Below are 52,746 nucleotides of genomic sequence, written 5' to 3'. Positions count from 1 at the left end.
CCCCCGAGCGCGACCAAGGGAATCCCCGTTCCTTCAGGGCGGGGACGAAGTCAACGGTTGGCCTCCTCTCCCCGGCAGGAGTGCCCGGTGAGCCGCCCGGGTAACCCGTTCCCCGCACGGACTTCGGCCCCGCCCGGTACCGGGCGGGGCCGAAGTCCGTGCCTGCGGATCCTGATTCGTTGTGCGTCAGCTCGAGCAGGCTGCGCCGTTGAGGGTAATGTTGCTCAGCGGCGACAGGGTGCTACCGGAGTAGGTCCCCTGGAAGCCGATGCTGACGGTGGCACCGGAGGCCAGCGAGCCGTTCCAGGCAGCGTTGCGGACCGTGATCTGGCTGCCAGACTGGGACCAGTCGCCGTTCCAGCCGTTGCTCAGACTGACGTTGGACCCAGCGGTGAAGGCGAGGGTCCAACTGCTGACCGAACCGCCGGTGTTGGTGATCCGGATCTCCCGGGTGAAGCCGCCGGGCCACTGGTTCGTGGTGTAGCTGACGCTGCAGGCGCCGGTCGGCGGGTTCGTGGTGGGCGGGGGCGCGGTGGTCGGCGGTGCCGTGGTCGGAGGTGCGCTGGTGGGCGGGGGCGCGGTGGTCGGCGGCGGCGCGGTGGTCGGGCCGGCCGCCAGCGCGAGCTCGTACGCCCGTTGCGGCACGAACTGGCCCGCGTTGGCGATGCAGCCGTCCGCCTCCCCCGGCAGCTTCACCCAGAGGTAGGCGTCGATCTTGCTGTCCCCAGTGTTGGTGGTGCTCGCGGTGCCGATCGCCCGGCCCTCCGGGTCACACCATTCGGAGCCCAACGGGCCGTTGCCGTTGCGGCTGGTGTCGATCACCGCGGTGAGGTGGTTGGCGCCGGTGGCGTTGATGACCGCCTTGACGTAGTTGACCGCTTCACTGGTGCTGCGGTAGTTGGATACGTTGCTGGAGATGCCGTCCGCGCTGTTCGCCACGTCGGCACCGACCAGCATGCCCGCCATCGTCGACGGGGCGTGCCAGGCCGAGTGCCCGGCGTCGAAGTAGACCTTGGCCTGGGAGGAGCCCGCTTTGAGCGCCTTGCCAGCGTAGGCCATCGAGGCGCGTACCTCGGCCTGCTCCGACTGGCTCATGCAGGTCCCCATCAGGGCGAGCACGTCGGGCTCCAACACGATGTACGCGGGCCGGTTACCGAGCCCGGCCGCGACCTGGTCGACCCACTGCCGGTAGGCGCTGTGGTTGGGCGCGCCACCGCTGCTGTGGTTGCTGCAGTCGCGGTTGGGAATGTTGTAGACGACCATGATCGGGATCTTGCCGGCCGCCGCGGCGGCACCGACGAAGGCGCTGACCTGGTTGCGGACCTCGTTGGGGTTGTACTGGGTGAACCAGCGGCCCTGCGGCACCGAGGCGATCCGGTCGCGGATGACGTTCGCCCGGTAGTCACCGGGGTTCGCCGCCACCCAGCGGGCGGCCGAGGTGTCCGGGTCGACGTAGAAGGCTGATTCGGCCGCCTCGGCGGCCGTGGGCTGCAGCAGCCCGACACCGACCGCAGTGGCCACCGTGAACGCCATGACGGCGGCGGTGCCTGCGGTGAGCGCAGATCTTCTGCGCATGCGTGCTCCCTCCGGGTAGGGACGATATATTGAGAGCGTTCAGTGGAAGCGCTCCCAAGAATATCGACCACCGTACGGGGATGTTGCTGATATGTGAAGAGCCTGCGACGCCAATCGTTCCAAAGGTGACATAAAGTGGGATATCTGACCCGGTGGTGGCCCGGGTCAGCCCAGCGGCGAGCGGAACTCCGGACGCAACGCGATGATCCCGAACGCTGCACCGAACGGGTCGGTCAACTGGGCGTAGGCGCCCGGGCCGGCCTGGTACGGACCAAAGGAGACCGTCCCGCCGAGTGCCTGACAGCGCTGCACCGCGGCCTCGCAGTCGTCGACCTCGAAGGTCGTCCGCCAGTGCGCTGGGACCTGCGGCGGGTACATCTCGCCCATCTCGATCAGCCCGGCCACCTCGCTGGTCTCCCGCAACCACTCCTGATACTCGGACCCTTCGCTGTAGATGCTGGGTCGCGTGGTCCACCCGAACACCGAGCCGTAAAAGGACACGGCGCCGGCCACGTCCCGGGTGGCGAGTTCGTTCCAGCAGGTAGCGCCGGGCTCACCGATCATCTGTGCGCCGGGGAAGGCGCCCCGCTGCCAGAGCCCGAACACGGCGCCCTGCGGATCGGCGATCAGGGCGCAGTGGCCCCGTTCGGCGACCTGGGCGGGTGGCGAGAGTGCCGATCCGGCGGCCCGGTGCACACTCTCGACCGTCGCGGCCAGGTTGTCCGAAGCGAGGTAGGTCAGCCAGGCCGCGGGCTGGCCTGCGGCGAGGGCGGGGGCGAGCCCGGCGACGGCCATGTCTCGCAGGTGGAACTCGGCGCCGGTGCTGTTCGGCAGGTCGACCGGCTTCCAACCGAACAGTTCGTGGTAGAAGTCGCTCGAACCTGCGGTGTCGCTGGTGCGTAGTTCGGACCAGCAGGGGGTTCCCGTGGCGTAGCCTCTGATTCGCACCGCTTTGTACCTCTTCGCGTCGTTTATCCTATTGGCGTAGGCAGTTACCGTACGCCACGGGGACGCCCGCCGCGACTCGGCCGAATGGCCCAATTGAGATCACTATGGGTAAACGTCGGGGCTACGAGTTGATCGGCAACATGATCTCGAACCACACGGTCGAACCGCGTACTGAGGGGTCGGTGCCCCAGGTATGACTCAACTGCTCGATCAGACCCAGACCCCGGCCACGGCTACTCAACGTGTCGACATGTGCCCGACTGACCGTGCCTCGGGTGCCACTGTCAGCTACCGAGACGAGCAGTCGTTCCTGACTGAGATCGATCTCCACCCGCGCCTCGGTGCCGGCATGCAGCAGGGCGTTCGTGGTCAGCTCGCTGGCACAGAGCACCGCCGGACCGATCACCGATTCCGGAACCTGCCACCCGGCCAGCTGGTCGGCCAACCAGTGCCGCACCCGGCTCGGTGCGATCGGCTCGGCAGGAACCAGCAACCCCGCCGACCGGCTCGGCGCGGCCGCGTGCTCCACCGCGAGCACCGCCACGTCGTCGTCAGTGGTGCCCGGCACCGCCGCACTGGCCACCGCGCAGAGGTTGCGTGGATCGCTGGTGCTGGTCTCGGCGACGGCTGCGGCCAGAGCGGAAATCCCGATGCCGAGATCCTGACCGCGTCGTTCCACCACGCCGTCGCTGAACATCAGCAGCGTGTCGCCGGGGCGCAGCTCGACCCGGGTCGGCCGCCGCCGCCCGGCCAGACCAAGCGGCGGCCCGGGCGGCACCGGGACGAACTCGGCGTTCGCCGTGGTCGACGACCAGCGTCGGATCAGCGGAGCGGGATGACCAGCGCTGGCCACCGTCAACCCGCCGGTCGCCGGATCCAGCACCCCGTACAGCACGGTCACGAACAGCTCCTCGTTCCGGCTCTCCGCGCCCAGGCTGTGCACCAGCCGGTCCAGCCCGTTCAGCACCGCCGTCGGCTCCGGTTCGGCCAGCGCGAGCCCGCGCAGCGCGGCCCGGACCTGGCCCATCAGCGCCGCTGCCCGCACATCGTGCCCGACGACATCGCCGAGCACCACGGCCAGCCCACCATCGGGCAGCCGGAACGCGTCGTAGAAGTCCCCGCCGGCCGAATTGCCGTCCACCCCCGGGTCGTAGCGTGCGGCCAACCGCAGCAGCGGCAGATCCGGCAGTTGCTCCGGCAGCATGCTGCGCTGCAGCAGTTGAGCCGTACCATGCTGGGTCTCGAACCGCCGGGCCCGTTCGGCCGCCTGAGTGACCAGTTCGGCGACCGCCGAAAGCAGCGCCCGTTCGGCCGGCGCCCACGAATGTGGCTCGCGGTACCCGAAGGTGATCCCACCGCGGAGCGATCCGGCCCGCAGCGGCAGGGCGGCGAGCGCCGTCACCAGCTCGTCGTGCCGGTCCGTGGCGTACCGGGCGAGCGGCCGGCCCTCCCCGGCGAACCGGGGGACACCGGTGCCGGCGACGGTGGCCAACGGGGTGGGAGCGTCCCGGGGGATCCGGCGCCACACCGGCGGCAGTCGCTCGTCGGCTTCGTCGAGCAGTTCACCGCGGACCCGGCGGACCACCCGCCATCCGCCGCCGTCGTCGATGCCGAGCGCCACCTGGTCGACGTCGAGCGAGGCCAGTCCGTACCGCAGCGCGACCCGGGCGACGTCGTCGAGGGTGAGCGTGCCGGCCAACGCCGAGGTCAGCTCGCTGAGGCTCTGCAGCCGGTGGGTGATGGTGCCGGTCTCGGTCGCGACCGAGAGCATTCCGACGATCCGCCCGTCGCTGTCCCGCACCGCGGAGTAGCCACGGGTAAAGGCCGTGCCGCCGAACGGGCCTGACTCGCCGGTGCCGAACGGCGCCACGGCCTCCGACTCGAGAAACGGCTCGCCGGTGCGGTAGACCCGTTCGACCACGTCGCCGACGCCCGGCCGGTGCCACGCGTCGGCGAACACCGCAGCCGCAGGCTGGGCGAACGCCTCAGGGTGCTTGGCGCCGAGCAGCTCCGCGTAGGCGTCGTTGTAGATCATCAGAAAGTTGTCGCTGTAGACCAGGGCCATCGGCACCGGTGAAGCGAGCACCAGCTCGACCGCTGCCCGTACCGCCGGATCCCAACCACTCAGCGGACCGAGCGGCGTGCCCGCCCAGTCGTGCCGGTCGACGAGCCCGGCCGGTACGACGCTGTCCGAGGTGGCGCCGGCCGGTACGGCGCTGTCCGGGTTGGTGCCGGCCGGGGTGGCTGACCGCGCAGTCGGCACCCCCGACGGGGTGTCCCGGGTCTGCCCGGCGGTGCCTGCCATGGGTGGCAGCCTATCCGGGGGCTGCCGTCGGCGGGTGGCGTGGACCGGCGCTAGGTGGGTATGCGGGCCGGCGGTAGGCGATGCAGCGCGTCCGTACGACAACGAGGCGACGCATCGGTAGATGAGCCGGAAAGGGGGGACCGGATGTCCTCGACGTACGCGTCGGCGCAGGTCGACATCGGCAACGCGCTGACTGACATGTGGCGGTCCGTGATACTTTTTGTGCCCCGGGCTATCGCGTTCATCGCGATTCTGGTGGTCGGATGGTTGATCGCACGGGCAGTGTTGAAGGGCGTCGACAAGGCGCTCGAACGGGTCGGGTTCGACCGGGCGGTGGAGCGCGGCGGCATCGGCAAGGCCTTGGAACGGACCCGGTACGACGCCAGCGACATCCTGGCCCGGTTGGCGTACTACGCGGTGCTGCTGTTCACCCTGCAGTTCGCGTTCGGAGTCTGGGGACCGAATCCGATCAGCGACCTGATCAGCGCGGTCGTGGCGTGGCTGCCGCGGGCGTTCGTCGCCATCGTCATCGTGGTCGTCGCCGCTGCGATCGCAACCGCGGTACGTGACCTGGTGTCGGGTGCGCTCGGTGGGCTCTCCTACGGCCGCCTGCTGGCCACCGCCGCGTCGGTGTTCATCGTCGCGCTCGGCGTCATCGCCGCGCTGAACCAGGTCGGCATCGCCACCACGGTCACCACCCCGGTGCTGATCGCGGTGCTTGCCACCATCGCTGGCGTGCTGATCGTCGGGGTCGGCGGTGGCCTGGTCCGACCCATGCAGCAACGGTGGGAGGGCTGGCTCACCCGGATGGCGGAGGAATCGCAGGCGGTGCGGGACAGTGCCAAGGCGTACCAGGCCGGCCGGGACGACGCCGGTGACCGGATGAACGAACCGACGCAGGTGATCCCGCAGACCCAGCAGGCGCCGGCGATGTCCGGTGGTCGTGAGGCAGCCAGCGGCCGGGGCACGGCCGGGCCGGGCGCCAACCGGCCGGGGGCATGACCGGACCGGGCGGGACTTCCCGCGGCTGATCCGTCCGGGCGGGTCGAGGAAGCCGCCAGTACAGGGCCGGGGTCAGCGCGGGGCCGCGCCGCTGATCCCGGCCAGCTGGCAGACGGCGACCAGCCGCAACGTCACCCAGTCGGCCGTCACCCAGTCGGCCGTCACCCACTGGGCGGTCGGCCCGACTACCGGGGGGCGCCAGCCGGCCTCGGTGGCCGCGTCGCGTACCCCGTCGGCGTACCGGGCCAATGTCACCGGGCTGAGTGGACGTAGATCCGCGAAAAGCCGGTCCCGGACCGCAGCGGCGTGCTGATCCAGCTCGGCCAGCAGGCCGGGCAGGACTGCGGCGGCGGCCAGGCCGGCCGCACCGAGCGAGGCGTGCAGATCGGCCAACGAGGTCTGCGCCGCCCTTCGGGCGGCCGGGGCGGCCAGCAGGCCGTGCGGGGCAGCGGGAAACGGACTCATGAACTGTGCCCGCCCGGCTACTCGACGCGTCGGTTGTCGGCCGGGGCCGGGCGGTGGCGGGACGCGTCGTCGGCGATGATCACCGTGGCGACCATCAGCGCCACGCAGACGCTGAACAACCAGGAGCCGTCCGGCAGCAGGTAGGCGGAGACCGGCGCCTGGATCGCGGTCAGCAGGAAGCCGAGCCAGGCCCAGCGTCGCTGGCTCGGAGTGAGGAATCCGGGGGCGGTGGGGCGCATCCGAAAAGTCTCGCTCGGATGATCCCCACCGCCGTCAGCCGATCGGCCGGGGATGGCTGACCGATGCGTCAGCGACCGGACTGGCGACCGACTGGCGAGATCAGTGCGGGCCGGTCCGGCCGGTGGTCGAGGGCCGGTACGGCCGCTCAGGGTCGGTCATCGCCGGTCCGCCGGGGCGGCCGCCGGTACGGTCGACCGCCTCTGCGCCGTGGCCGAACTCCTCCTCGGCCGCGGCGTCGTTGCCGGTCATGTCGTCGACCTCACCGTCGCCCGCTGGTGCGGCGACGGCCCGTTCCAGCTCGTGGACCGGCAGCCGGTCCTCGTCGCGCCAAACGTCGTCCTCGGAATCAGTCATGCCGGTCGGGTTACCCGGCCGGGCTGCCGACAAACGCGGCTGGGGCGGGCGGGCCGGTTTCGGCCCGCCCGCCCCAGCCGTCAGACCCACCGACCGGCCGGCTCGGGAGGATTCACCGTCGGCCGGTGGGCGCTGTTCTAGGTCGGGTAGTCGGTCGAACTGTCACGGCTGCGGTCGAGGAACCTCGCCACGCCAGGCGCCGGTCTCCACGCCGTGCCGGCTTTCAATGAAATCCTTGAAGCGCTTCATGTCGCCCTTCACTCGGCGGTCAACGATGCCAAGCTTGTCGCCGGCCTGCTCCGCGATCCCCTCCGGGTCGAACTCCATCTGTGCGGTGACCCGGGTGTGGCTGTCGTCCAGTCGGTGGAACGTGATCACACCGGCCTGTTTCACCCCACCGGTCGCGGTCCAGGCAACCCGCTCGTCGGGAATCTGCTCGGTGATCTTCGCGTCGAACTCACGCGACACCCCGGCAATTTCGGTCGTCCAGCGCGTCAAGGTCTCCGACACCTGGGTCACCTCGGAGACGCCCTCCATGAACTGGGGGAACTCCTCGAACTGCGTCCACTGGTTGTACGCGGCGCGTACCGGCACCGCGACGTCAACGTACTCGGTCACTGCTCCCATGTGAGTCCCTCCTCTACTTCCGCCGGGCCGCAGGCGGCGCGGTCACCAGCGGGTCGTCTCGTTGGCATGGCCCAGCTCGGCCCACACCTCGGACACCGTCTGGAACGTGCGACCCGGCGGCAACTGATCGATCTCGTCGAGTACGTCGTCGGGTGCCTCGTTCTCCAGCGCGCTGTCGCGCAGCATGCTGCGGTCCCCGGGCAGCGCCGAGAGGTTGATGTAGCGGCCTAATCTGCTCCGCTGCTCGACCTCCTCGCTGGTCATGCCCTGCGGCGTGCCGGAGCGGTTGTCGCCGGCCGGAACCGCAGCCGGCTCCGGCTGGTCCTCGCCCGGGGGCTCCGCCTCGTGCCACTCCTCGGCCCGGCCTCCGGTGGTGCCCTGCGTGGTCCCACGGGTGTCGTGGGCCATGCTGTCGTCCACCCGAGGACTGTGCTTACTGTTGCCGCGTTCCATAGCTGTTCGACTACCCGTGACCGGCGTGGCTAAACCGGCGTCCGTGGCGGCAGCACCGGGTCGGCCGGCTCCGACTCACCGGCCTGGGCAGCCCGGCCACGCTGCACCGCCGCGTTGATCTCGACGCCCAGCATCACCGCCAGGTTGGTCAGGTAGAGCCAGACCAGGAACGCGATCACCGCGCCGAGGCTGCCATAGGTCACGTCGTATGAACCGAAGTACGCGACGTAGGTGCCGAACCCGGCCGAGGCCACCGCCGCCAGCAGCAGGGTCACCGCGCCGCCGACGGCCAGCCAGCGGAGCTTCGGCTGGCGGACGTTAGGAGCGAACCAGTACAGAAGGGACAAGAGTGTCGTGACGATGGTGATCAGCACCGGCCATTTGAGCAGGCTCCAGGCGGTACGCGGGGCTTGGCCAAGGCCGAGGCGGTCACCGAGCGCGTCGGTGACCGGGCCGCTGACAATCAGCATCACGGCGACCAGCGCGAGCAGCACCAGTCCGGCGGCGGTCAGCCCGAGCTGCTGCGGCTGCAACCGGTAGAAGGGGCGACCTTCGGCCACCCCGTAGATGGCGTTGGCAGCTCGGGTGAACGCCCGTACGTAGCCCGAGGCCGACCACAGCGCGGCCACCAGACCGAAGCTGAGCAGCACACCGGCGGAACTGCGCTGGTCGACCACCCCGTCGATGATGTCGACGAAACCCTCGTCGCCCACCACCGCCCCGGCCCCGAGCTCCTCGGCCAGGCCGACCACGGTGTCCACCGTGCGTTCACCGTCGGAGACCAGACCGACCAGCGCGACGACCACGATCAACGAGGGGAACAACGCGAGAACTCCGTAGTAGGTCAACGCGGCGGCCCAGTCCACGCAGTTGTCCCGGGCGAACCGGCGTCCACTGCCGACCAGCGCGGCGCGCCACGTCGTCAACCGGAGATCACGCAACCGCGTCGGCCGTACCGGACCGCTCACCAGCGGCCGTCCAGTCCACTCGGAGCCTGCAGATGCAGCACCTTGACGACGGTCATCTCGTCGAGCAGTTCCGGTCCGAATCCGAGGCCCTCCCCGCTGCTGCGGCGGGGGTGCGCGGCACCGCCCGGTGCTCCGCCGAACACGGAGTTGATCTTCACGGTGCCCACCGGCAGCGCACGCCAGGCCCGCTGCGCGTGGCCCATGGAACGGGTCAGCACAGTCGCCGACAGACCGTACGGCGAAGCCGCCGCCCGGGACAGCGCCTCGTCGAACGACCCCACCGTCATCACCGGGGCGACCGGGCCGAACGTCTCCTGCCGCATCACCGCCATGTCGTCGGTGCACCCGGTCAGCACCGTCGGCGGGTAGAAGGCACCGGGCCCGTCCGGGATCCGGCCGCCGCACCGCACCGTCGCCCCGGCCGCCAGCGCCGCCGAGACCTGGGCGTGCACCCGGTCGCGGTGTCGGCGGTCCACCAACGGACCCAGCTCGGTGTACGGATCACGGGCCGGCCCCAATCGCATCCCCGAGCAGTGTCCGGTGAGCGCTTCGACGAACGGCTCCGCCACCGTGCTGTGGACATAGACTCGCTCCACGCTGACACACACCTGACCCGAGTTGGCCAACGCGCCGGACGCCGCCTGTTGCGCGGCCCACCGCGGATCGACGCCCTCATCGACGATCAGCGCGTCGCTGCCGCCGTTCTCCCGTAGCACCTTGGCCCCGGTGCGGGCGCACGCCTCGGCGATCGCCCGGCCGGCCTCAGAGGACCCGACGTGGGCGACCAGGTCCAACCCGTCGGAGGCGGCGATCCGGGCGCCGATGCTGCCGTCGCCGGTCAGCAGGGCGAAGACCCCGTCGGGAACCTCATCGGCGACCATCCGGGCGAGCAGCGCGCCGGTCGCCGGGCAGCGTTCACTCGGCTTGTGCACCACCGTGTTGCCGGTGACCAGCGCCGCGCCGAGCAGCCCGCAAGCCACCGCCACCGGGTCGTTCCACGGTGTCAGCACCGCCACCACCCCACGCGGCACGTACGCCATCAGATCCAGGGCGGCCGGGTCGCCGGCCAACGCCCGACCCCGGTGCACCGGACCCAGTTCGGCGTACTGCCGCAGGGTCGCCACGCCGGCGGCGATCCCGGCTCGTGCCCCGGCCAACGGCTTGCCCATCTCCGCGCTCTGCGCCTCGGCCACCTGGTCGGTGGCACTGGCCAGAGCGTCCGCGATTCGCCGCAGCGCGGCGGCCCGTTCCGTCGCCGGTGTCGCAGCCCACCCCGGTGCCGCCTCCCGGGCCGACTTCACCGCCGTGCCGATGTTCGCCTCGGTGGCGACCGGACTGCGGCTGACCGGGGTGCCCTCGGACGGGTCCTCGACAACGATCTCGGCACCGTCGCCGAACCGCCCCCACACGCCCTCGATGAACTGCTCCACGTCGTACATCCGGCAGTCGTTCCCGAAGGCCGCGTCGGTAAACGTTTGGCCGCGCCCGGCCGGGGTAGTCGCGCGGAGATGGCAGACACGGATGTGGAGACGGCAGACGCGGTCGTTATCGGTGCCGGACACAACGGCCTGGTCGCCGCCAACCTGCTCGCCGACGCCGGTTGGGACGTGCTGGTGCTGGAGGCGACCGGGGCGCCGGGCGGCGCGGTCAGCTCCGCCGAGGTGACCGCCCCCGGCTACCTCAGCGACCTGTACAGCTCGTTCTATCCGCTCGGGTTCGCTTCGCCGGTGCTGCGGGAGCTGCGGCTGGCCGAGTTCGGGCTGCGCTGGCGGCACGCCCCGGACGTCTTCGCTCACCTGCTGCCGGACGACCGGGCTGCGGTGGTCAACCTGGACCCCCGGCGGACCGCCGAGTCGCTGGAGGCATTCGCCGACGGCGACGGCGAACGCTGGCTGTCGGCGTACGCCGAGTGGCGGGCCGTGTCGGCACCGTTGATCGACGCGCTGTTCACCCCGTTTCCGCCGGTGCGGGCCGGCGTCGAGCTGCTGCGCCGGCTCCGGAGCGCCGGATCGCTGCGGCTGGCCCGGCGCCTGTTACTGCCGGTCCGCCAGCTCGGCCGGGAGACCTTCGCCGGTGCCGGCGGTCCGGCGCTGCTCGCCGGTTGCGCGCTGCACACCGATCTGGCCCCCGACGATGTCGCGTCCGGCGTGTACGGCTGGCTGCTGACCATGCTCGGTCAGGAGATCGGCTGGCCGGTGCCGGCGGGCGGCGCGCAACGGATTACCGACGCGCTGGTCGGCCGGTTGCGTTCCCGGGGCGGGCGGTTGGTCACCGGCGCCGCCGCCGGCCGGGTGCTGATCGCCCGCAGCCGGGCGGTCGGCGTGCGTACCGTCGACGGCCGGCTGTGGCAGGCCCGGCGGGCGGTGCTCGCCGACGTTCCCGCTCCGGCGCTGCTGCTCGACCTGGTCGGCGACCAGTGGCTGCCCACCAGGATGGTTGACGACCTGCGCCGGTTCCGGTGGGATGGCTCGACGGTGAAGGTCGACTGGGCGCTCGCCGGCCCGATGCCGTGGCGCAACCCGGCGGTCGCCGGGGCCGGCACCGTGCACCTCGGGGCCGACTTGGACGGCCTGACCCGGTACGCCGCCGCGCTGGCCTGCGACGAAATGCCCCGCGACCCGTTCCTGCTGCTTGGTCAGCTCACCACCGCCGACCCGCAGCGGTCACCGGCGGGCACCGAGTCGCTGTGGGCGTACACGCACCTGCCGCACCGCACCACGTGGCACGCCGAGGAAATTCTCGAACACGTCGCGCGGATGGAGGCGGTGCTGCACCGGCAGGCACCGGGGTTCGGTGCCCTGGTCCGGGCCCGTCACGTTGCCGGTCCGGTGGACCTGCAGGAGCAGAACCCGAGTCTGGTCGGGGGAGCGGTCGGGGGCGGCACCTCGGCGGCGTACCAGCAACTGTTCTTCCGGCCGGTGCCCGGCCTGGGCCGCGCGGACACCCCGGTCGACCGGCTCTTTCTCGCCTCGGCGTCGGCGCACCCCGGCGGCGGGGTGCACGGCGCGCCCGGGTCGAACGCCGCGCGGGCCGCGCTGGCCCGCGACCGCGCGGTGACCGGGCGGATGTACGGGGCTGTGGTGTCGGCGGCGCAGCGCGCGGTCTACCGCTGAGCCGGTGGCCGAATCGAGTGGCCGACCGGTCAGTCGATGACCATCCGGGCGCGGATGGCGGATGCCGTGCAGTTGCAGCCGGTTGCAAGGTGACCGCACCGAGCTGGGTTCTTATCAACCGCCACCTCCTGGTTGGGCGCGACGGGCGCCGCCGCCCCATGATCGTCGTCTGCGATCGATGAAGGCGGGCTGTGTCCCCCTTGTGTGCCACGCCGCCGGTTCGACGGCGGCGACCGGCGGCCCAACGGGCGGCGGTGGTGTCAGACAGTCACGCCGCCCGCCCGACCGGTCGACGGACCGCTGCCCGCAGCCGGGCCGGCCCGTTGCCGACCATCGCCCGAGCGGTGCCGAGCACGGCGGCCAGGACCGCGGCGGTGGCGGTCTGCTTGTGCGTCACGGCCCACAGTGCCAGCGACCGCCGACGTGCCTGGTCGTCGAAGGCGCCGTGCGCGCCATGATCGACCTCGGCATCGGCCGGGGCGTCCACGTTGTCCCGCCAGCGGGCCCGGTCGATGACCTCGTCGGTCTGTTGGGAGTCGAAGCCGACCTGCCGGATCGCAAGTAGCCGGTCGAGCAGCCCGGGGGCGATGACGTCGGCGAGCCGAGCCCGTAGGGTGGGGCCACCGACGTTGACCTCCCGCTTGCCGTTGTCGGCGGCCCAGCAGATCGCCGCCGCGGCCACCTCAGGTTGGAAGATCGGCGGTACCGGTTGCGGGTGTCGGGGCAGGTGGGTGCGCACCCAGGAGAACTGCGGCGTGTTCACCGCCGGCAGCTGAACCATCGACAGCTTGATCTCGGGGCTGGCCTGGAGCAACTCGGCCCGTAGCGAGTCGTTGAATCCCTGGATGGCGTGCTTGCTGGCGCAGTACGCCGACTGCAGCGGGATGCCTCGGTACGCCAGCGCCGACCCGACCTGCACGATCGTGCCGATTCCGGCCGGGCGCATCTGCCGCAGCGCAGCCAGCGTGCCGTGCACCGTGCCGAGGTAGTTGACCTCGGTGACCCGTCGGAACTCGTCGGCGCTGATCTCCCAGGTCGGGGCGAAGACCGACACCATCGCGTTGTTGATCCACACGTCCAGGCCGCCGTTGCGTCGGTGCAGGTCGTCGGCGGCCTCGTCGACCGCTGCGGCGTCGGCGACGTCCACCTGGTACGTGGCCACCGCCTCGGCGCCCAGCTCACGGCACTGTGCGGCGGCTGCGGCCAGGCCGGCCGCTCCTCGGGCGAGCAACCCGAGCCGGGCGCCGCGGCGCGCGTACCGCTGGGCGGTGGCGCGTCCGATGCCGGCGCTCGCGCCAGTGATCATCACGGTCTGACTCATCCCGTTCACCTCCCTGCGGGTGCCGTCCGGCACCCGTCCACTGACCTGCCCAGGCAGGGCCTGCCCTGACCGGGCACTGTTGCCGTGGACCCGTCCGTCGGGCCCAGGCTGTGGCGTGCCGGCGTCACCCGACGGTCTGCCGGGTGGCGATGTCGGACAGCCGGCGCAGCGTCTCCCGGTTGCGGTGGTGCAGGACCAGATCGTCGAGCTTCGTACGGATCCAACGCAGCGGCCCTCCGGTGAACGACTCGGCGATGGTGACCCGGGTGCCGTTGCCCGGGGTCGGTGCGAGCCGGAACACGATCGTCGCCTCGCCGAGCGGCCACAGCCCGGCCCGTAACGTCAGTTCGTCACCCGGCTGGCAGGAGATCACCGTGGAGGTGTCGGACAACGACAGCGGCCAGGGACCGGCCGTGTGGTGCAGCCGGGCCCCGGACTGCGGCCAGTGCTCGTCGACGTCGCGGATGTGCACGGTGCCGACCACCCAGTCGCTGTACGACCAGCCGTTCGCCAGCACGGCGAACACCTGGTCCGGCGGGGCGGGGATCACCCGCTGCACGACAGCCACGATCAGCCGGGTACCCCGCGGGCGGCACGCTAACCCGGCCACCGGCGAAATGGTGCGGACCGGACGAACGCCGTGGTTGGTTTACTCGCCCCGCACCCGGGAAACGGAGCCAGGTGCGAAGCGAACTGATCAGTCGGGGCTGCGGGCTGTTCGACGCGGTGCTCTTCGACCGTGACGGGACGCTCGTGCACGACGTGCCGTACAACGGCGACCCGGACCTGGTCCGCCCGGTACGCGGTGCCCGCGCCGCGCTTGACCGGCTCCGCGCCGCCGGTCTGCGGCTCGGTGTCGTCACCAACCAGTCCGGCCTGGCCCGCGGCCACTTCACCGCGCACGACATGCGTCGGGTGCACGACCGGATCGAGGAACTCCTCGGCCCGTTCGACACCTGGCAGATCTGCCCGCACGATGACGGCGACGGCTGCCGGTGCCGCAAACCGGCACCGGGCATGGTCCTGGCCGCCGCCCGGGAACTGGGCACCACCGCCGGGCGGTGCGCCGTGGTCGGCGACATCGGCCGGGACATCGTCGCCGCCGGCGCCGCCGGCGCGACCGGAATTCTGGTACCCACCGCGACGACCCGACCGCAGGAGACGGCCGCCGCTCCCGCCGTCGCTGGTGACCTGGCCGGCGCCGCCGATCTCATCCTGCGTCGGCACCGGGCGACCGCCCCCGGCGGACCCGGCCCGCGCGGCGGCCGGGTCCTGGTCGTGCGCTCCGACTCGGTCGGCGACGTACTGGTCACCGGGCCGGCGATCCGCGCCGTGGCGGCCGGGGCAGACGAGGTGGTCATGCTCTGCGGTCCGCGGGGCCGGGCCGCCGCCGAACTGCTGCCCGGTGTCGGCGAGCTGATCGAGTGGCCGCTGCCGTGGATCGACCCGGATCCCGGTCCGGTGGACCCGGCCGACCTGACCCGGTTGACGAACCGGCTCGCCGAGGTCGGCGCCGACGAGGCGATCATCTTCACCTCCTTCCACCAGTCGCCGCTGCCGCTGGCGCTGCTCCTGCGGCAGGCCGGGGTGGACCGGATCGCGGCGATCAGTGACGACTACCCCGGCTCGCTGCTCGACGTGCGCCACCGGGTGCCGCCGGGCGTACCGGAGCCGGAACGGGCGTTGTCGCTGGCCGCCGCCGCCGGGTTCGCGCTGCCCGGCGACGACGAACCGGTGCTGCGGCTACGCCCGGGCTGTCTGCGGCCGGCCGCCGGGCCCGCACCACAGGAGCCCGGCTCGGGTGTGCGTCACCGGATGCCGGAGCCGGACCGGGCCGGACCACCGGGCTATGTCGTCGTGCACCCGGGATCCTCCGTCGAGTCCCGCGCCTGCCCGCCGGAGCGGTGTGCCGCGTTCGTCGACGCGCTGCACGCCGCCGGGCACCGGGTGGTGGTCACCGGCGGACCCGGGGAGCAGGCGTTGAGCCGCCGGGTGGCCGGTCGGTCCGGTGTCGACCTCGGTGGTCAGACCTCGCTGGCCCGGCTCGCCGCGATCATCGCGCAGGCCGGCGCGCTGGTCGTCGGCAACAGCGGGCCCGCGCACCTCGCGGCGGCGGTCGGCACCCCGGTGGTCAGCCTGTTCGCGCCGACGGTGCCGTTCGGCCAGTGGGGCCCCTACCGGGTGCCCTGGGTCCGGCTCGGCGACCCGGTCGCCGGCTGCCGCAACACCCGGGCCGCCCGGTGCCCGGTGCCCGGCCATCCGTGTCTGTCGACGGTATCCCCGGACAGCGTCGTCGAGGCCGTCGAACTGATCTGCGGGACGGCCGGATGAACATTTTCCTTTGGCACGTCCACGGATCGTGGACCACCGCGTTCGTCCACGGCAAGCACCACTACCTGGTGCCGGTCACCCCGGACCGGGGGCCGTACGGGCTGGGCCGGGCGCGCACCTACCCGTGGCCGGACGGCGTCACCGAGATCCGCCCCGGGCAGCTCGCCGCCGCCGAGGTCGACCTGGTGATCCTGCAACGCCCCGAGGAGCTCGATCTGGCCACCAGCTGGCTCGGCCGTACCGTTGGCCGGGACGTGCCGGTGGTCTACGTGGAGCACAACACGCCAAAGGGTGACGTGCCGACCAGCCGGCATCCGATGGCCGACCGTGACGACCTCACCGTGGTCCACGTCACCCACTTCAACGACCTGTTCTGGGACACCGGCGGCACCCGGACCCGGGTGATCGAGCACGGCATCGTCGCCCCGGCCGCCCGCTACAGCGGCGAACTCGACCGGCTCGCTGTGGTCACCAATGAGCCGGTACGCCGCCGACGGGTCACCGGCACCGACCTGATGCCCCGGTTCGCCGGGGTCGCCCCGCTGGACGTGTACGGGATGGGAGTCGCCGGGTTGCCCGAGGTTCTCGGCGGGCTGGCCGCCGGGCAGTTGGCCGTCCACGACGACGTGCCGCAGTCGGCGATGCACGCCGAGGTGGCCCGCCGCCGCGCGTACCTGCACCTGTGCCGGTGGACCTCACTCGGCCTGAGCCTGATCGAGGCGATGGCGATGGGTATGCCGGTGGTCGTTCTCGGCACCACCGAGGCGGTCGCCGCGGTACCGCCGTCGGCCGGGGTGCTCGCCACCCGAGTGCAGACCCTGGTCGACGCCGCCCAGTGGCTGATCGACGAGCCGGACGCGGCCCGCCGGCTCGGCGACGGCGCGCGGCGCGCGGCGCAGGACCGATACGGACTGGACCGGTTCCTCGCGGACTGGGACGAGCTGCTGGAGGAGGCGCTATGCGCATCGCGATGATCTCGGAGCACGCCAGCCCGCTCGCCGCGCTCGGCGGGGTGGACGCCGGCGGCCAGAACACGCACGTCGCGGAGCTGTCCACCGCGCTCGCCGCCGACGGCCACGAGGTCCGGGTGTTCACCCGCCGGGACGCTGTGGACCTGCCGGAACTGGTGCAGTTGGACAACGGGGTTGCGGTGGTGCACGTGCCGGCCGGCCCGGCCGAGCACATCGCCAAGGACGACCTGCTTCCGCACATGGCGCCGTTCAGCCGGTGGCTGGCCGGACAGTGGAGCCACGACTGGACCCCGGCGGTCGCGCACGCGCACTTCTGGATGAGCGGCCTCGCCGCCGTGCACGCCGGCCGGCTGACCGGGGTGCCGGTGGTGCAGACCTACCATGCGCTGGGCACGGTCAAGCGTCGCCACCAGGGCGCGATGGACACCAGTCCGCCCCGCCGCATCGGCTACGAGCGGGCGTTGGGCCGCAGCGTCGACCGGGTGGTTGCGCAGTCCCAGGACGAGGTCGCCGAGCTGATCAGGATGGGGGTGCCCCGGGGCCGCCTCTCGGTGGTGCCGTCCGGCGTCAACGAGCAGACCTTCGCCCCCGACGGACCGGCCGTGCCGCGCGACGAGGGCCGGCTGCGGGTGCTGACCGTTGGCCGGCTGGTCGCCCGCAAGGGTTTCCAGGACGTCGTACGGGCCATGCAACTCGTACCGAACGCGGAGTGCGTCGTCGTGGGTGGTCCGCCGGCCGCCGAGTTGGACACCGACCCGCAGGCCCGGCAGTTGCGCCAGCTGGCCGAGTCGTGCGGGGTGGGTGACCGGGTCCGGCTGGTCGGCGGGGTGCCTCGGGAACGGATGCCGTCCTGGTACCGGTCGGCCGACGTGCTGGTCGCCGCCCCGTGGTACGAGCCGTTCGGGCTCACCCCGTTGGAGGCGATGGCCTGCGGCGTGCCGGTGGTCGGCACCGCCGTGGGCGGGCTGACCGACACCGTCGTCGACGGCCTCACCGGCGATCTGGTGCCGCCCCGGGATCCACGGGCGCTAGGTATGGCACTGCGCCGGTTGCTCAACGACCGGGTCCGGCGGTTCGCCTACGCCACCGCCGCGCTGGACCGGGCGCGGCAGTGCTATTCGTGGCAGCGCGCCGCGGCGCAGCTGACCGCGATCTACGGCACGGTCAGCGGGGTGCGGCAGCCGAGCCGGGTGGTGGCCTGAGATGCCCGACGTGAACTCGCTCATCGACACCCACCTCGCCGGGCTGGCTGAGGCGCTGTTGCCGTACCGCCAGGTGGCCACCCGGCTGGGTCGCTGGGGTGCCGAGCTGGCCTGGACGCTCGGTCACGGTGGCCGGCTGCTGATCGCCGGCAACGGCGGTAGCGCCGCCGAGGCTCAGCACCTCGCCGCCGAGCTGGTCGGCAAGCTGCGTGACGACCGGACGCCGCTGTCCGCGATCGCGTTGACCGCCGAGACCTCCTCGCTCACCGCGATCAGCAACGACTTCGGCTTCGACGAGGTCTTCGCCCGGCAGGTACGGGCCCACGGCCGCCCCGGCGACATCCTGCTGCTGCTGTCCACGAGTGGACGGAGCGGCAACCTGCTCGCCGCGGCCCGGGCTGGCCGTGACGTCGGGCTGCGCTGCTGGGCGTGCACCGGTCCGGTGCCGAACCCGCTGGCCGAGGCGTGCGCCGAGGTGCTGGCGGTGCCGGCGGCCGATCCGCAGGTGGTGCAGGAGCTGCATCTGGTTACCGCGCACCTGCTGTGCGGCTACGTCGACCAGACACTGCCCGGCGTGCTCGGTCTCGCCGGCACGGTCGACGTCCCCGCCGGTGCGTCCCCGGCGCCCGCCGTGACGGCCGGTCTACCGGTGGACGTCCGCGGCGGTGTCCGGTGACCGCCGGCCCGATCGTGGTGGTCGGCGACACCCTGCTCGACCGGGACGTCGACGGTGCGGTGACCCGGGTCTGCCCGGACGCCGCCGCGCCGGTGCTCGACGAGCGGTACGTCACCGACCGGCCCGGTGGCGCCGGGCTGGCTGCGGCGCTCGCCGCCGGGCAGGGACACCCGGTCGTGCTGGTCAGCGCGCTCGCCGCCGACCCGGCCGGTTGTCGGCTCGCGGCGCTGCTCGCTGCGGCCGGCGTGGACCTGCATCCGCTGCCGTTGGGTGGCGCGACCGCCGAGAAGATCCGGCTGCGGACCCGGGGCCAGGTGCTGCTGCGGCTGGACCGGGGCGGGGACGGCCGGGTGCGCGGCGATCTGCCGCCGGCCACCGCCGAGGTGCTCGCGGCGGCTGCGGCGGTGGTGGTCAGCGACTACGGCCGGGGAGTGGCGCGGCTGCCGGGCCTGCGGGCGGCGCTGGCGGCGACCGGCGCACCGGTGGTGTGGGACCCGCACCCGCGCGGCCCGGCGGCGGTCGCCGGTGCCCGGCTGATCACCCCCAACGAGGCCGAGGTCCGCCAGTTGACCGGGCAGCCGGTCGGGGACACCCGGGTGGCCACTGCCGCACGGGGCGCCGACGAACTGCGGCGCCGCTGGCGGGCCGGGGCGGTCGCGGTGACGATGGGATGCGACGGCGCGCTGTTGTGCCACGCCGGGAGCGTGCCGCTGATGGTGCCGACGCCGATCAACACCGACGGGGACACCTGCGGCGCGGGGGACCGGTTCGCCACCGCCGCCGCGACGGCGCTGGCCGCCGGAGCCGTGGTGTCCGAGGCGGTCCAGGCGGCGGTCGCCGAGGCGTCCCGGTACGTCGCCGACGGCGGTACGGCCGGGCTGCGGCGGCTACTGGCCGGGTCCGACCAGGTCGCGGTGCCGGTGGAGACCGGGGCACTGGATGCGGCGTCCGCGGAGCAGGTCGGTCCGCGCGCCGCCGGGGCGCTGGCCGACCGGGTACGGTCCGCCGGGGGCACCGTGGTGGCCACCGGCGGCTGCTTCGACCTGCTGCACGCCGGGCACGTGTCGGCGCTGCAGGCCGCCCGGCAGCTGGGTGACTGCCTGATTGTCTGCGTCAACTCCGACGCCAGCGTGGCCCGACTGAAGGGGCCGCAGCGGCCGGTGGTCGGCGAGCGTGACCGGGCCCGGCTGCTCGTGGCGTTGGGCTGCGTGGACGCGGTGGTCGTCTTCGATGAGGACACCCCGCACGCGGTGCTCAGCTGGCTGCGGCCGGACATCTGGGTCAAAGGTGGCGACTACGCCGGTGGCGGCACCGCCGAGCCGGACCTGCCCGAGGCCGAAGTGGTACGCCGGTGGGGCGGGCAGACGGCGGTTGTGCCGTACCTCGACGGACGCTCCACCACCGGCATGATCGCCGCCGCCCGTGCCGGGCGGCCCGTTCCGTCGACCACCACTGTGGAGGACTGATCGTGACGAACCATCCCGGCAGCCCGGCGGTGCTGGTCACCGGCGGCGCGAGCGGTCTCGGGGCAGCCGTCGTCGACCTGCTGGCCGAGTCCGGCTACCGGCCGTGCGTCATCGACCGGCAGCCGCCGGCGGACGGGGTGCCCTGGCTCGACTGCGACCTGGCCGACACCCGGGCCGCCGAGGCCGCCACCCACCGGCTCGCCGAGCAGACCGGCGGGCTGAGCGCGGTGGTCACCGCGGCGGGGATGGACGTGCCGGGCCGTCTCGCCGACACCCCCGCGCAGGTGTGGGAACGGGTCGTCACGGTCGACCTGCTGGCCACCGCGGCGGTGATCCGGGCGGCGCTGCCCTGGCTGACCTCGGCCGGCGGTTCGGTGGTGACGATCGCCTCCACCCTGGGAGTGAAGGCGGTCGGTGACGCCACCGCGTACTGCGCGGCCAAGTTCGGGGTGGTCGGGTTCACCCGGGCGTTGGCGGCCGAACTCGCCGGCACCGTCGGCGTTACCCTGCTGGTGCCCGGCGGGATGCGGACCGCCTTCTTCGGCGAGCGCGAGGCCCGGTACCGGCCGGCGGCCGACGCCGCGCTCAACGACCCCGGCAACGTGGCGGCGGCGGTGCTGTTCGCGCTGCAGCAGCCGGCTGGCTGCGCGGTGCGCGAAATGGTGATCTGCGCGGACCGGGAGACGTCCTACCCGTGATCCTGGTGCTGCGGGCCCTCGGCATCGGTGACCTGGCCACCGCCGTGCCGGCGCTGCGTGGGCTGCGGGCCGCCTACCCGGCCGAGACGATCGCCCTGGCCGCGCCGGCCTGGCTCGCCCCGCTGGCCGGCCTGACCGGCGCGGTGGACCGCCTGGTGCCGCTGTCCGGGCTGGACGCGGCGCCGCTGCTCGACACCGGCCCGGACTGGGCGGTCAACCTGCACGGCCGTGGCCCGCAGTCGCACCGGCTGCTCGCCACGACGCGGCCGGGCCGGTTGTGGGCGTACCGGTGTCCGGCGGCGGCGCACCACGACGGCCCACCGTGGCGCGACGACGAGCACGAGGTGGCGCGGTGGTGCCGACTGCTCACCTGGTACGGCGTCGACTGTGGCCCGACCGACCTGCTGCTGCCCCGTCCGGTACCGGACCGGGTGCCGGTCGGGGTGACCGTACTGCACCCCGGCGCGGCGGCGCCGCGCCGCCGGTGGCCGGTCGACCGGTTCGCCGAGCTGGCCGGTCGGCTGACCGCCGCCGGACACCGGGTGGTCGTGACCGGGTCGGCACCCGAGCGTCCGCTGGCTGAGGCGGTCGCCGCCGGTGCCGGGCTGCCCGGCACCGCGGTCTGCGCCGGGCGGATGGACCTGTACCAGTTCGCCGCCCTGCTGGCGCACGCCCGTCTGCTGGTCGCCGCCGACACCGGCGCGGGGCACCTGGCAACGGCCTTCGGCGTACCGTCGGTGCTGCTGTTCGGTCCCACGTCGCCGGCCCGCTGGGGCCCACCGGTGCACCGGACACGGCACCGGGTGGTCCACTACCCGCTGCTGTCCGCCGGGGTCGAGGAGCCGGCCGCCGTCCCCGCAGCTGCCGTCCCCGCAGCCGGCGACCCGCCGGCCGCCGACGGACCCGCCGATGGGCCGGCGGTCGACCGGCACCCGGCGATGGTCGCCATCTGTGTCGACGAGGTGCTCGCCGCGATCGGTGAGGTGGAACGCGATGCGGTTGCGGCGCAGTGACCCGCACCGGCCGGGATACCGGCGCCGTCGCCGGGGCCGGGGGACTGCCTTCCTCGATACCCGGGGCCAGCCGGTCACCGACCCGGCGGAGCTGAAGCGGCTTCGTGAGCTGGTGATCCCGCCCGCCTGGCGGGACGTGTGGATCTGTCCGCACCCGTCCGGTCACATTCAGGCCGTCGGCGTGGATGCGGCCGGCCGGCGGCAGTACCTCTACCACCCCCAGTGGCGGGTCCGTCGGGACGTCGCCAAGTTTCAGCACGTGCGGCGGGTTGCGGACCGGCTGCCCCGGCTGCGGAACCGGGTCGACGCCGATCTGCGTTGCCGGGGTCTGGGCCGGCAACGGGTGCTGGCCGCCCTGGTGCGCCTGCTGGATCTGGGGATGTTCCGGATCGGCAACGACCAGTACGCCGCCGGCGACGAGCCCACGTTCGGGGTGGCGACGCTGCGGCCCGGACACGCCCGGCTCGAGCGCGGTTGCGTGGTCCTCGAGTTCCCGGCCAAGGGCGGCGTCGCCCAGGTCCGGCGGATCGACGACGCGCAGGTGTGTGCCGTGCTGCGGGCACTGCGTCGTCGTCGGCACGACGGGCAGCGGCTGTTCTGCTACTGGGACGGGCGGCGCTGGCGGGACGTGCACAGCGACGAAATCAACGAGTACCTGCGTCAGGCCAGCGGCACCGAGATGACGGCAAAGGACTTCCGTACCTGGCATGCCACCGTGCTCGCCGCGACCCGGCTGGCGGCCGCCGGGGTACCGCGATCGGCGGCGGCCCGGCGGCGGACGGTGGCTGCGGTGATGCGGGAGGTCGCGGAGCTGCTCGGCAACACACCCACGGTCGCCCGCGCCTCCTACGTCGACCCCCGGGTGGTCGAGTCGTTCCACCGGGGGCGGGTGGCCCGGCTCGGCACCGGCGAGCCCAGCCGGCCGGCCGCCGAGCAGGCGGTCCGCCGACTGCTCCCGTTACGCTGAGTCGGTCCGGTCGGCGCTGTCCGTACCGCCGGCCGCCACCGGCTGCTCCTTGATGAACGTCGGGTGCAGGCTGACCGGTGCCGCCGCCTGTTTGCGCGACCGTAGCCGCAGGTTGAGGAACTCCACGAAGACGGAGAACGCGATCGGCCCGTACACGTACCCCTTGGGGAGGTGGTGGCCGAGCCCTTCGGCGATCAGGCTGCCACCGATCAGCAGCAGGAACGACAGGGCCAGCATCTTCACCGTCGGATGCTGGTTGACGAACCCGCTGACCGCCCCGGCCGACACCAGCATGATGACGATCGCGACCACCACGGCGGCGACCATGATGAACAGCTGGTCGACCATGCCCACCGCGGTGATCACCGAGTCGAGCGAGAACACCACGTCCAGCACCAGGATCTGGGCGATCACTCCGGCGAACGACGCGGTCTTACCGCTGCGCCCGTGGTCCGCGCCCTCCAGGTGCTCGTGGATCTCGTAGGTCGCTTTGACCAGCAGGAAACCCCCGCCGAGCAGCAGGATCAGGTCCCGGCCGGATATCTCCTGCCCGAACACCTCGAACAGCGGTGCGGTCAGCCCGATCACCCAGGACAACGAGGCGAGCAGCAGCAGCCGGGTGACCAGGGCCAGCGACAGCCCGATGGTGCGGGCCCTGGCCTGCTGGTGCTCGGGCAGCCGACCGGCGAGGATCGAGATGAACACGACGTTGTCGATGCCCAGCACGACTTCCAGCAGCAGCAGGGTCGCGAACGCGATCCACAACTCGGGGCTGGTCAGAAGCTCCATCGTTGCTCCCGGGAGAGGGGTGGCCACCGGGCCGGTGCGGCCCGCGGTTCCAGACCGTACTGGCGGTGGTCAACCGCCCGCACACCGGAGCCCTCCCACTCAGTCGTTGAGTACGTGGGCGAGCCGGTCGCGGAACCGCCGCTCCGACTCGGTCACCGTCTCGCCGCCGATGCCCAGCATCCCGCCGGTGCTTGCGGCGCCGACCACCTGTTCGGCGATGCCGACCAGCCAGTGCTTGTACGCCCCGGCCTCGCCGTCATCCACCCGGTCGGCGAGCAGTCGGGCCGCCGTACCCGCCCGGGCCAGCACGTCGGCGATCAGCGCCCGGGGGTCGGCCGGTTCGATCACCGGCAGTTCCTCGCCGGTCTCCGGATCGCCGACCCGGCTGACCAGTTCCCCGGCGACTGCGGCGACCAGCGGGCTGGCCGACTCCCGCCCGGCGCTGATCGTCTCCAGCCCGGCGGCGTTCTCCGCCCGGGTCCGCCGTCCACCGTCGGACTCGGCCGCGCTGGCCGCGTTCAGCACCGCCTGCGGCAGCCCGACCAGCAGTCCCCATTCCTCGTCGGAGAACCCGAGTTCGGTGTACACCGGCAGTTCCGTCACGCTTTGCCCCTTTCAACCTGCTGCCCGCCGGACCGGTGTCCGACGGTGGCGATCCTCAGCGCTGCTCGGCGGCCAGCAGACCCTGGTCGCTGACCACCGGCACCGACAACGTCTTGTAGCCGACACCGTCGAAGAGGACCGTCATCCGGTCCTGTTCGTACCCGAGTACCAGGCCGGCCCCCCATTCCGCGTGTCGCACCATACTGTGCACCGGGAACGGGCCGGCGGCGCCGTCGTCGGCGGTGCTGGTCCCGGCGTGGCAACTGTCGCAATGGCCACAGACGTCCGCCACATGCTCCCCGAAGTAGGTGAGCAGCGCCCGGGTACGGCAACCGGTCGCCTCGGCGAAGGCCCGCATCATGTCGGTACGGGAGCGCTGCACGGTCTGGCGACGTCCGGCCGCTGCCACCGCGACGGCGGCGGCCCGCGTCGGGTCCGGCGCGTAGAACGGACGGACGGTCTGGGTGCCGGCGACGGTACGGGCCGCGCCCACCTCCTCCAACAGGGCGAGCAGTTGGCTCAGTTTGCGGGCACCGAGCCCGGTGCGGCGGCGCAGCTCGGCGCGGGTGGCCGGCTTGGTGTCCAGCACCTCGGCGACGTCGCGCAACTCGTCGTGGTCGGGCGGGCTGGTGGTGAAGTACCGCTGCAGACCGATGTCCTCGGCCCGCCACAACAGCAGCGCGCGGGCCGGCCGGCCGTCCCGGCCGCCGCGCCCGATCTCCTGCAGATAGCTGTCGGGCGAGTCCGGCAGCGCGGTGTGCGCCACCCACCGTACGTCCGGTTTGTCGATGCCCATGCCGAACGCGGACGTCGCCACCATGACCGGCACCTGCCCGGCGAGGAACTCGCCGTGCAGCTGCTGCCGGGCGGTGGCCGACATACCGGCGTGGTAGCAGCGGGCCGGGTAGCCGGCGGCCGCGAGCTGACCGGCCAGGTCCGTCGCGGCCCGCCGGGTCGGCACGTAGACGATGCCGGGCGGCTGTTCGGCGTCGAGCAGGGCGACCAGCCGGCGCCACCGGTAGTCCTCGGTCGGGCAGTGGGCCACCTCAAGGAACAGGTTGCCCCGGTCCAGTCCGGCCACCACCAGGTGCGGGTCGGTGAGCCCGAGCCGGTGGACGATGTCGTCGCGGACCGGCGGCGAGGCGGTGGCGGTCAGCGCCACCACCGCAGGGCGGCCCAACTGCTCCACCAGGTGTCCGACGGCCAGGTAGTCGGGTCGGAAGTCGTGCCCCCAGGCCGAGACGCAGTGCGCCTCGTCGACCGCGACCAGCGCCGGGGACAACCGCCGTACCTCGGCCAGCCGGTCCGGGTCGCACAGCTGTTCCGGTGTGGTGAACAGGAACCGGGCCCGACCCGCACGAATGTCGTCGAGCGCCGCCCGTCGCTGGGCCGGGCTCTCCGCGGAGCTGATCCGGACCGCCCGCAGCTCGGCCTGGCCGCGTTGATTGAGTGCGGCGATCTGGTCCTGCTGCAACGAGAGCAGCGGAGAGATCACCACGGTCGGGCCGGCCAGCATGGTGGCCGGGATCTGGTACACGGCCGATTTCCCGGCGCCGGTGGGCAGCACCACCAGGGCGTCGCGGCCCTTCAGCAGGGCCCGCATCGCGCCGAGTTGACCGGGCCGCAACGCCGACCAGCCGAAGCGTTGGCGTGCCGCACGGCGCAGTCGGGGTGAATGCAGGGGCAGCTCCATCGGAAGTCGTGGTTACCCGGCGCGGACCACGGCCAAACGGGTCAGCCGCCCCGGTGACCGTCGGCCGACCCGGTCTCACCGTTTCCGCTCACCGCCCTTTGCCGAACATCGCCCGTAGCGCGGCGAGCAGGAGCAGGACACCGAGGACGGCACCGACCACCTGGACACCGGGGATGTCCTGCCAGCTGGTCTCCTCGGCGGCGTACTGGACGAACGGAACCACTTACGCACTGTGCCACACCGGGGCCGCCCGGCGACAGACCGTGCCGTACGGCGGGACCGGCGTCGTTGCCGCAGCGCGGTTCCGGTTAATAGAAAGGTTTATTGACTAAAACTGTCCGTGATGTGAACATGAGCCGCATGGTCGATTCCAGTCCCAGTGTGCGGCGGATGGCGGTCACCGTGCTGCAGCCCGGGTTCATCGGCACCAGCGCACCGGACTGGGTGCGCCGGTGGGTGGCCGACGGGTTGGGTGCCGTGGTGCTGTTCGCCCGGAACGTCCGCGACCCCGAACAGGTCGCCGCGCTCACCGCCGCGCTGCGCGCCGAACGGCCGGACGTGCTGGTCGCCATCGACGAGGAAGCGGGTGACGTGACCCGGATCGAATCCGGACACGGCAGCTCCCGACCCGGCAACCTGGCCCTCGGTGCGGTCGACGACCCGGAACTGACCCGGCGGGTCGCCCACGATCTCGGTCTGGAGCTGGCCGGCGCGGGAGTCGCCGTCAACTACGCCCCAGTTGCCGACGTCAACTCCAATCCGGACAACCCGGTAATCGGGGTACGCGCGTTCGGCGACGATCCGCACCTGGTGGCCCGGCACACGGCCGCCTGGATCCGCGGGCTGCAGGACGCCGGAGTCGCCGCCTGCGCCAAACACTTCCCCGGACACGGCGACACCAACGTGGACTCGCACGCCGCCGTACCGCGCATCGACGCCGACCGGATCCGGCTGGACGCGGTGGAGCTGACCCCGTTCCGGGCCGCCATCGCCGCCGGCACCCGGACGATCATGACCGGACACCTGCTCGTTCCGGCGATCGACCCGGTCAACCTGGCCACCCTCAGCCGTGCGGTCCTGGTCGACCTGCTGCGGGACCGGCTCGGGTTCACCGGCGCGGTGATCACCGACGGAATCGAGATGCGGGCGGTGACCCGGCGCTTCGGACTGGCCGGCGCGACCGTCCGGGCGCTCGCCGCCGGCGTCGACGCCGTCTGCGTGGGCGGCGAACACGCCGACGAGGAGACTGTCCGGCGACTGACCGACGGGATCGTCGACGCGGTCGTCACCGGACAGTTGCCGGCCCAGCGGCTGGCCGAGGCGGCGGAGCGGATCCGGCAACTGGCGGAGTGGTCGGTGCGGTACCACCGACGACCGGACGGCAACGGACCCGAACCGGGTGGCAACAGACCCGTACCGGGCGGCAGCAGGTCCGCCACGCTGGCGTCCGCCGGCCCGTCGACCGGTCCGGTGCGGTCCGCCGTCGGGCTCGCCGCAGCCCGGCGCGCGCTGCGGATCCGGACCGCGACCCGGCTGCCGCTGACCCGACCCGCGTACGTGGTGGAGTTCGTGCCGCCGCACAACATCGCCACCGGGGCCGAGACCCCGTGGGGTATCGGCCAGGCCCTGGCCACGCTGCGGCCCGGGACGCTCACCGTTCGACTGACCGAGCGGGATCTTGACGCATCGGCGGGTCCGTCAACGGCAGCCGGCGTTCCTGGTCGACCGGTTGAGCCGCTGGACACCGCGCTGCTCGCCGCCCGTCACCACGCCCTCGTGCTGGTGGTCCGCGACCTGCACCGGCATCGGTGGATGTCGGTGGCGGTCGATCGCGCGCTCGCCGTCCGACCCGACGCCGTCGTGGTCGAGATGGGGGTACCGGTGCGGGTCGCCGGTGACGTCCACCTGTCGACCTACGGGGCGAGCTGGGCGAACAGCCGGGCCGCCGCCGAGCGGCTGGCCGGTTGGCAGACGCCGGTGGCCAGGACCGGCACCCCGGGTCCGACCGGGTCGGGTCCGACGGCACCAGGCCCGACGGTGCTGCCCGGCCCGACCGAGCCGGAGCCTACGGCGGACCGGTCAGCCGCTGATCCGCAGGATCCGGTCGTCGTCGCCGGTGGGTGAACCACGCCCGTCCCGATTCGAGGTGAGCACCCACAGGCTGCCGTCCGGCGCCACCGCCGCGTGCCGCAGCCGGCCGTACTCGCCACTGAGCAACGTCTCGGCGTCGGTGCCGTCCGGGGCTACCCGGTACAGCCGCTGGCCACGCAGACACGCCAGCCACAGCCGGCCCTGGTGGTGGGCGAGACCGCTGGGGGAGGCGTCCCGGGGGGCCCAGGTGGCCACCGGATCGATGAACTCCGCCCGGTCGGCCACCCCCTCGACCTCCGGCCAGCCGTAGTTGCCGCCGGGCTCGATCCGGTTCAGTTCGTCGTGCCGGTTCTGCCCGAACTCACTGGCGTACAGCTGCCCGGCCGGATCCCAGGCCAGTCCCTGCACGTTGCGGTGGCCGAAACTGAACACCGGTGATCCCGCAAGCGGGTTGTCCGCCGGGACGGTGCCGTCCGGCCGCACCCGAAGAATCTTGCCGGCCAGCCCGGTTGGGTCCTGCGCGGCTCCCCGCTCGCCGGCGTCACCGGTGCCGACGTACAGCATCCCGTCCGGACCGAAAGCGATCCGGCCGCCGTTGTGGGTGGGCGCCCGGGGAATCCCGGTCAGCACCGGCTCAGGGGGCGTCGTCGGGCCGTCGGGCCCGAGCCGGAACCGAACGACCCGGTTGTCACCGGCTCCCGTGTAGTAGAGGTAGACCCAGCCGTCGGCGGCGTACTGCGGGGACACCGCCACGCCGAGCAGGCCGCCCTCCCCGTCCGGGACGACCTCGTCGACCCGGGTGATCTCCCGGGTGCTGCCCTGCGCGTCCACGGCCAGCAACCGGACGGTGTCCCGCTCCGTCACCAGTGCGGTACCGTCCGGGAGGAACGCGAGGTCCCACGGCGCGGCGAGTCCGGTCGCGACGACGTCGACGTCGGCCGACGCCTCGGGCGCGTCGGAGATCGTCGGGTCGCTGAACCAGCCGAGCCAGCCGCCCGTCGCCACCACCGTGGCGGCCAGCACGAGCACGCCGACCACCGCGACCGCCGTACGCGCCGTGCCGGGCCAGCGCCGCTCAGTCACCGGCGACCAGCCCTGCGAACTCCGGATGCCGGTCGATGTACGCGGCGATGAACGAGCACTGAGGAACCACCCGTTCGCCCCGGTCGCGGAGCTCGCTGAGCAGGCCGTGGGCGAGGGCGTCACCGGCACCCCGCCCCCGGTACGCGGGATCGATCTCGGTGTGCGTCACGGTCACCGCCGCCGGGCCCGGCCGGTAGCTGGCGAACCCGGCCAGGCCGTCGTCGATCAGGATCTCAAACCGGTTCCGCGCCGGGTTGTCCTCCACCAGCACTGTCACGGTCGGACACCTCCTCGGTCAGGGGCCGACATGGTCAAGGCCGACTCATCGGCAGGCCGGCACGGCTTCGAGCCTAACCGTCGGCCCGCCGGCGGGCGCGGCGGCAGGGCGGCGGCAGGCCAATGCTCCGGGGCACCGTCACGAGCGCCAAGTACGCTTGTCCGGTGACCACCGCACCCCTGCTGTCATCGGCTTCCCGCGTCTCCCGATCCACCAGATCCGGCCGGCGGGTCGGCGCCATCTCCCGCGCCGCCGGTCTGTCCGCCGGGTTGCTGTTCGGCGCGGCGCTGCTCGCCGGTTGCAGCTCCGAGGGCGCCAGCACTGACTGTGGGCTGGACGCCTGCACGGTGACTTTCTCCCGAGGAATCGAGGCCAGCGCCAGTTTTCTCGGCGTCGAGGCCCGGTTGATCGGGGCCGAGGGCGACCGGGTCACTGTCGAGGTAGCCGGCGAGCAGGTCACCCTGACCGTCGGCGAGCAGGCCACCGAGGTCGGCGGATTCGACGTGAGTCTCGAGCGGGTGACCGACTCGCAGGTGGCGATCCGGGTCGCCCGGCAGCTGGGCTGACCACCGGTCGGGCACGTTTGGCGGTGGCGCTGACCGGTCATATGGAGCGCCATGCCGAACACCAGGGATGCGCAGCGCACCGCTCATCAGGTTGGTAACAGTCGATCGTTGGAGCTGCTCGCCAGAGCCGGTTTCCTCGGGTACGGCCTGGTCCACCTGCTGGTGGCCTGGCTGGCGTTGCAGATCGCCTTCGGCCGCCCGGCCGCTGACGGGGACCAGTCCGGCGCGTTGCGTACCCTCGCCGCGCAGCCGCTCGGCGGGGTGCTGCTGATCGCCGTCGCGGTCGGGTTGGCCGCAATGGCGGTGTGGCAGGGCATCGAGGCCGCCGTGGGGCACCGTACCGAGCGGGGCAACAAGCGGACGTTCGAGCGGGTCCTGTCGGTCGGTCGGACCGTGGTCTACCTGTCCTTCGCCTGGACCGCCATCCAGGTGTTCCGTGACGCCAACGCCGACACCGCCAACCAGCAGCAGGCGCTGAGCGAACGGGTGATGTCCGCTCCCGGCGGTCGGTGGCTGGTCGGGTTCGTCGGCGTGGTGGTGGTCGGCATCGGTGTCGGAATGGTCGTCAACGGCGTCACCCGGCGGTTCGCCGAGCAGCTGCGGACCGGGGCGATGAGTGCCCGGGTGCGGGCGGTCGTCTGTCGGCTGGGTACGGCCGGCTACGTTGCCAAGGGCATCGCCTACGGCACCGCCGGGGCACTGGTGGTGACTGCTGCCGTCCAGTTCGACCCGGAGCAGGCCCGGGGCCTGGACGCAGCCCTGCACACCCTGCGCGAGCAGGCGTTCGGGTCTGTCCTGTTGGTACTGGTGGCGGCCGGCTTCGCGGCCTTCGGCGTCTACTGCTTCGCTCAGTCCCACTACCGCAAGGTGTGACATACCGCCCATGGCAGGACCCGCCTTCGCCCGGCATCATTGACGTTTTGTCACTGTTGATGGCGATGTGAAGGAGGACTATTTCGTGCATCCGGTTGTCTGGACGGTGCTCGTCACGGTCGCGGCGGCGCTGCTCGCGGTGACCGTGGCGGCGATCGGTCACCGGGTCGTCCGGCGTCTCGGCCGACGTTCCGTACTGCTCGCCGAGGTCTCGACCCACGCGCACCGGGCGACGCTGGTGGCCGCGACCGTGACGGCCATTCAGCTCGCGCTCCGTTGCTCGACCGGTTACGCGGTCGGTGAGCCGTGGCGGCGTACCACCTTGCACCTGCTGGTCCTCGCGATGATCGCGGCGTGTGCCTGGCTGGTCGGGGCGCTGCTGCTGGCCATGGAGGACACCACGCTGGCCCGGTTCCGCACCGACGTGCCGGACAACCGGCACGCCCGCCGGCTGCACACCCAGGTGGTGATGCTGCGCCGGGTCACCATCGCGGTGATCGTCATCCTCACCGTCGGGGTGATGCTGATGACCTTCCCGGCCGTACGCGGTGTCGGCGCGAGCCTGCTCGCCTCCGCCGGAGTGATCGGTGTGGTCGGCGCGCTGGCCGCGCAGAGCCTGCTGAGCAACGTCATCGCCGGCCTGCAGCTGGCCTTCAGCGACGCGGTGCGCATCGACGACGTCGTGGTGGTCGAGGGCGAGTGGGGCCGGATCGAGGAGTTGACGCTCAGCTACGTGGTGGTGCACATCTGGGACCACCGGCGGCTGATCCTGCCCACCTCGTACTTCACCACCACGCCGTTCCAGAACTGGACCCGGACCAGGGCCGCGGTGCTCGGCACCGCCGAGTTTGACCTGGACTGGTCGGTCCCCGTCCAGGTTATGCGCGAGGAACTGCGCCGACTGGTGGAGGGAACTGACCTGTGGGACGGCCGGGTGTGTGTACTGCAGGTGACCGAGGCGACCGGCGGCACGATCCGCCTGCGGGCACTGGTCAGCGCCGCTGACTCGCCGAGTCTGTGGGATCTGCGGTGCCAGGTCCGCGAACACCTGGTCAGTTGGGTCCGCGAACACCGACCGACCGCGCTGCCCCGGTGGCGGGCCGAGGTCGGCGACGGGGACAGTTTGCTGGACTGGCTGGACGTGCGGCGCCGGTCGGTCACCGGCGGGCAGCGCAACGGCCGTCACCCGGTCGCGCCCGTCATGACCACCGCTGCCGGCGGGCACGAGGTGCCCGACGACGCCCGGCTGTTCGGCGGTGACGCCGAGGGCGACGCCCGTGCCTCGGTCTTCGTCGGCCCGGAGGAACCCGCCGTTGCTGATCGCCGCCAGCAGGATTGATCGAGCTCCGGGCCGGGCATACAGCGGAGAACAGCGGGAAAGGAGGCAGCATGGCCGACACTTTGCACCGGCCGCCCGCCGAGCGGTCCACCGCAGAACTCGTACAACAGGCCGGTGAGCAGATATCGCGACTGGTACGCGACGAGATCGCGCTCGCCCGTGCCGAACTGACCGAAAAAGGCAAGCACGCCGGACTTGGTATCGGGCTGTTCGGCGGTGGCGGGGTCGTCGCGCTCTACGGACTCGGTGTGCTGATCGCCGCCGGCGTACTGCTGCTCGCCCAGGCCTGGCCGCCGTGGCTGGCTGCCCTGGCCGTCGCGGTGCTGCTGTTCCTGGTCGCGGGCGCGCTGGCACTTGCCGGGCGACGGCAGGTCCGTCAGGCGGCGCCACCGGTGCCGACGGTGGCGGCGGACAGCGTACGGGCGGATGTGACGGTGGTCGGCGCGGCGATGAAACGGGGGCGACAGTCGTGACGTCGCACAACGGCAGGTCCGGTGACGGCACCGGCGATCTCGACCTGCTCCGGGCCGAGATCCGGCAGACCCGGGCCGAACTGGGCCAGACGGTGCAGGCGCTGGCCGCTAAGACCGACGTGAAGAGCCGGTTGCGGCTGGGGGCCGACCGGGCCCGGCTGCGGCTGCGAGATTCGGCCCGTCAGGCGGCGGCCACGGCGGGCCGGCCCGACCGGCGTACCGTCGCGGTCCCGGCCCTGGTGGTGGCCGGCACGGTGGTGACGGTGGTACTGGTGTGGTTGACGAGGAGAGGGAGACGCGGGTGAGCAAACCAGTCAACAAGTTGGCCTACCGGCCGGTCGGACTGGTGCTCGGCCTGGCGGCGGGTGCCCTGGCCGGGGCGATATTCCGGCAGGTCTGGAAGCTCGCCGCAGGCGACGACGAGGCACCCAATGCCATCGACGAGGAGCGTGGTTGGGGCGAGGTGCTGGCCGCGGCCGCGCTGCAGGGGGCGATCTTCTCAGTCGTCCGGGCCGCTGTGGACCGCGGCGGTGCAACCGGGGTGCGCCGGCTCACCGGCCGTTGGCCGTCGTGAGCGCCGGCGCAGCTGGTCAGGCATGCGATGGCCCGGCCGGACCGGGCCCGGGTGACGACCAGATTCGGGCACGCCACGAGGGCGTGAACGGCGTCTCAGGTCACATGTCGGAGACGTTCGTCAGGTAGGCTGTGCGAAGTTTTTGCGTACGTGGTTTGCTGTCCACGCTGTTGCGAGACAGCGTGGGTTGAGAGAAGTCCTCCTTCACCGGGGGCCACCTCAGGCGCCGCTGCTCGAAAACGGCCAACCGGCCGCACGGCGTGCTTGGCCGCCAGTTTCAGAAGGAGATACACATGGCGCAGGGAACCGTGAAGTGGTTCAACGCAGACAAGGGCTTCGGCTTCATCACCGTCGACGGCGGGGGTGCTGACGTGTTCGTCCACTTCTCGGCCATCCAGACCAGCGGCTACCGCACGCTGGAGGAGAACCAGCGGGTCGAGTTCGAGATCGCCCAGGGCCAGAAGGGTCCGCAGGCCGAGCAGGTCCGCCCGATCTGACCTCGGTCGCCGGTGCCGTCCGGCGTCCGGGCTGGCACCGACCCGCGAAGGTCGTGACGAGGGCCCCGTTGTTCCGGCCGGAACAACGGGGCCCTCGCTCGTGCGCGACTGGGCCGCGGCTCGTGCGCAGCGCCGGGCGGCGGGTCACCACCGGTGGTGCACCTGCGGCCGGATCAGGTCGTCGTAGACCTCCCGCACCGTCCGCTGGGCGGCGTCGTCCAGCGGGGTGAGCGCTGCGGCCGCCGCGTTCCCCTGCGCCTGGGCGGGATTGCGGGCACCGGGGATCGCAACCGTCACCCCGGGCTGGTCCAGGATCCAGCGCAGCGCGAACTGGGCCATGGTGGCCTGCGGTGGTACCAGTGGGGCGAGCCGACGCACGGCGGCCAACCCGGTGTGGAAATCGACCCCGGAGAACGTCTCACCGACGTCGAATGCCGAGCCGTCCCGATTGAAGGTGCGGTGGTCGTCGTCGGCGAACCGGGTGTTCTCGTCGTACCGGCCGGAGAGCAGGCCACTGGCCAGCGGCACCCGGGCGATGATCCCGACCCCGGCGGCGGCAGCGGCCGGCAGCACCCGCTCCAGCGGCTTGAGCCGCAACGCGTTGAGGATGATCTGCACGCTGGCCACGCCCGGCCGGGCGATCGCGGCCAGTGCCTCGTCGACCGTCTCCACGCTCACGCCGTACGCGGAGATCCGCTGCTCGGCGACGAGGGAGTCCAGCGCGTCGTAGACCGCGTCGGTGCGCAGCACCTCGGTCGGCGGGCAGTGCAGCTGGACCAGGTCGAGGCGGTCCACCCCGAGGTTCGCCCGGGACCGGTCGGTCCAGGCCCGGAAGTTGTCCAGCACGTACGCCGACGGCTCCTGTGCCACCCGGCGCCCCATCTTGGTGGCGACGAACAGATCGTCGCCGGCCAACTCCCGCAGAAACCGGCCGATGATCCGTTCGCTGCGGCCGTCGCCGTACACGTCGGCGGTGTCCAGGAAGGTGGTGCCGGCCTCGACGGCGGCGGTGATTGTCGCCGCCGCCTCGTCCTCAGTGACCGTCCCCCAGTCGGCGCCGAGCTGCCAGGCACCCAGACCGATCGCCCCTACCGTGCGGCCGAGCCGCGGAAACGTACGCTTGTCCACCTGGCGAGCCTAGACGACCGCCCGAACGGTACGCTCGGCGCAGCCGGGCCCCCGCCGGGGATGTCCGTTTCCCTGAGGAGGTCGAACGCCACGGTGAGCCAGCAACCGTCGTCTCCGCCCACGCTGTCGGAGGCTCCGCCAGTACTGTCGGACTTCATCGCCGGGCTGCCGAAGGTCGAGTTGCACGTGCACCACGTCGGGTCGGCGTCGCCGCGGATCGTCGCCGAGCTGGCCCAGCGGCACGAGGGGCGGTCCCCGGTCCCCGCCGACGAGGCCGCGTTGGCCGACTACTTCGTGTTCCGCGACTTCGCCCACTTCGTCGAGATCTACCTGAGTGTGGTCGATCTGATTCGCGACGACGAGGACGTCTGGGTGCTCACCCACGAGGTGGCCCGCGAGTTGGCCGCCCAGCAGGTCCGGTACGCCGAACTGACGGTGACGCCGTACTCGCACGTGCGGCGCGGCATTCCCGCGCCCGCGTTCTGCGCGGCGATCGAGGACGCCCGGCGACGGGCCCGCGCCGACTTCGGCATCGAGCTGCGCTGGTGTTTCGACATACCGGGGGAGGCGGGGCTGCCGGCGGCGGAGGAGACGCTGCGGATCTGCCTCGACGAGGCCCCGGACGGTTTGATCAGTTTCGGTCTGGGTGGGCCGGAGATCGGCGTCCCCCGGCCCCAGTTCAAGCCGTACTTCGACCAGGCCCGGGCGGCTGGGCTGCATTCGGTGCCGCACGCCGGCGAGACCACCGGGCCGGAGACGGTATGGGACGCGCTGCGCGAGCTGGGCGCCGAACGGATTGGCCACGGCACGTCCAGCTTGCGGGACCCGGATCTGGTGGCGTTCCTGGCGGAGCGGCGGATTCCGCTGGAGGTGTGCCCGACGTCGAACCTGCGCACCGGTGCGGTGCCGCAACTGTCCGCGCACCCGCTCGCCGACATGGTCGCTGCCGGCCTGCTGGTGACGATCAACTCCGACGACCCACCAATGTTCGGCACCAGCCTCAACCAGGAGTACGTGGTGGCCGCGTCCCTGCTGCAGGCCGGCCCGCAGCAACTCGCCGGCCTGGCCCGCGACGCGGTGACCGCCTCGTTCCTGCCCGCCACCGAGCAGCGGCGGCTGCGGGACGAGATCGACGGCTACCTAGCGTCGGCCGGCTGAGCTGCCGCCTGCGCCGGGCTATCTACTGGCGCAGGTCGCGTAGCTCGGGTCCTGCCAGCAGGCGAGGACCACGACCACCAGCGCGGCGATCATCGCCACCCAGCGCAGCACCTGCCGCGCGGTGATCGGCGTGGCTCCGTCCTCGTCGACGGTGGGTGACCCAGCTGGTGGTGCCCCGACGGCGTGTGTAACCGGCGGTGGCTCAGCGGCCGGCGGTGGCGCAGCGGCTGACGGTGACACGTCGACCTGCCTCTATCCAGGGTGGGCGCGCGGCGGGACACCGGTGTTGGGGACCGGGCCCCGCCGCGCGCAAGCGTCCCTGGACCGGGGATTCGGGACGGTACTGCGGGTGAGTCGTCCAGGAACGCCGATGGGTTCGGAGCAGATGATGCCATCCGGCGCGGGGCGCGCGGAACGACGTTAACCCAGACCTAAGGAATACTTGTGCCGGCAAAGACCCGGCCGTGACCTGCCGGTCAGCGCGGCGTCGGCCGGCGACGGGTGCGGCCCCGCTCCCGGTCGCGTTCCCGGGCCAGCCGGCCGACCAGCCCGAACCGGCTTACCGGGCGGGGCGGGGCGGCCTCGGCATCGGCGAGCAGCATCACCACGCTCGCCCCACCGAGCCGGGCCCGGTCCAGGCTGACCGACCCGTTCGCTTGCAACGCCACCCGGCGGGCGATGTCCAGGCCGAGTCCGGTGGAGCCCTGGTCGCTGGCCCCGCGCCGTAGCGCCCGGTCCGGGTTGGCGATGCCCGGCCCGGCGTCGTCGACCCGGATCGCTACGTACCCGTCCCGGCGGGACACCGCCACCTCGAACGCGGTGCCCTGCGGCGTGTACCGGAACACGTTGCCGAGCACCGCGTCGAGCGCGGCCGCCAGCTCGGCCCGAGGCACCGGCACCGGGGTCCGCAGCTGCGCGCCGATCACGTCGTACGGCCGGTTCTGGTCGCCGGCCAACGCCGACCAGAAGACCATCCGGTCGCGGACCACCTCGGCGACGTCGCAGCTGCCCTGGCCGACCTCCTGGGTGACCGTCTTGCGGGTCGTGTTGATCAGAACGTCGACCTCGCCCTCCAGGGTGACGATCGCCTGACGGATCCGGCGGATCGTTCGCCGACGGTCCAGCTCGGCCTCGCTGAACGAGCCGACGCTGGTGTCGTCGGAGTCGAGCGCGTCTGCGTCCAGCCGCAGCACGGTCAGCGGGGTGCGTAGCCGGTGGGACAGGTCGGCGACGAGTTCACGTTCGTCGGTCCGGGAGGTGACCAGCCGGTCCGCCATCCGGTTGAACGCGTACCCGGCCTCGGCCAGCTCGCGTGGCCCGTCCGGCTGAATGCGCACCGCCAGATCCCCGTCACCGACCGCCATCGCCGCGGCGACCAGCCCTTTCGCCGCGGCGACGGCGCGCGCGGCGATCCGGTCCACGACGATGACCGAGCAGACGACCAAACCTGCGGCGATGCCGACCAGCAGCAGCCAGGTGCCAGCCGCACCCCGGTTGAGCTCGCCGTCGGCGACGAAGACCTCGACGACGGTGACCGCGTCACCGACCGTGACCGGCTCCAGGTGCAGCACCCCGCCGTCGGTCGCCACCACCGTCGGCCCGGTGTCGGCGGCGGCCTCGGTGACCTGCTGGCTGGTCGCGCGTACGGTGCCGGCCAGGTCGAGCCCGTGCACCACCGGCTGCCGGTCGGCGCTCTCGCCGAGACCGGCCACGGCCCGGCGGACCCCTTCCGGGTCGTTGCTGACCGCCAACGCGCCGCGCACCACCGCGGCACGCCGGGCCGCCTCGGCCAGTGCCTGCTCCCGGGTCTCCCGCTGCAGCTGCAGGCCGAGCGGGATCAGGAAGACCAACGCGATGATCGATGCCATGCCGGCCCCGAGGTAGGCCAGTGCCAACCTCAGTCCGGTACCACCAGCCGGAAGCCGACCCCCCGCACGGTGCGCAGGTAGCGCGGCTTCGCTGCGGATTCGCCCATTTTGCGGCGAAGCCAGTAAAGATGCACGTCGATGGTCTGGTCCTCGCCGACCGACGGCTGCCGCCATACCTCCTCCAACAGCTCCCGGCGGGACACTACCCGACCTGGGCGGGCGGCCAGATAGGCCAGCAGGTCGAACTCCTTGCGGGTCAGCGCCAGGGCCTCGCCGTCCAGCGTGGCGCTGCGTTCGCCGACGTCAACCCGTAGCCCACCCACCTGATGCACGGCGGGCGGCACCGACCGGCTCGCCCGGCCGGCCCGGCGCAGCACCGTGGTGATCCGGGCGTCCAGATGCGCACCGGTGAACGGCTTGACCATGTAGTCGTCGGCCCCGGCCCGCAGCAGCCGGACAATTGCCTGCTCGTCGTCGCGGGCGGTGGCGATGATGATCGGCACGTCGGTGATGCCGCGCAGCATCCGCAACGCGTCCGACCCGTCCAGATCCGGCAGACCCAGGTCGAGAACCACCAGGTCGGGGGTTTCCGCAGCGACCCGGCGTAACGCGTCCAGGGCGGTGCCGACCGCATGGACCGCGTGCCCGCGGTCGGCAAGCGAGCGCAACATGGCGCCGCGCACAACGTGGTCGTCTTCGACCAGGAGCACCGTAGCCACCTCACGACCGTACTGCCCCTGGCAAGTCGGCGGTGACCGCGGTCACCGCGCACGGCGGCGCAGTCCGACGTACGTCACGGTCCCGTCGACGACGATCGCTGGGTCGGTCGCCGCCGACGATGGCTCAGGGCAGCCGCAACACCCAGCGGTACGCCTGCACCAGCCCGGTGTCGAAGCCGGCCGCCGACCCCCACAGGAAGATCCGGAACCGCCGGTACATCGGCTCCCCCCAGCGCTGCACCACCTCGTCCCGGGCCGCGTCCAGCCGCCGGGCCCATTCCCGGCAGGTCAGGTAGTAGTTGTGCCGGTCGTCGGCGATGCTGCACAGCTCGAACGGGGAGCGGGCCACGTGCCGCAGGTACTGGTGCAGCAGCAGCGGCGCCGACCGGCCCGGATAGATGTAGCGCTTCATGAACGCCGACGCGACGTGCTTGCGCCGCATCGCCAGCGCGTCGAGGTAGACCCGCCCGCCGGGCCTGAGCAGCTCCGCGTACTTGCGCAGGCTGCGGCGGTAGTCCGGCAGGTGCTCGGTCACCCCCATGTTGACGATCGCGTCGTAGCGACGCTCGTCGGTGAAGCCGAAGATGTGCTGCCGCACCACCCGTACGTCGAGCTGCTCCCGCTCGAACAGGTCGACGAGGTAGCGCTCCGACTCCCGCGACAGGGTCGTGGTGGTCACCTCGATGCCCTGCCGGGCCGCGTGTTCGGCGAACGCACCCCAGCCGCCGCCCACCTCCAGCACCCGGTCACCCGGCTTGACCCCGATCGCCTCCAGTGCCAGGTCCATCTTGCGGGTCATGGCGTCCTCGAGCGGCTCGTCGTCGGCGGCGAACACGCCCTCCGTGTAGCAGCGGTGCCGGTTGTCGAGGAAGGTCAGAAAGAACTCCGACTCCGAGTCGTAGTGTTGGGAAATCGCCCGCCGGTCGTCCTCCCGCCGGCCGCGCAGCAGCCCGGTGAACACGCCGGAGAACCGGGCGACCGGATGCAGATCAGTGAAGAACGCCCGCATCCGCAGCGCGGCGGACAGGTCACCCTCAACATCCAGCCAACCCTGCAGGTACGCCACGGCGACCGCGAACTGGTCCAACGCGGCCAGCGCCCGGGCGCCACGGGGGTGGCGTACGGCGATGGTGAACTGCGGATCGCCTGAGCCGAAGCGGTGCTCCATCCCGGCGACGTCCAGTACGGCGAACGGCACCGGCCGCCGGCTGGCGAAAAATGAGTCGTATCGGCGCCGCAGAGCGCCGACCATGTCGGTGGCAGCCACGGCGTCAATCTAACGCCGAAACCGGGTCGACGTCAGGCGTTGCAACAGGACCGACACCCGGTCACACCGACGGGGGGCGATAGCATCATGGCCGGCCGGGCCCGCCCCGGTCACCGGAGCGTCGTCGCCGACCCGTGCCGGACCACCGATTCACCGTACGCACCGATCCACCGACCGTGAGGAGCCCGTCGTGTCCGCAAGCGCAGCCAGTCCCCAGGCCGAACCCGTCGTGGTCCCGGCCGGGACCACGGCCGCGGACGCGATCGCCGCCGCCGGTCTGCCGGTGAACGGCCCGAAGGCGATCGTCGTGGTCCGCGACCCCGACGGCACCCTGCGTGACCTGGACTGGTCACCGGAGGCCGACACCGGCGTCGAGCCGGTCGCCCTGGGATCCCCGGACGGGCTCGCCGTGCTGCGCCACTCCACCGCGCACGTGCTCGCCCAGGCGGTGCAGGACTTGTTTCCGGAGGCCAAACTGGGTATCGGCCCGCCGATCACCAACGGCTTCTACTACGACTTCGACGTCGCCCGGCCATTCCAGCCCGAGGACCTCGACAAGCTGGAAAAGCGGATGCAGGAGATCATCAAGTCCGGGCAGCGGTTCCGGCGACGGCGGTTCGCCGACCTCGACGCGGCCCGGGCGGAACTCGCCGACGAGCCGTACAAACTGGAACTGGTCGACGTCAAGGGCACCGCCGACTTCGACGCCAGCGAGGTGATGGAGGTCGGCGGCGGCGAGCTGACCATCTACGACAACCTCGACCCGACCTCGGGCGAGACCTGCTGGTCGGACCTGTGCCGGGGCCCGCACCTGCCGTCCACCCGGCTGATCGGCGCGGTCAAGCTGATGCGCAGCGCGGCGGCGTACTGGCGGGGATCCGAGCGCAACCCGCAGCTGCAGCGGATCTACGGCACCGCCTGGCCGACCCGGGACGCGCTCAAGGCGTACCTGAAGCTGCTCGACGAGGCCGCCCGCCGCGATCACCGCAAGCTCGGCGCGGACCTCGACCTGTTCAGCTTCCCGGACGAGATCGGCTCCGGGCTGGCGGTGTTCCACCCCAAGGGCGGCATCATCCGTCGGGAAATGGAGGACTACTCGCGTCGCAGGCACGAGCAGGCCGGGTACGAGTTCGTCTACTCCCCGCACATCAGCAAGTCCCAGCTGTTCGAGACCTCGGGGCACCTGCCGTACTACTCCGACACCATGTTTCCGCCGGCGGAGATGGAAGGCGCGCAGTACTACCTCAAGGCGATGAACTGCCCGATGCACAACCTGATCTTCCGGTCGCGGGGACGGTCGTACCGGGAGCTGCCGCTGCGGCTGTTCGAGTTCGGCACCGTCTACCGGTACGAGAAGTCCGGCGTGGTGCACGGGCTGACCCGGGTGCGCGGGTTGACCATGGACGACTCGCACATCTACTGCACCCGGGAGCAGATGCCCGGTGAGCTGCGCTCGCTGCTCGCCTTCGTGCTCGACCTGCTGCGCGACTACGGACTCGACGACTTCTACCTGGAGCTGTCCACCCGCGACGACTCGGACAAGTTCATCGGCGACCCGGCCGAGTGGGCCGACGCCACCGAGACCCTGCGGCAGGCGGCGATCGACTCGGGGCTGGAGCTGGTGCCCGACCCGGGCGGCGCGGCCTTCTACGGCCCGAAGATCTCGGTGCAGGCCCGTGACGCGATCGGCCGGACCTGGCAGATGTCCACCATTCAGCTGGACTTCAACCAGCCGAAGCGGTTCGGCCTGGAGTACCAGGCCGCCGACGGCACCCGGCAGCAGCCGATGATGATCCACCGGGCGTTGTTCGGGTCGATCGAGCGGTTCTTCGGCATCCTCACCGAGCACTACGCCGGCGCGTTCCCGGCCTGGCTGGCGCCGGTGCAGGTGATCGGCATCCCGATCCGCACCGACCACGGCGACTACCTGGCCGAGTTCGTTGCCATGCTGCGGGCCGAGGGCATCCGGGCCGAGGTGGACTTCTCCGACGACCGGATGCAGAAGAAGATCCGCACCGCCCAGCAGCAGAAGGTGCCGTTCATGGCGATCGCCGGTGACGCCGACGTGTCGGCCGGGACCGTCTCCTTCCGCTACCGCGACGGTTCGCAGCGTAACGGGGTGCCATTGGTCGAAGCGGTGGCCCACGTCGTCGACGTGGTGCGGTCCCGGACCAACGTCAACCCGACCGCGACCGTGTCCGGCGGTCAGCCGGTGTCCGAGGGTCAACTGGGGCCCGCCGGGCAGTGAGCCGGGTCGCTGTCGGGTGGGTCCGGTCGGGCCGAGCCCGTACGATCACGGGGTGACTGGCACGACCGGACAACCCGGGCCGGATGGCCTGGAACGACTCTGGACACCGCACCGGATGGCGTACATCTCCGGTGCGGACCGGCCCGACGGCGGCTACGACTCGCCGACCGGCTGCCCGTTCTGCCTGGCCCCGGGCCGACCGGCCGAGCAGAGCCTGGTGGTGGCCCGGGGCGAGCGGGTCTTCGCCGTGCTCAACCTCTACCCGTACAACCCCGGTCACCTGCTGATCTGCCCCTACCGGCACGTCGCCGACTACCCGGAGCTGGACCGGGCCGAGACCGCCGAGCTGGCCGAGTTCACCCAGACCGCGATGCGGGTGATCCGCGCCGTGAGCAGCGCGCACGGCTTCAACATCGGGATGAACCAGGGTGGGGTCGCCGGTGCCGGCATCGCCGCCCATCTGCACCAGCACGTGGTGCCCCGGTGGGGCGGGGACGCCAACTTTATGCCGGTGATCGGCCGTACCAAGGTGCTGCCGCAGCTGCTCGCCGACACCCGCGACCTGTTCAGCGGGGCATGGCCGGCGACCTGACAGGGGCGTCCGGCGACCTGCTGGCACTGGCGACGATAGCCAGCGACGCGGCCCGAATCAGGGACTCGCACGACGCGGCCATGACGGGTCTGGCCCGGGACGTGTTGCTCAATCCCGAGCTGATGCTCGCCCTCCGCGAGCTCATGATCGAGCCGCAGATCCAGGCGATGCGTCGGATGCTGCAGCGACACGTCGACGCCGGGCGGATCGGCCCGGACAACCCGGTCCTCGATCTGGTGGACCAGATCCTTCTCGGTCCGTTGCTGGCCGGCCAGCTCTACCTCGGTCACCGGCCCGGCCTGGCCGCCCGAATCGTCGATGAGGTCCCTCTGCCGCTGCTGAGCGCGACGCGCGGCTGAGTAGGCTCCCGCGCCGTCTGGCCCAGGTCATCCGACGAGCTCGTTGCCTGTTCCGAGCGATCACGGTCCGTGATCGTTGATTCGCGCTGTCAAGATTGGGGAACCTCGATGTCAACAAACCGTATCCTGGTCACCGGTGGCACCGGCTTCGTCGCCTCGTACGTGATCCGAAGTGCCCTGGCCCGCAACTTCCAGGTCCGGACAACCGTACGCTCGCCGGCCCGGACCCCCGAGCTACGCCGCACCGTCGGCGACGACTCCATCGAGGTGGTGACCGCCGAAACGATCTGGTCGTGCCGGCCCGCGACGGCACGCTCAGAGTGTTGCGGGCCGCCCGCGACGCAGGAGTACATCGGGTGGTGATGACGTCGTCGTTTGGGGCGGTCGGCTATGGCCAGCAACCGCCGGACCGTCCCTTCACCGAACAGGACTGGACGGATCCCGACGCGCCGGGTATCGACCCGTACATCAAGTCCAAGACCATCCCTCCTCGGTCGGCATCATCCAGGCGATGCTGTCCGGCCGGATGCCGCGCGTTCCCGACCTGTGGGTGTCCCCGGTCGATGTGCGGGACCTCGCAGACCTGCAGGGCCGCCATGCTGACGCCGGAAGCGCCGGGCACCGCTACCTCGCCGCCAGCGGCGACCTGCTGTCGTTGCGGGATATCGCCGCGATCCTGCGCCGCCGGCTCGGCGCGGACGCAGCGAAGGTCTCCATCCGGGCGATGCCATCGACACTGGCGCGGATTCTGGCCCCGTTCGTCCCGCAGCTGCGGGCAATGGTCGGCAACCTGGGGGTGCGTCGCCCGGTCTGCACCGACGCCGCCCGCGAGACCTTCGGCTGGACTCCGCGGCCGGCAGAGGACACTGTCGTCGACACCGGACGCAGCCTCGTCCACAGCAGCCGGACCGGAAGCTGAGGGTCAACTGGCCGATACGCGTTCGTAGCGGGCGAACGCCCGCTGGAACGTGCCGGCACCTCCGGTGATCGAGCGCAGCTGCACCGCGTACCGCAGCAGTTCGGTCGCCGGCACCTCGGCGCGGATCACCGTCCGGTCGCCGGAGTCGTCGTCGCTGGTGGTGCCGAGCACCCGGGCGCGTCGGCTGGCCAGGTCGCCGAGCACCGACCCGACCGCACCGTTCGGCACCCGCACCATGATCGCATCGACCGGTTCCAGCAGCGTCGGTCGGCCGGTGGTGGCCGCGTCCCGCAGGGCCAGCGCCCCGGCGGTCTGGAACGCCGCGTCCGACGAGTCGACCGGATGTGCCTTGCCGTCCACCAGGGTCACCCGCAGGTCGACCACCGGATGTCCGCTGACCACGCCCCGGTCCATCTGGGCCCGTACGCCTTTCTCCACCGACGGGATGTAGTTGTGCGGCACCGCCCCGCCGACCACCCGGTCGACGAACTCGAAGCCGCTGCCCTCCGGAAGCGGCTCCACCTCGATGTCGCACACCGCGTACTGTCCGTGCCCGCCGGACTGCTTCACGTGTCGTCCGTGCCCCCGGGCCGGCGCGGTGAACGTCTCCCGCAGCGGCACCCGCACCGGCTCGACGTCCACCTCGACGCCGCCGGAGCGCAGCCGGCCCAGCAGTACGTCGGCGTGCGCCTCGCCCATGCACCAGAGCACCAGTTGGCGGGTCTCGGCGTTGCGTTCCAGCCGCAGCGTCGGATCACCGGCGACCAGCCGGCCCAGGTTGCGGGCCATCGCGTCCTCATCCGACCGGGTACGGGCGACGACCGCCACCGGCAGCAGCGGTTCGGGCATCTCCCACGGCTCGACCAGCAGCGGATCCGTGGCCGCCGAGATGGTGTCACCGGTCTCCGCGCTGCCCGACTTGGTCAACGCGCAGATGTCCCCGGCGACGCAGACCTCGACCTCCCGAAGCTGGGCACCCAGCGGGCTGTAGATGTGCGCCACCCGTTCGTCGGCGTCGTGGTCGGGGCGGCCCCGCTGGCTGAGGCCGTGCCCGGCCACATGCACCGTACGGTCGGTGCGCAGCGTGCCGGAGAAGACCCGGACCAGCGATACCCGGCCGACGTGCCGGTCGACGGTGGACCGGACCACCTCGGCGACCAGCGGGCCGGCCGGGTCGCAGCCCAGCGGCGGCCGGGGCGTGCCGTCCAGCCCGGTCACCGCCGGCAGAGTGTGCTCGGGCGGTGCCGGGAAAGCGGCGGTCAACAGCCACAGCAGCGCGTCGAGCCCGACCCCGGTGTGGGCGCAGACCGGCAGCACCGGATGGAAGTGGCTTCGGGCCACCGCCGTCTCCAGGTCGTCGACCAGCATCTTCGGGTCGAGCTGCTCGCCGGCGAGGTACCGGTCGAGCAGGGTCTCGTCCTCGCTCTCGGCGATGATCCCCTCAATTAGTTCGTCGCGTGCCTCGGCGATCGCCGGCAGGTGCTCCGGGTCCGGCTCCCGCACCTGCGGGGGATGGCCGGTCGAGTAGTCCAGCACCTGCCGGGCGAGCAGGTCCAGCAGCCCGGCGATGCCCACCCCGTCGTCGGCGAGCATCGGCAGGTGCAGCGGCAGTACGTTGTCGCCGAAGACCCGCTGACACAACGCGACGGTCTCGTCGACGTCGGCGCGCGGATGGTCGAGCCGGGTGAGCGCCACCGCCCGGGGCATGCCGACCGCCGCGCACTCCTCCCACAGCGCGGCGGTGGCCGCGTCCATCCCGTCCGCCGCGCAGACCACGAACAGCGCGGCATCGGCGGCGCGTAGCCCGGCCCGCAGCTCGCCGACGAAGTCCGCGTACCCCGGGGTGTCCAACAGGTTGACCTTGATGTCGCGGTGGACCAGCGGCGCGCAGCTCAACGCGACGGAGCGTTGCTGGCGTACCGCGGCCGGGTCGTGGTCGCAGACCGTCGTGCCGTCCGGGACCTGCCCCGCCCGGCTGATCGTCCCGGTGGCGGCCAGCAACGCCTCGATCAACGTGGTCTTGCCGGCACCGGAGTGCCCGACCAGCACCACGTTGCGCAGCTGTTCGGGATCGGTGACCACCGCAACGGACCCGCCGGGCCCCCTGTCGTGGTTCTTCTGCGCCATGACTGCGCACCTCCTGGCTGCCTGACTGGGTGGGGCGACTGTGCTGCGGTCCAGGCCGGCTCCGGTCCGGACCGGAACGGCCGGGGACCGCAGAGGATGACCGCGGGGTGAATCCGCGGCGACATCTTCAGGCGGGCGGGACCTGCTCGGTAAAGTGAAGCGGGCCCGGGGGAGCTCGCTCACGTTCACGTGTCGATCCCACACCCGCGACGCGCCGTACACAAGTCCGGCGCGCGAGGTGACCGCCACCGGTTCACGTTCGTGGCCACCGTGCCGACCCTTTCCGTCGACCGTTATCGTGGGACCGCCATGGCGAAGATCTTCAGAGTGTCCGTCCGCGCGGGTATCACCCGGGTGATCGAGCCGGTAGCCCGCGGACTGCTCGGCGCAGGGATCTCGCCGAACGCGGTCACGGTCGCCGGCACCATAGGTGTGCTCGTCGGGGCGATCGGCTTCGGCGCCCGCGGCCACCTGATCACCGGTTTGGTGATCGTCACGCTGTCCGCCCTGACCGACGTGCTGGACGGCACGATGGCCCGGCTGCGCGGCGGATCGAGCACTTTCGGCGCGTTTCTCGACTCGAGCATGGACCGGATCGCCGACGGGGCGATCTTCGGCTCGGTAGCGTACTGGTTCGCGGTCAGCGGCAACCGGGCGGGTGCGGTCGCGGCGCTGATCTGCCTGGTCGCCGGCGGCATCGTGTCCTACGTGAAGGCGCGCGCCGAAGGGCTCGGGATGACCTGCAACGTCGGCGTCGCCGAACGGGCCGAGCGACTGATCCTGGTCGGCGTCGGTGGCCTGCTCAGCGGCCTCGGTGTCAGCTGGGGGCTGCCGGCCGCGCTCTGGTTGCTCGCCGCGCTGTCGCTGGTGACGATCTGGCAGCGGATCGCCCACGTGCACCAGCAAACCGCCGCTGCGGCGGGTCCCCGGCAGGCGGCGCAGGGCGTGGACGCGTGACCCCGGTCGAGCTGGGCTACGCGGCGGCCTGGCGGCTGATCCGGATGCTGCCCCGGCCGGCCGCCGCCGCCCTGTTTCGCGTCGGCGCCGACCGGGCTCATCGGCGCGGCGCGGCGTCGGTCCGCCGGCTCGCCGCCAACCTGCGCCGGGTGGTCGGCCCGGATCTGTCAGCGGCCGAGTTCGATCGGCTCACCCGGGACGCGGTGCGTTCGTACGCCCGGTACTGGATGGAGATGTTCCGGCTGCCGTCGCTGAGCCGGCAGCAGCGGCTCGCCGGTTTCCACCTGGCCGGTGCGCAGATGCTCGCCGCCAACGTGGCCGCCGGGCGCGGCTCGGTGGTGGCGTTGCCGCACGCCGGCAACTGGGACGCGGCGGGCGCCTGGGTGGCGGCCAACGGCTGGCCGCTGACCACGGTCGCCGAACGGCTGCGACCCGAAGGCGTCTACAACCGGTTCGTCGCCGTCCGGCAACGACTCGGGATGGAGATCGTCCCGGCCTCTGGCGGTCCCCGGCCACCGTTCGACGTCCTGATTGACCGGCTCGCCGCCGGCCACGTCGTGCCGCTGCTGGCCGACCGTGACCTGTCCGCCCGGGGTGTCGAGGTCACCTTCTTCGGTGGCCGGACCCGGATGCCGGCCGGTCCGGCGCTGCTCGCGCTGCGTACCGGTGCCCCGCTCTACGTCACCACCATGTGGTTCGAACCGGACCGCGCACACGGCGCGTTGGACGGGCCGGTGCCGCTGCCCGACCCGTCGGCCGGCCCGCTGGACGTGCGGGTCCGCCTGCTGACCCAGCAGATCGCCGACCGGCTGGCGGTTGGCATCGCCCGCCACCCGCAGGACTGGCACATGATGCAGCGGCTGTGGCTGGACGAGCTGCCCGACCCCGACCCCGACCGGTCGGGCAGCTCGGCCACCGGGCCGGGTTGAGCGGGGGCCACCGTGCGGATCGGCATCGTGTGCCCGTACTCCTTCGACGTCCCCGGAGGGGTGCAGAACCACGTCGTCGACCTCGCTGAGGCGCTGATCGATCTCGGCCACGAGGTGAGCGTGCTGGCCCCAGCGGACGAGGACGCCGCGCTGCCGCCGTACGTGGTGGCCGCCGGCCGCTCGGTGCCGGTGCCGTACAACGGCTCGGTGGCCCGGGTGAGTTTCGGCCCGGTGGTCACCGCCCGGGTCCGGCGCTGGCTCAACCGCGGCCAGTTCGATGTGCTGCACGTGCACGAGCCGTTCGCGCTCAGCGTCAGCCTGCTCGCGGTGCTCTGCGCCAGGGGCCCGGTGGTGGCTACCTTTCACACCGCGATGACCAGGTCTCGGGCGTTGGCCGCCGCGCAGGGCATGCTGCAGCTGGTGCTGGAGAAGATCACCGCCCGGATCGCGGTGTCGGCGCTGGCCCGCAGGGTGCAGGTCGAACACCTCGACGGCGGCGCGGTGGAGATCCCCAACGGGGTGGCGGTGGCGAAGTACGCCGGTGCCGAGCCGCTGCCCGGCTGGCCGGGTGACTGCGGCCCGGGCACCGGCGGCACGCTCGGCTTCCTCGGCCGGTTCACCGAGCCGCGCAAGGGCTTCGGCCTGCTCCGTGAGGCGTTCGTCGCGCTGGCCCCGGACCGCCCCGGGCTGCGGCTGCTGGTCGCCGGACCGGGCCGGCCCGACGACCTGTACGCCGCCGTCCCGGCCGGGTTGCGCGACCGGGTGACCTTCCTCGGGCTGGTATCGGAGCCGGACAAGGCCCGGATGCTGCGCAGCGTGCACCTCTACGTCGCGCCCAACATCGGCGGTGAGTCGTTCGGCATGATCCTCACCGAGGCGATGGCCGCCGGCGCGGCGGTGGTGGCCAGCGACCTGGACGCGTTCCGCCGGGTACTCGACGACGGCCGGGCCGGGGAACTGTTCCCCACCGGTGACCCGGTGGCGCTACGCGGCGCCGTCGCCCGGCTGCTGGACGACGCGCCGCGCCGGGAAGCGCTTGCCGGCCACGCCCGGCAGGTGGTGGCGACCTTCGACTGGCCCGCGGTGGCCCGCCAGGTGCTGGAGGTGTACGCCGCCGCGATCGAAGCCACCGACGGGCGGGTGCTCTACCAGGAGTGGGCGGAGCCACCATGATCGGGTCCACGGGGCCTACGCCGGCGGCACTACGATGCCGGGAATGCGGTGGGTGGTCGGTGTGAGCGTCGCGGTCGTCCTGTTTTCGGCGTACCTCACCTGGACCGCGGCCCGGGTGGACCGGCTGCACGTCCGGGTGGCGGCGGCCGCCCGGGCGCTCGACGCGCACCTGCTGCGCCGGGCCGCGGCCGCCGCGGTGCTCGCCGAGGAGCAGTACGCGGTGGAGCTGTACGCGGCGGCCCGGATCGCGTTGGACGCCGCGTCGCCGGAGGAGCGTGAGGCCGCCGAGAACGACCTCACCCGGCAGTTGCGGGCGACGGCGCTGACCAGCCCGGATCCGGCGACCGAGGCGGTGGTGGTGGCCAGCCGCAGGCTGGTGCTGGCCCGTCAACTGCACACCGACCTGGTCCGCGACGCGTTGCTGGCCCGCCGGCGGCCGCTGGTGCGGCTGCTGCGCTTCGGCCGCCGGCACGACGAACCCCGCTACTTCGACATCGACGATCCGACGCTGGCGCGGGTGGTGGATCCGACCCGCCAGTGAGCCGGGCCGACCCGCCAGTGACCTGGGCCACAGGGCAGGCCACCGGGTTGTCGATTGGCTGTCGGTGGACCCTGCCGGCGGGCGTAGCATCCCAAGACGTACCCCTGTCGCGTACTTCGCCGAGGAGCCGATCCGCCGTGTCCGAGACCCCCGCTGCTCAGGCCGCCACCCCGGGTGCCGTCGCGCCAACCTCCGTCACCGGTACCGCCCGGGTCAAGCGCGGCATGGCCGAGATGCTCAAGGGCGGCGTGATCATGGACGTGGTCACGCCCGAGCAGGCCAAGATCGCCGAGGACGCCGGCGCGGTCGCGGTGATGGCCCTGGAACGGGTGCCCGCCGACATTCGCGCCCAGGGTGGCGTGTCCCGGATGAGCGACCCAGACATGATCGACGGCATCATCGAGGCGGTCTCCATCCCGGTGATGGCCAAGGCCCGGATCGGGCACTTCGTCGAGGCCCAGGTGCTGCAGGCGCTCGGTGTGGACTACGTCGACGAGTCCGAGGTCCTCACCCCGGCCGACTTCGCCAATCACATCGACAAGTGGGCGTTCACCGTGCCGTTCGTCTGCGGGGCCACCAACCTCGGTGAGGCGCTGCGCCGGATCACCGAGGGCGCCGCGATGATCCGCTCCAAGGGTGAGGCCGGCACCGGCGACGTCTCCAACGCCACCACCCACATGCGGCGCATCGGCGCCGAGATCCGTCGGCTGACCTCCCTGTCGCCCGACGAGCTCTACGTCGCGGCGAAGGAGCTGCAGGCCCCGTACGACCTGGTCCGGGAGGTCGCCGAGACCGGGAAGCTGCCGGTGGTGCTGTTCACCGCCGGCGGCATCGCCACCCCGGCGGACGCGGCGATGATGATGCAGCTCGGCGCCGAGGGGGTCTTCGTCGGCTCCGGCATCTTCAAGGCCGGCAACCCGGCCCAGCGGGCGGCGGCGATCGTCAAGGCCACCACCTTCCACGACGACCCGGACGTGCTCGCCAAGGTCTCCCGTGGGCTCGGCGAGGCGATGGTCGGCATCAACGTCGACGACATCCCGGTGCCGCACCGCCTCGCCGAGCGCGGCTGGTGACCGGCGCGGCCCAGCCGGCTCCCGACGCGCGGGTGCGGGTCGGCGTGCTGGCGCTGCAGGGCGACGTCCGCGAGCACCTGCGGGCGCTGACCGAATGCGGTGCCACCGCCCGGCCGGTCCGTCGCCCCGAGGAGCTGGAGCAGGTCGACGCGCTCGTGGTGCCCGGCGGCGAGTCGACCACGATCAGCAAACTGGCGGTCGAGTTCGACCTGCTGGAGCCGATCCGCAAGCGGATCGCCGCCGGGATGCCGGTGTACGGGTCCTGCGCCGGCATGATCATGCTGGCCGACGAGATCCTCGACGGCCGGGCTGACCAGCGGTCCTTCGCTGGCATCTCGATGGCGGTCCGGCGCAACGCGTTCGGCCGGCAGGTGGATTCCTTCGAGGCTCCGGTGGCCATCGACGGTGTCGACGGCCCGCCGTTCCACGCGGTTTTCATCCGCGCGCCGTGGGTCGAACGGGTCGGCGACGACGTCGAGGTGCTGGGCCGGGTAGCCGCTGGTGCGGCCACAGGTAGGATTGTCGCGGTTCGGCAGGGCAATCTGCTCGCCACGGCCTTCCACCCAGAGCTGACCGGCGACCGTCGGGTGCACCGACTGTTCGTGGAGATGGCCGTCGCGGCAGGCTGACCCCGCAGGTGGGAAGCGACGGAGGTGCACATGTCCGGCCACTCCAAGTGGGCGACGACCAAGCACAAGAAGGCGGTCATCGACGCCAAACGCGGCAAGATGTTCGCCAAACTGATCAAGAACGTCGAGGTCGCCGCCCGGACCGGCGGGGGTGACCCGGCCGGCAACCCCACCCTGTACGACGCCATCCAGAAGGCGAAGAAGAGCTCCGTACCCAACGACAACATCGACCGCGCGGTCAAGCGCGGCTCCGGCCTGGAGGCCGGCGGCGCCGACTGGCAGACGATCATGTACGAGGGGTACGGGCCGAACGGTGTCGCCCTGCTCGTCGAGTGCCTGACCGACAACCGCAACCGGGCGGCGACCGAGGTGCGTACCGCGCTGACCCGTAACGGCGGCTCGCTGGCCGACGCCGGCTCGGTCTCCTACCTGTTCTCCCGCAAGGGCGTGGTGATCGTGCCCAAGGGTGAGCACTCCGAGGACGACGTCATGCTCGCGGTTCTCGACGCCGGTGCCGAGGAGGTCAACGACCTCGGCGAGGCCTTCGAGGTGGTCAGCGAGCCGGGCGACCTGGTCGCCGTACGCACCGCGCTGGTCGACGCCGGTATCGACTACGAGTCTGCCGAGTCCTCCCTGGTGCCGAGCATGAACGTGCCGCTGGACGAGGACGGCGCCCGGCGGATCTTCAAGCTGATCGACGTCCTGGAGGACTGCGACGACGTGCAGAACGTCTACGCGAACTTCGACGTCTCCGACGAGGTCCTCGCCGCCGTCGGCTGACCGTAGACTCCACCGTCCAGATATACGCTTAGCTGCGATATATTGTTGGCTGGGAGGTATATCTCATGGCCAAGACGCTGCTGGATCTTGATGAGGACCTGCTGGCGGAAGCCACCGCCGCGCTGGGCACAAGCACGAAGCGGGAGACGGTGACGGAGGCACTCCGGCAGGCGGTAGAGACCAGCCGCGAGCGTCGGCAGCGGGCACTGGCCGACCTGCAGGAGATCGCTGACTCCGGCGGTTTCCACTTCGATCAGCTCGACGAACTCGACAGGTGAAGTACCTGGTCGACACGAGTGCCCTGGTTCGGATGCTGCGTCGCCAGGTCGACCCGCACTGGTCCGACCTGGCCGCGCGCGGCATGATCGCGGTCTGCGATCCCGTGCTCGTAGAAGTGCTCACCATCGCGGATGCCAAGGCGTACGAACAGGTCGAAGGAGGGCTACGTGACCTGTACCCCTGGGTTCCGGTACCGGACGACGCCTGGCGGGTCGTGCGTGCCGTGCGGACCGAACTCGCCAGCCACAGCGCCCACCAAGGGGTGTCGGTGGCCGACCATCTCGTGATCGCCACCGCGATCCGTCTGAAGTTGACAGTGCTCCACCAGGACGCCGATTTCGAGACTGCGGCCCGCTTCGTGCCGCAACTGGCTCAGGAGCGGATCGCCCAGGGCTGTTGCGTAGTCGGTTGAGGGGCTCTTGAGCTGGGGTTTTCGATGGGATTCGG

Annotated in this window: 56 protein-coding genes and 1 pseudogene; 33 read left to right on the top strand and 24 right to left on the bottom strand. The window is 72.1% G+C overall.

The features are described 5' to 3' along the window. Nucleotides 1-186 precede the first annotated feature (186 nt). The 3 genes from ACFHW1_RS25645 to ACFHW1_RS25635 form a co-directional block, all read right to left on the bottom strand. Nucleotides 187-1,575: a glycoside hydrolase family 6 protein gene (locus tag ACFHW1_RS25645; protein ID WP_416590086.1), complete on the bottom strand. Its 1,389-nt coding sequence runs from the start codon at nucleotides 1,573-1,575 to the stop codon at nucleotides 187-189. Between the two features lie 165 nt (nucleotides 1,576-1,740). After that, complete coding sequence (locus ACFHW1_RS25640) at nucleotides 1,741-2,523, bottom strand: VOC family protein (protein WP_416557091.1); 783 nt, start codon at nucleotides 2,521-2,523, stop codon at nucleotides 1,741-1,743. 121 nt (nucleotides 2,524-2,644) lie between these two features. Beyond that, nucleotides 2,645-4,828: a SpoIIE family protein phosphatase gene (locus ACFHW1_RS25635; RefSeq protein WP_416616294.1), complete on the bottom strand. Its 2,184-nt coding sequence runs from the start codon at nucleotides 4,826-4,828 to the stop codon at nucleotides 2,645-2,647. Nucleotides 4,829-4,972: 144 nt separating this feature from the next. Between ACFHW1_RS25635 and ACFHW1_RS25630 the strand changes: the two genes are divergently transcribed. Next, a complete protein-coding gene (locus ACFHW1_RS25630) occupies nucleotides 4,973-5,830 on the top strand; it encodes a mechanosensitive ion channel family protein (RefSeq protein ID WP_416557093.1) in 858 nt (285 codons plus the stop codon). A gap of 72 nt (nucleotides 5,831-5,902) precedes the next feature. Here the strand turns inward: ACFHW1_RS25630 and ACFHW1_RS25625 are convergent, their stop codons facing one another. The 7 genes from ACFHW1_RS25625 to ACFHW1_RS25595 all read right to left on the bottom strand — a co-directional run bounded on the left by ACFHW1_RS25625 (nucleotide 5,903) and on the right by ACFHW1_RS25595 (nucleotide 10,376). Next, entirely contained in the window at nucleotides 5,903-6,295 is a 393-nt protein-coding gene (locus ACFHW1_RS25625) for a DUF6401 family natural product biosynthesis protein (protein ID WP_416569164.1), read from the bottom strand. 17 nt (nucleotides 6,296-6,312) lie between these two features. Continuing rightward, nucleotides 6,313-6,534 (bottom strand): hypothetical protein, encoded by a 222-nt coding sequence (locus ACFHW1_RS25620; protein ID WP_416557095.1) that lies wholly within the window; start codon nucleotides 6,532-6,534, stop codon nucleotides 6,313-6,315. A gap of 100 nt (nucleotides 6,535-6,634) precedes the next feature. After that, nucleotides 6,635-6,889 (bottom strand): hypothetical protein, encoded by a 255-nt coding sequence (locus tag ACFHW1_RS25615; RefSeq protein WP_416557096.1) that lies wholly within the window; start codon nucleotides 6,887-6,889, stop codon nucleotides 6,635-6,637. Nucleotides 6,890-7,051: 162 nt separating this feature from the next. After that, nucleotides 7,052-7,516, bottom strand: coding sequence for an SRPBCC family protein (locus ACFHW1_RS25610; protein WP_416557097.1), 465 nt, complete (start codon nucleotides 7,514-7,516; stop codon nucleotides 7,052-7,054). Nucleotides 7,517-7,558: 42 nt separating this feature from the next. Then, complete coding sequence (locus ACFHW1_RS25605; protein ID WP_282230342.1) at nucleotides 7,559-7,969, bottom strand: DUF2795 domain-containing protein; 411 nt, start codon at nucleotides 7,967-7,969, stop codon at nucleotides 7,559-7,561. Between the two features lie 29 nt (nucleotides 7,970-7,998). Then, nucleotides 7,999-8,895: a YihY/virulence factor BrkB family protein gene (locus tag ACFHW1_RS25600; protein ID WP_416557098.1), complete on the bottom strand. Its 897-nt coding sequence runs from the start codon at nucleotides 8,893-8,895 to the stop codon at nucleotides 7,999-8,001. Nucleotides 8,896-8,933: 38 nt separating this feature from the next. Beyond that, nucleotides 8,934-10,376, bottom strand: coding sequence for an aldehyde dehydrogenase family protein (locus ACFHW1_RS25595; RefSeq protein ID WP_416590084.1), 1,443 nt, complete (start codon nucleotides 10,374-10,376; stop codon nucleotides 8,934-8,936). A 69-nt stretch (nucleotides 10,377-10,445) separates the two neighbouring features. Between ACFHW1_RS25595 and ACFHW1_RS25590 the strand changes: the two genes are divergently transcribed. After that, on the top strand, nucleotides 10,446-12,050 hold the full coding sequence (locus tag ACFHW1_RS25590) for a phytoene desaturase family protein (protein ID WP_416557100.1): 1,605 nt from the start codon (nucleotides 10,446-10,448) through the stop codon (nucleotides 12,048-12,050). 268 nt (nucleotides 12,051-12,318) lie between these two features. Here ACFHW1_RS25590 and ACFHW1_RS25585 read toward each other — a convergent pair whose 3' ends face one another. Further along, nucleotides 12,319-13,371, bottom strand: a complete 1,053-nt coding sequence (locus ACFHW1_RS25585) for an SDR family oxidoreductase (RefSeq protein ID WP_416557101.1) — start codon at nucleotides 13,369-13,371, stop codon at nucleotides 12,319-12,321. Between the two features lie 124 nt (nucleotides 13,372-13,495). Next, nucleotides 13,496-13,939, bottom strand: a complete 444-nt coding sequence (locus ACFHW1_RS25580) for an SRPBCC family protein (RefSeq protein WP_416557102.1) — start codon at nucleotides 13,937-13,939, stop codon at nucleotides 13,496-13,498. Between the two features lie 113 nt (nucleotides 13,940-14,052). On the opposite strand from ACFHW1_RS25580, the gene ACFHW1_RS25575 reads away from it, so the two are divergent. From ACFHW1_RS25575 to ACFHW1_RS25540, 8 genes are read left to right on the top strand one after another with little or no spacing between them, the layout of a single operon-like run. Then, nucleotides 14,053-15,702, top strand: a complete 1,650-nt coding sequence (locus tag ACFHW1_RS25575; protein WP_416557103.1) for an HAD-IIIA family hydrolase — start codon at nucleotides 14,053-14,055, stop codon at nucleotides 15,700-15,702. Beyond that, nucleotides 15,699-16,676, top strand: a complete 978-nt coding sequence (locus tag ACFHW1_RS25570; RefSeq protein ID WP_416557104.1) for a glycosyltransferase — start codon at nucleotides 15,699-15,701, stop codon at nucleotides 16,674-16,676. The genes ACFHW1_RS25575 and ACFHW1_RS25570 overlap by 4 nt, the downstream gene beginning before the upstream one ends. Beyond that, nucleotides 16,661-17,875, top strand: a complete 1,215-nt coding sequence (locus ACFHW1_RS25565; RefSeq protein ID WP_416557105.1) for a glycosyltransferase — start codon at nucleotides 16,661-16,663, stop codon at nucleotides 17,873-17,875. Before ACFHW1_RS25570 ends, ACFHW1_RS25565 begins: the two co-directional genes overlap by 16 nt. 1 nt (nucleotide 17,876) lies before the next feature. Beyond that, nucleotides 17,877-18,551, top strand: coding sequence for a D-sedoheptulose-7-phosphate isomerase (locus ACFHW1_RS25560; protein ID WP_416557106.1), 675 nt, complete (start codon nucleotides 17,877-17,879; stop codon nucleotides 18,549-18,551). Nucleotides 18,552-18,565: 14 nt separating this feature from the next. Further along, nucleotides 18,566-20,017: a PfkB family carbohydrate kinase gene (locus ACFHW1_RS25555; protein ID WP_416616296.1), complete on the top strand. Its 1,452-nt coding sequence runs from the start codon at nucleotides 18,566-18,568 to the stop codon at nucleotides 20,015-20,017. A gap of 2 nt (nucleotides 20,018-20,019) precedes the next feature. Then, the gene (locus tag ACFHW1_RS25550; RefSeq protein WP_416616292.1) at nucleotides 20,020-20,715 is read left to right on the top strand and encodes an SDR family oxidoreductase; all 696 of its coding nucleotides are present in this window, start codon (nucleotides 20,020-20,022) and stop codon (nucleotides 20,713-20,715) included. After that, a complete protein-coding gene (locus ACFHW1_RS25545) occupies nucleotides 20,712-21,728 on the top strand; it encodes a glycosyltransferase family 9 protein (RefSeq protein WP_416616290.1) in 1,017 nt (338 codons plus the stop codon). Before ACFHW1_RS25550 ends, ACFHW1_RS25545 begins: the two co-directional genes overlap by 4 nt. Beyond that, the gene (locus ACFHW1_RS25540) at nucleotides 21,709-22,695 is read left to right on the top strand and encodes a DNA topoisomerase IB (RefSeq protein WP_416569168.1); all 987 of its coding nucleotides are present in this window, start codon (nucleotides 21,709-21,711) and stop codon (nucleotides 22,693-22,695) included. Before ACFHW1_RS25545 ends, ACFHW1_RS25540 begins: the two co-directional genes overlap by 20 nt. Here the strand turns inward: ACFHW1_RS25540 and ACFHW1_RS25535 are convergent. The 4 genes from ACFHW1_RS25535 to ACFHW1_RS25520 all read right to left on the bottom strand — a co-directional run bounded on the left by ACFHW1_RS25535 (nucleotide 22,687) and on the right by ACFHW1_RS25520 (nucleotide 26,003). Then, a complete protein-coding gene (locus ACFHW1_RS25535; RefSeq protein ID WP_416557110.1) occupies nucleotides 22,687-23,484 on the bottom strand; it encodes a TerC family protein in 798 nt (265 codons plus the stop codon). The genes ACFHW1_RS25540 and ACFHW1_RS25535 overlap by 9 nt on opposite strands. Before the next feature lie 99 nt (nucleotides 23,485-23,583). Beyond that, entirely contained in the window at nucleotides 23,584-24,087 is a 504-nt protein-coding gene (locus ACFHW1_RS25530) for a hypothetical protein (protein ID WP_416557111.1), read from the bottom strand. Between the two features lie 55 nt (nucleotides 24,088-24,142). Continuing rightward, nucleotides 24,143-25,780, bottom strand: coding sequence for a RecQ family ATP-dependent DNA helicase (locus ACFHW1_RS25525; protein WP_416557112.1), 1,638 nt, complete (start codon nucleotides 25,778-25,780; stop codon nucleotides 24,143-24,145). An 88-nt stretch (nucleotides 25,781-25,868) separates the two neighbouring features. Continuing rightward, entirely contained in the window at nucleotides 25,869-26,003 is a 135-nt protein-coding gene (locus ACFHW1_RS25520) for a hypothetical protein (protein ID WP_255499935.1), read from the bottom strand. 137 nt (nucleotides 26,004-26,140) lie between these two features. Here ACFHW1_RS25520 and ACFHW1_RS25515 point away from each other — a divergent pair. Beyond that, nucleotides 26,141-27,745, top strand: a pseudogene (locus ACFHW1_RS25515) (glycoside hydrolase family 3 protein); the annotation flags it as partial. A 114-nt stretch (nucleotides 27,746-27,859) separates the two neighbouring features. Here ACFHW1_RS25515 and ACFHW1_RS25510 read toward each other — a convergent pair. Both ACFHW1_RS25510 and ACFHW1_RS25505 read right to left on the bottom strand, forming a co-directional pair. Further along, nucleotides 27,860-28,954, bottom strand: a complete 1,095-nt coding sequence (locus ACFHW1_RS25510) for a PQQ-dependent sugar dehydrogenase (RefSeq protein WP_416557113.1) — start codon at nucleotides 28,952-28,954, stop codon at nucleotides 27,860-27,862. After that, on the bottom strand, nucleotides 28,947-29,231 hold the full coding sequence (locus ACFHW1_RS25505) for a GNAT family N-acetyltransferase (RefSeq protein ID WP_416557114.1): 285 nt from the start codon (nucleotides 29,229-29,231) through the stop codon (nucleotides 28,947-28,949). Before ACFHW1_RS25505 ends, ACFHW1_RS25510 begins: the two co-directional genes overlap by 8 nt. 239 nt (nucleotides 29,232-29,470) lie before the next feature. Here ACFHW1_RS25505 and ACFHW1_RS25500 point away from each other — a divergent pair, with 239 nt between their 5' ends. From ACFHW1_RS25500 to ACFHW1_RS25470, 7 genes are all read left to right on the top strand, one after another. Further along, nucleotides 29,471-29,797 (top strand): hypothetical protein, encoded by a 327-nt coding sequence (locus ACFHW1_RS25500; protein ID WP_416557137.1) that lies wholly within the window; start codon nucleotides 29,471-29,473, stop codon nucleotides 29,795-29,797. Between the two features lie 51 nt (nucleotides 29,798-29,848). Further along, the gene (locus ACFHW1_RS25495) at nucleotides 29,849-30,670 is read left to right on the top strand and encodes a DUF1206 domain-containing protein (protein WP_416557115.1); all 822 of its coding nucleotides are present in this window, start codon (nucleotides 29,849-29,851) and stop codon (nucleotides 30,668-30,670) included. Between the two features lie 85 nt (nucleotides 30,671-30,755). Beyond that, complete coding sequence (locus tag ACFHW1_RS25490) at nucleotides 30,756-32,009, top strand: mechanosensitive ion channel family protein (protein WP_416557116.1); 1,254 nt, start codon at nucleotides 30,756-30,758, stop codon at nucleotides 32,007-32,009. 50 nt (nucleotides 32,010-32,059) lie between these two features. Next, nucleotides 32,060-32,482, top strand: coding sequence for a phage holin family protein (locus tag ACFHW1_RS25485; protein WP_416557117.1), 423 nt, complete (start codon nucleotides 32,060-32,062; stop codon nucleotides 32,480-32,482). Further along, nucleotides 32,479-32,787 (top strand): DUF3618 domain-containing protein, encoded by a 309-nt coding sequence (locus ACFHW1_RS25480; RefSeq protein ID WP_416557118.1) that lies wholly within the window; start codon nucleotides 32,479-32,481, stop codon nucleotides 32,785-32,787. The genes ACFHW1_RS25485 and ACFHW1_RS25480 overlap by 4 nt, the downstream gene beginning before the upstream one ends. After that, nucleotides 32,784-33,056 (top strand): DUF4235 domain-containing protein, encoded by a 273-nt coding sequence (locus ACFHW1_RS25475; RefSeq protein WP_123601092.1) that lies wholly within the window; start codon nucleotides 32,784-32,786, stop codon nucleotides 33,054-33,056. Before ACFHW1_RS25480 ends, ACFHW1_RS25475 begins: the two co-directional genes overlap by 4 nt. Before the next feature lie 293 nt (nucleotides 33,057-33,349). Further along, nucleotides 33,350-33,553 (top strand): cold-shock protein, encoded by a 204-nt coding sequence (locus ACFHW1_RS25470; protein ID WP_007075740.1) that lies wholly within the window; start codon nucleotides 33,350-33,352, stop codon nucleotides 33,551-33,553. Nucleotides 33,554-33,697: 144 nt separating this feature from the next. Here the strand turns inward: ACFHW1_RS25470 and ACFHW1_RS25465 are convergent, their stop codons facing one another. Next, nucleotides 33,698-34,681 (bottom strand): aldo/keto reductase, encoded by a 984-nt coding sequence (locus ACFHW1_RS25465; RefSeq protein WP_416569170.1) that lies wholly within the window; start codon nucleotides 34,679-34,681, stop codon nucleotides 33,698-33,700. Nucleotides 34,682-34,825: 144 nt separating this feature from the next. Between ACFHW1_RS25465 and ACFHW1_RS25460 the strand changes: the two genes are divergently transcribed. Then, the gene (locus ACFHW1_RS25460; RefSeq protein ID WP_416557138.1) at nucleotides 34,826-35,839 is read left to right on the top strand and encodes an adenosine deaminase; all 1,014 of its coding nucleotides are present in this window, start codon (nucleotides 34,826-34,828) and stop codon (nucleotides 35,837-35,839) included. Nucleotides 35,840-35,857: 18 nt separating this feature from the next. On the opposite strand, the gene ACFHW1_RS25455 is transcribed toward ACFHW1_RS25460, so the two are convergent. The 4 genes from ACFHW1_RS25455 to ACFHW1_RS25440 form a co-directional block, all read right to left on the bottom strand. Further along, nucleotides 35,858-36,079, bottom strand: coding sequence for a hypothetical protein (locus ACFHW1_RS25455; protein ID WP_416557120.1), 222 nt, complete (start codon nucleotides 36,077-36,079; stop codon nucleotides 35,858-35,860). Nucleotides 36,080-36,315: 236 nt separating this feature from the next. Then, nucleotides 36,316-37,707: a HAMP domain-containing sensor histidine kinase gene (locus ACFHW1_RS25450; protein WP_416557121.1), complete on the bottom strand. Its 1,392-nt coding sequence runs from the start codon at nucleotides 37,705-37,707 to the stop codon at nucleotides 36,316-36,318. A gap of 29 nt (nucleotides 37,708-37,736) precedes the next feature. Continuing rightward, on the bottom strand, nucleotides 37,737-38,426 hold the full coding sequence (locus ACFHW1_RS25445; RefSeq protein ID WP_123601096.1) for a response regulator transcription factor: 690 nt from the start codon (nucleotides 38,424-38,426) through the stop codon (nucleotides 37,737-37,739). 124 nt (nucleotides 38,427-38,550) lie between these two features. Then, nucleotides 38,551-39,693: a class I SAM-dependent methyltransferase gene (locus tag ACFHW1_RS25440; protein ID WP_416557122.1), complete on the bottom strand. Its 1,143-nt coding sequence runs from the start codon at nucleotides 39,691-39,693 to the stop codon at nucleotides 38,551-38,553. 190 nt (nucleotides 39,694-39,883) lie between these two features. Here ACFHW1_RS25440 and thrS point away from each other — a divergent pair, with 190 nt between their 5' ends. The 5 genes from thrS to ACFHW1_RS25415 all read left to right on the top strand — a co-directional run bounded on the left by thrS (nucleotide 39,884) and on the right by ACFHW1_RS25415 (nucleotide 43,811). Then, complete coding sequence (thrS, locus tag ACFHW1_RS25435; RefSeq protein ID WP_416557123.1) at nucleotides 39,884-41,941, top strand: threonine--tRNA ligase; 2,058 nt, start codon at nucleotides 39,884-39,886, stop codon at nucleotides 41,939-41,941. Between the two features lie 115 nt (nucleotides 41,942-42,056). Continuing rightward, nucleotides 42,057-42,533: an HIT family protein gene (locus ACFHW1_RS25430; protein WP_281555545.1), complete on the top strand. Its 477-nt coding sequence runs from the start codon at nucleotides 42,057-42,059 to the stop codon at nucleotides 42,531-42,533. Beyond that, nucleotides 42,518-42,892, top strand: a complete 375-nt coding sequence (locus tag ACFHW1_RS25425) for a TetR-like C-terminal domain-containing protein (protein ID WP_416557124.1) — start codon at nucleotides 42,518-42,520, stop codon at nucleotides 42,890-42,892. Before ACFHW1_RS25430 ends, ACFHW1_RS25425 begins: the two co-directional genes overlap by 16 nt. Before the next feature lie 108 nt (nucleotides 42,893-43,000). Continuing rightward, nucleotides 43,001-43,255, top strand: a complete 255-nt coding sequence (locus ACFHW1_RS25420; RefSeq protein WP_416557125.1) for an NmrA family NAD(P)-binding protein — start codon at nucleotides 43,001-43,003, stop codon at nucleotides 43,253-43,255. Between the two features lie 148 nt (nucleotides 43,256-43,403). Then, the gene (locus ACFHW1_RS25415; protein ID WP_416557126.1) at nucleotides 43,404-43,811 is read left to right on the top strand and encodes a hypothetical protein; all 408 of its coding nucleotides are present in this window, start codon (nucleotides 43,404-43,406) and stop codon (nucleotides 43,809-43,811) included. 3 nt (nucleotides 43,812-43,814) lie between these two features. Here ACFHW1_RS25415 and ACFHW1_RS25410 read toward each other — a convergent pair whose 3' ends face one another. Next, a complete protein-coding gene (locus ACFHW1_RS25410; protein WP_416557127.1) occupies nucleotides 43,815-45,938 on the bottom strand; it encodes an elongation factor G-like protein EF-G2 in 2,124 nt (707 codons plus the stop codon). A gap of 309 nt (nucleotides 45,939-46,247) precedes the next feature. Between ACFHW1_RS25410 and pgsA the strand changes: the two genes are divergently transcribed. The 9 genes from pgsA to ACFHW1_RS25365 all read left to right on the top strand — a co-directional run bounded on the left by pgsA (nucleotide 46,248) and on the right by ACFHW1_RS25365 (nucleotide 52,711). Next, complete coding sequence (gene pgsA, locus ACFHW1_RS25405; protein ID WP_416557128.1) at nucleotides 46,248-46,895, top strand: phosphatidylinositol phosphate synthase; 648 nt, start codon at nucleotides 46,248-46,250, stop codon at nucleotides 46,893-46,895. 44 nt (nucleotides 46,896-46,939) lie between these two features. After that, nucleotides 46,940-47,824: a phosphatidylinositol mannoside acyltransferase gene (locus tag ACFHW1_RS25400; protein WP_416557139.1), complete on the top strand. Its 885-nt coding sequence runs from the start codon at nucleotides 46,940-46,942 to the stop codon at nucleotides 47,822-47,824. A 12-nt stretch (nucleotides 47,825-47,836) separates the two neighbouring features. Next, a complete protein-coding gene (locus ACFHW1_RS25395; RefSeq protein ID WP_416557129.1) occupies nucleotides 47,837-48,997 on the top strand; it encodes a glycosyltransferase family 4 protein in 1,161 nt (386 codons plus the stop codon). A 34-nt stretch (nucleotides 48,998-49,031) separates the two neighbouring features. Beyond that, on the top strand, nucleotides 49,032-49,538 hold the full coding sequence (locus ACFHW1_RS25390; RefSeq protein ID WP_416557130.1) for a hypothetical protein: 507 nt from the start codon (nucleotides 49,032-49,034) through the stop codon (nucleotides 49,536-49,538). A gap of 137 nt (nucleotides 49,539-49,675) precedes the next feature. Then, the gene (gene pdxS, locus ACFHW1_RS25385; RefSeq protein ID WP_416557131.1) at nucleotides 49,676-50,611 is read left to right on the top strand and encodes a pyridoxal 5'-phosphate synthase lyase subunit PdxS; all 936 of its coding nucleotides are present in this window, start codon (nucleotides 49,676-49,678) and stop codon (nucleotides 50,609-50,611) included. 32 nt (nucleotides 50,612-50,643) lie between these two features. Next, nucleotides 50,644-51,240: a pyridoxal 5'-phosphate synthase glutaminase subunit PdxT gene (pdxT, locus tag ACFHW1_RS25380; RefSeq protein ID WP_416557140.1), complete on the top strand. Its 597-nt coding sequence runs from the start codon at nucleotides 50,644-50,646 to the stop codon at nucleotides 51,238-51,240. 30 nt (nucleotides 51,241-51,270) lie between these two features. Further along, on the top strand, nucleotides 51,271-52,020 hold the full coding sequence (locus tag ACFHW1_RS25375; RefSeq protein ID WP_416616288.1) for a YebC/PmpR family DNA-binding transcriptional regulator: 750 nt from the start codon (nucleotides 51,271-51,273) through the stop codon (nucleotides 52,018-52,020). Nucleotides 52,021-52,085: 65 nt separating this feature from the next. After that, nucleotides 52,086-52,298, top strand: coding sequence for a type II toxin-antitoxin system VapB family antitoxin (locus tag ACFHW1_RS25370; RefSeq protein WP_416616286.1), 213 nt, complete (start codon nucleotides 52,086-52,088; stop codon nucleotides 52,296-52,298). Further along, entirely contained in the window at nucleotides 52,295-52,711 is a 417-nt protein-coding gene (locus ACFHW1_RS25365) for a PIN domain-containing protein (protein ID WP_416616284.1), read from the top strand. Before ACFHW1_RS25370 ends, ACFHW1_RS25365 begins: the two co-directional genes overlap by 4 nt. Nucleotides 52,712-52,746: the final 35 nt, after the last annotated feature.

Source organism: Micromonospora sp. LOL_014 (assembly GCF_048060245.1).
GTDB lineage: Bacteria > Actinomycetota > Actinomycetes > Mycobacteriales > Micromonosporaceae > Micromonospora_E.
This window is presented reverse-complemented; position numbering and strand designations above follow the sequence as displayed.

Coding starts and splice junctions, on each gene's coding strand:
- ACFHW1_RS25645 (WP_416590086.1), bottom strand. CDS start 1,575: ATGCGCAGAAGATCTGCGCTCACCGCAGGCACCGCCGCCGTCATGGCG.
- ACFHW1_RS25635 (WP_416616294.1), bottom strand. CDS start 4,828: ATGGCAGGCACCGCCGGGCAGACCCGGGACACCCCGTCGGGGGTGCCG.
- ACFHW1_RS25630 (WP_416557093.1), top strand. CDS start 4,973: ATGTCCTCGACGTACGCGTCGGCGCAGGTCGACATCGGCAACGCGCTG.
- ACFHW1_RS25625 (WP_416569164.1), bottom strand. CDS start 6,295: ATGAGTCCGTTTCCCGCTGCCCCGCACGGCCTGCTGGCCGCCCCGGCC.
- ACFHW1_RS25620 (WP_416557095.1), bottom strand. CDS start 6,534: ATGCGCCCCACCGCCCCCGGATTCCTCACTCCGAGCCAGCGACGCTGG.
- ACFHW1_RS25615 (WP_416557096.1), bottom strand. CDS start 6,889: ATGACTGATTCCGAGGACGACGTTTGGCGCGACGAGGACCGGCTGCCG.
- ACFHW1_RS25610 (WP_416557097.1), bottom strand. CDS start 7,516: ATGGGAGCAGTGACCGAGTACGTTGACGTCGCGGTGCCGGTACGCGCC.
- ACFHW1_RS25605 (WP_282230342.1), bottom strand. CDS start 7,969: ATGGAACGCGGCAACAGTAAGCACAGTCCTCGGGTGGACGACAGCATG.
- ACFHW1_RS25595 (WP_416590084.1), bottom strand. CDS start 10,376: ATGTACGACGTGGAGCAGTTCATCGAGGGCGTGTGGGGGCGGTTCGGC.
- ACFHW1_RS25590 (WP_416557100.1), top strand. CDS start 10,446: ATGGCAGACACGGATGTGGAGACGGCAGACGCGGTCGTTATCGGTGCC.
- ACFHW1_RS25585 (WP_416557101.1), bottom strand. CDS start 13,371: ATGAGTCAGACCGTGATGATCACTGGCGCGAGCGCCGGCATCGGACGC.
- ACFHW1_RS25570 (WP_416557104.1), top strand. CDS start 15,699: ATGAACATTTTCCTTTGGCACGTCCACGGATCGTGGACCACCGCGTTC.
- ACFHW1_RS25565 (WP_416557105.1), top strand. CDS start 16,661: ATGCGCATCGCGATGATCTCGGAGCACGCCAGCCCGCTCGCCGCGCTC.
- ACFHW1_RS25560 (WP_416557106.1), top strand. CDS start 17,877: ATGCCCGACGTGAACTCGCTCATCGACACCCACCTCGCCGGGCTGGCT.
- ACFHW1_RS25540 (WP_416569168.1), top strand. CDS start 21,709: ATGCGGTTGCGGCGCAGTGACCCGCACCGGCCGGGATACCGGCGCCGT.
- ACFHW1_RS25535 (WP_416557110.1), bottom strand. CDS start 23,484: ATGGAGCTTCTGACCAGCCCCGAGTTGTGGATCGCGTTCGCGACCCTG.
- ACFHW1_RS25525 (WP_416557112.1), bottom strand. CDS start 25,780: ATGGAGCTGCCCCTGCATTCACCCCGACTGCGCCGTGCGGCACGCCAA.
- ACFHW1_RS25495 (WP_416557115.1), top strand. CDS start 29,849: ATGCCGAACACCAGGGATGCGCAGCGCACCGCTCATCAGGTTGGTAAC.
- ACFHW1_RS25485 (WP_416557117.1), top strand. CDS start 32,060: ATGGCCGACACTTTGCACCGGCCGCCCGCCGAGCGGTCCACCGCAGAA.
- ACFHW1_RS25470 (WP_007075740.1), top strand. CDS start 33,350: ATGGCGCAGGGAACCGTGAAGTGGTTCAACGCAGACAAGGGCTTCGGC.
- ACFHW1_RS25450 (WP_416557121.1), bottom strand. CDS start 37,707: ATGGCATCGATCATCGCGTTGGTCTTCCTGATCCCGCTCGGCCTGCAG.
- ACFHW1_RS25430 (WP_281555545.1), top strand. CDS start 42,057: ATGGCGTACATCTCCGGTGCGGACCGGCCCGACGGCGGCTACGACTCG.
- ACFHW1_RS25425 (WP_416557124.1), top strand. CDS start 42,518: ATGGCCGGCGACCTGACAGGGGCGTCCGGCGACCTGCTGGCACTGGCG.
- ACFHW1_RS25420 (WP_416557125.1), top strand. CDS start 43,001: ATGTCAACAAACCGTATCCTGGTCACCGGTGGCACCGGCTTCGTCGCC.
- ACFHW1_RS25415 (WP_416557126.1), top strand. CDS start 43,404: ATGCTGTCCGGCCGGATGCCGCGCGTTCCCGACCTGTGGGTGTCCCCG.
- ACFHW1_RS25410 (WP_416557127.1), bottom strand. CDS start 45,938: ATGGCGCAGAAGAACCACGACAGGGGGCCCGGCGGGTCCGTTGCGGTG.
- pgsA (WP_416557128.1), top strand. CDS start 46,248: ATGGCGAAGATCTTCAGAGTGTCCGTCCGCGCGGGTATCACCCGGGTG.
- ACFHW1_RS25400 (WP_416557139.1), top strand. CDS start 46,940: ATGCTGCCCCGGCCGGCCGCCGCCGCCCTGTTTCGCGTCGGCGCCGAC.
- ACFHW1_RS25390 (WP_416557130.1), top strand. CDS start 49,032: ATGCCGGGAATGCGGTGGGTGGTCGGTGTGAGCGTCGCGGTCGTCCTG.
- ACFHW1_RS25375 (WP_416616288.1), top strand. CDS start 51,271: ATGTCCGGCCACTCCAAGTGGGCGACGACCAAGCACAAGAAGGCGGTC.
- ACFHW1_RS25370 (WP_416616286.1), top strand. CDS start 52,086: ATGGCCAAGACGCTGCTGGATCTTGATGAGGACCTGCTGGCGGAAGCC.